Here is a 56,308-nt window from a genome sequence, read left to right as displayed (position 1 = left end):
CTTCGAGTACGAGGCGCTGCTCTTCATCCCGTCCCAGGCACCGTTCGACCTGTTCACCCGGGACGCCAAGCTCGGCATCCAGCTCTACGTCAAGCGTGTGTTCATCATGGACGACTGCCAGGCGCTGATGCCGGAGTACCTGCGCTTCGTCAAGGGTGTGGTGGACGCGCACGACCTGTCGCTGAACATCTCGCGGGAGATCCTCCAGCAGGACCGCCAGATCCAGCTCATGCGTCGCCGCCTGGTGAAGAAGGTGCTGTCGACGGTCAAGGACCTGATGGGCCAGGACGCCGACAAGTACGGCACCTTCTGGCGGGAGTTCGGCCGGGCGGTCAAGGAGGGGCTGCTCAACGACTTCGAGAACCAGCGCGCGATCCTCGACATCTCCTCCTTCGCCTCGACCCACGACCCGGAGCAACTGGTCACGCTCCAGCAGTACGTCGAGCGGATGAAGGAGGGGCAGACCGACATCTACTACATGACCGGCGAGTCCCGGAAGATGATTGAGAACTCGCCGCACATGGAGGCGTTCCACGCCAAGGGCTACGAGGTGCTGCTGCTGACCGACCCGGTCGACGAGATGTGGGTCGAGGCGGTCCGCGACTTCGACGGCAAGCAGTTGCGCTCGATCGCCAAGGGCCAGGTCGACCTCGACGCGGAGCAGGAGGACAAGGCCGACGAGCCCGACCGCGACCAGCAGAAGGAGGAGTACGCCGCCCTCCTGACCTGGCTGTCGACGCAGCTCACGGAGCAGGTGAAGGAGGTACGCCTGTCGTCGCGCCTCACCACCTCCCCGGCGATCCTGGTCGGCGACGCGCAGGACATGACTCCGACGCTGGAGCGGATGTACCGGGCGATGGGCCAGGAGGTGCCGCAGATCAAGCGAATCCTCGAACTGAACCCGACACACCCGCTGGTCACCGGCCTCCGCAAGGCCCACGAGCAGCGTTCCGAGGACCCGGCCGTCGCCGAGACCGCCGAACTCCTCTACGGCACCGCCCTACTGGCCGAAGGCGGCGAACTCCCCGACCCCGCCCGCTTCGCCCGCCTCCTTGCCGACCGCCTAGCCCGCACCCTCTAACCACCCCCGACAACGGCGTCGATCATGAAGTTAGCGACGGTTTTCGAGCGATTTCCCGTCGCTAACTTCATGATCAACCGGGTTGGTCGGGGTGGGGATGGGGGGGTGCGGGGGGTGCGGGAGGATGGGGGGTGTGACGGAGAGCAGCGGAGACCGGGCCCGGGTTCCTAATGTGCTGGCGGGGCGGTATGCCTCGATCGAGCTGGTGCGGCTCTGGTCGCCGGAGGAGAAGATCCGGATGGAACGGCGGCTCTGGCTCGCCGTACTCCGGGCACAGCGGGACCTCGGCGTGCCGCTGCCGGACGGCGTGGTCGAGGCGTACGAGCGGGTGCTGGACCAGGTTGACCTGGAGTCGATCGCGGCCCGTGAGCGGGTCACCCGGCACGACGTCAAGGCGCGGATCGAGGAGTTCAGCGCGCTGGCCGGGCACGAGCACGTGCACAAGGGCATGACCTCCCGCGACCTGACCGAGAACGTCGAGCAGCTACAGATCCGCGCCTCGCTGGAGCTGATCCGGGACCGGGTGGTCGCCACCCTCGCCCGGCTGGCCCGGCTCGCGGTCGAGCACTCCGACCTGGTCATGACCGGACGCTCACACAACGTGGCGGCGCAGGCGACCACGCTGGGCAAGCGGTTCGCGTCGGCGGCCGAGGAACTGCTCATCGCGTACGAGCGGCTCAGTGACCTGATCGACCGGTACCCGCTGCGGGGGATCAAGGGTCCGGTCGGCACCGCCGCCGACCAGCTCGACCTCTTCGACGGTGACGACGAGCGGCTGGCCGAGCTGGAACGGCGGGTCGCCGGGCACCTCGGTTTCCGCCGCGTGCTGGACAGCGTCGGCCAGGTCTACCCACGCTCCCTCGACTTCGACGTGGTGGCCGCGCTGGCACAGACCGCGGCGGCGCCGTCGTCGCTGGCCACCACGATCCGGCTGATGGTCGGCCAGGAACTGGTCACCGAGGGCTTCCGCCCCGGCCAGGTCGGCTCCAGCGCCATGCCGCACAAGATGAACACCCGGTCCAGCGAGCGGGTCAACGGGCTCGCCGTGATCATCCGGGGCTACCTGTCGATGGTCGGCGAGCTGGCCGGCGACCAGTGGAACGAGGGCGACGTCTCCTGCTCGGTGGTCCGCCGGGTGGCGCTGCCGGACGCGTTCTTCGCCGCCGACGGACTGTTCCAGACCTTCCTCACCGTGCTCGACGAGTTCGGCGCGTACCCGGCGGTGATCGCCCGCGAGCTGGACCGCTACCTGCCGTTCCTGGCGACCACGAAGCTCCTGGTGGCGGCCGTGCGTCGGGGCGTGGGCCGGGAGGTCGCGCACGAGGTGATCAAGGAGCACGCGGTCTCGGTGGCGCTGGCCATGCGGGAGAAGGGTACGACCGAGAACGACCTGTTCGACCGGCTCGCCACCGACGGCCGGCTGGGACTGAGCCGGGCCGAGATCGACGCACTGGTCGCCGACCGGGCGGCCTTCGCCGGTGCGGCACCGGCCCAGGTACGGGCGGTTGCCGACCGGGTCGCCGAGGTCGTCGCGGCACACCCGGAGGCGGCCGGCTACCACCCGGCTCCGATTCTCTAGACCGGTTCCCGGAGGGTCCTGTAGACCGGTTCCGGGAAGCCGGGCTCAGGTACCGGGGTGTCCGGCTACCTGAGCCCGTCGGCTCCCGCTAGGTCTCCGGGGTTGGGGTGGGGGTTTCGGCCGCGCTGCGCAGATCGGGCGCGCTGGGCGGTTCCGAGACCCCGATCGGGTCGGGCAGGATCTCCGCGCTGTGCGCCGTGTCGGCGGCGAGCAGCGGCGCGTCCGGGAGCGGTGGCCGCGGCTGTTCGCGGATGACCACCGCCGTGCCGTACGCGCAGAGTTCCATCCACATCTCGCCCACCTCGCGATGGTCGAAACGCATGCCGATCACGGCGTTGGCGCCGAGCCGGCGGGCTTCTTCGCCCAGATTGGCCACCGCCTCCGTCCGCCACCGGGTGAGGTTCTCCGGGGCTTTCGGGTCGTATGCCCCACCGCGGAGGTTCTTCACCCCTTCGCGGTACGGGTTTCGGGTTCGGGCCATCGATGACACTACTTCGCCGAGGACTGCGCGGATCTCGTACCCGGGAAGGACATCCGTCGTCACGACCAGCACGTGTTGATGCTGGCAGAGCCGGGGTGGTGGCAATTGTGAGGTGTGTTCACGTCGGCTCATGCTGCAAAACCGCGCGCGCCGGTAGAACGACGTGGGGGGCGTGCAACGGCCCGCAACCTCGTGTGAAGCGTGCAAGGGCATTCTCGCGCCGGTACGCCCCGAGCGGCGAAAACATTGCCGCGAGCAGGTGAAACGGCGCGGCGCGGACGGCCGGGGTGATCCGGAACGTCCGCGCCGTACCCCTGAGGAGGACTTAGACCCCGGCCACCGAGCTGATCCAGGACCGGTTGTAGGCGACACTGCCGTAGTTCTGGATGTTCACGCCGTCGGCGGTGGAGGCGACGCCGACCTGGGCACCGTTGTAGAACTCGGGGCCGCCGGAGTCACCGCGCCACGCGTTGCCGTTGACCCGGGTGCTCCGGATCGCCCGGCCGCCGTACGCGTCGGTCACGTTGGTGCTGGTGACCCGGACGTTCGCGGTCTTGAGCGTGGTCGAGGCGCCGCAGCCCTCGTAGCAGGTCATGCCCCAGCCGTAGATCGAGTTGGTCGAGTTGACCGGCGGGTAGCTGCTGGAGAGCGTCACATATGAGGTGCTGATCGCGGTCGAAAGCTGGAGCAGGGCGAGGTCGTAGCGGGTCGAGTACGACGAGACGCCGCTGGTGACGCCGCCGGAGGTCCGATTGACGCTGCCGACCCGGACCGACATGGTGCCGCTGACGCAGTGCCGGGCGGTGAGCACCCAGCGGGACGCGATGATCGTGCCGGAGCAGGTGAACGAGCCGTTGCTGAACACGGCCGCGGCCCAGGGGGCGGACGAGACCGTGCCACCGCCGATGATCAGCGGGGCAACCGGCTCGTTGCTCGCGGAGGCGGCGGAGGGGGCGACGAGCGCACCGACGAGGGCGGTGGCGACCGTCACCAGGGTGAGGCGGATGCGCATGAACAGGGGCTCCTTCCGGGGGGTGGCGCCCGGGGTTTCCGGGTCGGGTCGAGCCGCCGACGGCGGGTGGGTGTCCGCCGTACGGTCTTGAAGATCAAACGTTTGGTGTGACGAACCAGACGTTCGACGCCACACGCTAAGACGTTCGTCGTTCATCCACAAGAGTCAAATCGAACCCTCCCGATATGATCTCCGCGCACCGACCGCCGGGGTCGAGAAAGATCACCACCGGTACGCCCGTCGGTGCTCGTGATCACGCCGGTGGGCGGCGGGTGTGCGATTTTCCACAGGGTTGTCCACAGGGCGGCCGGTGCGTCGGCCGAGCGCTCTGCCAGGTAGGCTTGCCCCGCTCGCCCCTATGGGCCGGCACCCAACTGCGTACACAGTCAGGAGTGCCCAGTGCCTCGCGTCGTCGTCGACGTCATGCTCAAGCCGGAGATTCTCGATCCTCAGGGCCAGGCCGTCGCAAACGCGCTGCCTCGCCTGGGCGTCAGTGATGTCTCCTCGGTGCGCATCGGTCGGCGCATCGAGATCGAGTTCGCCGGTGAGCCCGACCTTGATCGAGCTCGGGAAATCGCGGACAAGCTGCTGGCCAACCCCGTGATCGAGGACTTCTCGATCCGGGTGGCCGATGCCGAGGATGAACATCCGTGACGGCCCGGATCGGTGTGGTGACCTTCCCCGGGTCACTGGATGACGGCGATGCCGCCCGCGCGGCGCGCATCGCCGGGGCGGACGTGGTCCGGCTCTGGCACGGCGACCGCGACCTGCACCAGGTCGACGCCGTGGTGCTGCCCGGTGGCTTCTCGTACGGCGACTACCTGCGCTGCGGCGCGATCGCCCGATTCGCCCCCGTGATGGAGTCGCTGGTCGACGCCGCCCGCGAGGGGATGCCGGTGCTCGGCATCTGCAACGGCTTCCAGATCCTCTGCGAGGCGCACCTGCTTCCCGGCGCGCTGACCCGCAACCAGCACCTGCACTTCCGCAACCGGGACCAGTGGCTGCGGATCGAGGCGGTCAAGACCGCCTGGACCAACACGTTCCAGCCCGAGCAGGACGTGCTCATCCCGGTCAAGAACGGCGAGGGCCGGTACGTCGCCGACGCGCACGTACTCGACCAGCTCGAGGCCGAGGGCCGCGTGGTCGCCCGCTACCAGCGCGGCAACCCGAACGGCTCGCAGCGCGACATCGCCGCGATCACCAACGAGGCGGGCAACGTGGTCGGCATCATGCCGCACCCCGAGCACGCCGTGGAGGCGCTGACCGGCCCCTCGCTCGACGGCCTCGGCTTCTTCACCTCAGTCCTCAAGCACCTTGCGGGAGTGCCGGCATGACGACCCAGCCCGACACGGCGTCGAGCGAGGTCGGTGGGGTGACCCCGCCGACCGACCAGCCCACGCCCCGTGCGGCCGAGTCCGCCCCGGAAACCCCGGCCGGCGGCCCCGTCCCCACCCCGGTCGCGGCGACCTTCCCGCCCGCGCAGGCCAGCGGGGCGCACGCCGCCCCGAGCGCCTACCCGGACGACCTGGACACCGTCGAGCGGGCCGTCGACACCCCGGAAGAGCTGCAGCCGTACCCCGAGCTCGGCCTCCGTGACGACGAGTACGACCGGATCCGGCAGATCCTTGACCGCCGGCCGACCCAGGCCGAGCTGGCCATGTACTCGATCATGTGGAGCGAGCACTGCTCGTACAAGTCGAGCAAGGTGCACCTGCGCCAGTTCAGCGAGAAGGCACCGCCCAGCGACCGGATGCTCGCCGGCATCGGTGAGAACGCAGGCGTGATCCAGATCTCGGACAAGCTCGCGGTCACCTTCAAGGTCGAGTCGCACAACCACCCCAGCTACGTCGAGCCCTACCAGGGCGCGGCGACCGGTGTCGGCGGCATCGTCCGGGACATCCTCGCCATGGGCGCCCGCCCGATCGCGGTGATGGACTCGCTGCGCTTCGGTGCCGTCGACCACCCCGACACCGCCCGGGTGCTGCCCGGCATCGTCGGCGGTGTCGGCGGGTACGGCAACTGCCTCGGTCTGCCGAACATCGGCGGGGAGATCGTCTTCGACCCGTCGTACCAGGGCAACCCACTGGTCAACGCGCTCTCCCTCGGCGTACTGCCGGTCGACCGGCTGCAGAACAAGGCAGCGGCCGGCGCGGGCAACATCGTCGTACTGATGGGTGCCAAGACCGGCCGGGACGGCATTGGCGGTGTCTCCGTACTCGCCAGTGCCACTTTCGACGAGGGCAGCGAGCAGCGCCGCCCGGCCGTGCAGGTGGGCGACCCGTTCACCGAGAAGCTGCTGATCGAAGCCTGCCTGGAGCTCTACGACGCCCAACTCGTCGTCGGGATCCAGGACCTCGGCGGCGCCGGCCTCACCTGCGCCCTGACCGAGACCGCCGCCGCGGCCGGCACCGGCATGCGGGTCTGGCTGGAGCGGGTCCCGCTGCGCGAGCCGTCGATGACCCCGCACGAGATCCTGGCCAGCGAGTCGCAGGAGCGGATGCTCCTGGTCGTCACGCCGGAACAGCTCGAAGCCGTACTCAAGACCGCCGAGAAGTGGGGCGTGCTCGCCACCGCCATCGGCGAGGTCACCCCGGCCCAGGCCGACGGTGAGCCGGGCCGACTGCTGATCACCTGGCGCGATCACACCGTGGTCGACGTACCGCCGGGCTCGCTGGTCGACGACGGTCCCGTCTACGCCCGCCCGATGCGCGAGCCGGCCGACCTGATCCTGCTCCAGGCGGACCGGGCCGAGACGCTGCCCCGCCCGGCGACGCCGGAGGCACTCCGCGAGACCGTGCTGCGCATGATCGCGTCGCCGAACCTCGCCGACAAGTCCTGGGTCACCGAGCAGTACGACCGCTACGTCCTCGGCAACACCGTGCTGGCCCAGCCGGAGGACTCCGGCGTGATCCGGTTGGACGAGGAGACCGGCCTCGGCGTCGCGCTCTCCGTCGATGGCAACGGCCGCTACGCCCGGCTGGACCCGTACAACGGGGCGAAGCTCGCGCTGGCCGAGTCGTACCGCAACGTCGCGGTCACCGGCGCCAAGCCGGTCGCCGTCACCGACTGCCTGAACTTCGGCTCCCCCGAGGACCCGAGCGTGATGTGGCAGTTCGCCGAGGCGGTACGCGGCCTCGCCGACGGCTGCGCCGAACTGGGCATCCCGGTCACCGGCGGCAACGTCAGCTTCTACAACCAGACCGGCGCCGCGGCCATCCACCCGACCCCGGTGGTCGGTGTGCTCGGCCTGCTCGACGACGTGGCGCAGCGGGTGCCGATGGGCTTCGCCGCCAAGTCCGGCGGCGACCACGACGTGGTGTTCCTGCTCGGCGAGACCCGGCTGGAACTGTCCGGCTCCGAGTGGGCGTGGGTCACCCACGAGCACCTCGGTGGCGTACCGCCGCGGGTCGACCTCGCCAGTGAGCGGGCCCTGGCCGAGCTGATCGCGGAGGCGGCCCGGCTGGGTCACCTGACCTCGGCGCACGACCTGTCCGACGGTGGCCTCGCCCAGTCGCTGGTCGAGTCCAGCCTGCGGCGCGGCGTCGGCGTCAAGATCGCGCTGCCGGACGAGTTCAGCGCGGGTTCGATGCCGTTCGTCTACCTGTTCAGCGAGTCGGCCGGTCGGGCGCTGGTGACCGTGCCGCGCGGCCAGGACAAGGCCTTCCAGGCGCTCTGCGAGGACCGCGGGGTGCCGGTGACCGCGCTCGGGGTCACCGACCCCGCCGGTGGCGCCGTGGACGTACGCGGCCAGTTCAACCTGGGCCTGGACGAGCTGCGGGCGGCCTTCGAGTCGACCCTGCCGCGGCTCTTCGGCGACGTCGCCGGGACCGTGTCGGACACCCCGGTGGCACCGATCGTCGGCACCGAGCCGGTTGACGCGGACGAGTCCGCCGTACCGGACGAGACGCCGGCAGCCGGCGAACCGGCGGTCGACGAGGCGCCGGTGGCGCAGCAGCAGGCAACCGCAGAGGAGCCCGCGACGGAGGCTTCGGCCCCGGTCACGGGCGACTGACACGTTGGTCGGCACCGTCTACGCCCAACCCGGATCCGGGGCCCGCTTCGACTGGGGGCTGGGCGGTGCCGCCGAACTCGGCCGGGTCTGTGCCGCCCTGGTCGTGGTCGACGTACTCTCCTTCACCACCGCGGTGGAGGTGGCGGTCAGTCGCGGGATCAGGGTGCACCCGTTCCCGTGGGGCGCCCAGGCGGCCGATTACGCCCGTCGGGTCGGCGCGGTTGCGGCGGTCGGGCGAGGTGCGGTGACCCCGGAACAGCCGTGGTCGTTGTCGCCGGCCGCGTTGCGTACCGCACCGGTGGTGCCCGATCTTGTGTTGCCGTCACCGAACGGTTCGGCGATCTGCGCCGCGGCCAGTGCAACCGGCGTGCCGGTGGTCGCGGCCTGCCTCCGTAACGCACCCGCCGTCGCGCGCTGGCTCGTCGACCAGGGGTACGGCACCACGCAGGCGCCGGTCGGTGTGATCGCAGCCGGTGAACGTTGGCCGGACGGCACCGTACGCCCCGGGGTGGAGGACCATCTCGGGGCTTCCATGGTGCTCGACGGGCTTGCCACGGTTCCCGGTGGACTGTCGGTGGAGGCTGCGGTCGCGTTGGCGGCGCTGAGTGGCGTACCGGACCTGCCGGCGGCGATCAGGGGCTGCGTCTCCGGCCGTGAACTGGTCTACCGGGGTTTCGAGGCGGACGTGGAGATCGCCGTACAGCTCGGTGTCTCCAACGTGGTGCCGCTGCTCCGGGACGGAGTCTTCACCGCCGCTGCCTGAACCGACGTGCCGCAGCTGTAGTTTCGTGACTGTCCTACGTCGGCTGTCCTCGTCGGAGCACGGCCTGAGGGAAGTACGGACTGAACGGGCTGGCCGAGAGCCTGCTCTCGGCCAGCCCGGATGATCAGTCGTCCAGCCAGTCCAGCGAACGACGCTCGCCGCCTCGGTTCTGCTGCGGTGGCCCGGCTGCGCCGCCCCGGCCGCCGTGCCCGCCGCCCTGCGCCGACTCGTCGTAGTAGCCGCCGCCCTGCTGCTGGTCGTAGCCGCCGCGGTCGTCGTATCCACCGCGCTGGTCGGCGCCACCACGCTGGTCGTAGCCGCCGCGCTGGTCGTATCCACCGGCCTGGGGCTGGTCGTAACCGCCCGCGGCCGGACCGGCGCCGTAACCGGGCTGGTCACCGTAGCCACGACCACCGGCGCCGTAACCGTCGGCACCCTGCTGGTCGTAACCGGCGCCCGCGGTCGGCGCACCATAGGCACCGCCGCCGCCACCCTGGCCGTAGCCCTGCTGGCCGCCCTGGCCGCCGTACGGCTGCTGGTCGGCGCCGTACGCGCGGGTGCCGTCGTTGCCGCCGGCACCGTAGGCACCGCCACCACCCTGTGCGTACGGGTCGGCCGGCGGGGCGTACTCGCTGCCGCCCGCACTGGGACCGTCGTAGCGGCCGGTGGGCTCGTCGTAGCGGCCACCCGGAGCCGGGGTGGGCGGGTAGGGGCCACCATTCGGAGCGGCCGGCGGGTACGCACCCGGTGCCGGGGGGTACCCCGCGCCGGGCTGCTCGCCGTAGTTGCCGCCGCCGTAACCACCTGCACCGGAGCCCGGTGCCGCGCCGTAGCCGCCCGCGCCGGAGCCGGGGGTGTTGCCGTACCCGGCGCCGGAGCCCGGTGCGTTGCCGTAACCGGCAGCGCCGGGTGCCCCGCCGTAGCCGCCGGCACCGGAGCCGGGCGCGTTGCCGTACTCGGAGCCGGGGGCGCCGCCGTAGCCGTTGGCCGGGGCGCCGTAACCGGCGCCGGAGCCCGGGGCGTTGCCGTAGCCGGCACCCGAACCCGGTGCGTTGCCGTAGGCGCCGCCCGCGCCCGGTGACGCGCCGTAGCCACCGGCGCCGTATTCGCCGCCGCCCTGCGGTGCGCCGCCGTAGCCGTAGCCGGCGCCCTGTCCGGCGGCGCCGTACGTCGACGCCTGCGGCTGCTGCGAAGGCAGCGGTGCGCCGTACGGGTCCGGGAACTCGTCGTCCACCAGGGGGCGGTTGTGCATCATGGTCGGCGCGTCGGCCAGCGAGGTGTTCCGGTTGATCGCCGTCGCGTCGTGACCCATACCGGCGCGGTTCGCGACCCGGGTCGGGTCGGAGCCGCTCTGGTACCCGCCGACGGCACCCGCCGCGGCCCCGGACCGGGGACCGTTCGGGTCGTCGTCGTCCTCGTCCGAGTTTTCCTTGCGCCGCATCCAGAGCAGCACGATGGCGCCGACACCGAGGGCGACCAGCAAACCACCGACGATGATCAGCAGCCAGGAGCCGAGGCCCCCGCTTGAACTAGTCTCGGTCGTGGCCTGCTGTCCGGGGGCGTCGCTACCGTCGGCCGCCGGATCGCCCTCTTCGGTCGGGACCGCTTCCTCACTGGCCGGTGCCTCCGCGCTGGCGGACGGCGAGGCGTCGGTGAGCGCCAGCGCGATGCGCTGGTTGGTCAACGTCTGGTTGGCGGCAGCCGTGATCTTCTTCTTCTGGATCTTGTCGTTCAGACTGGCGCCGAGGTCGATCTGCCCGGGGCTGATCGGTGCGCTGGCGGTGCCGAGGAACTTGAAGCTGCCACTGGAACTCGTGGTGGCGTCGTAGCTGTGGCCCTGCGAGTCGATCAGCACGACCGAGGCGTTCGGCACCGGGTTGCCGTTCGTGTCGGTGACCCGGCCCGAGATCTCCTTGACCGTGGGCGCCGCCGCCGGCTGCGTCGGCTGCTGCGGCTGCTGCGGCGCGGCCTTGACGGTAAGCGAGAAGTCCTTGGTGGCGACGTCGCCTGACGGCCCACCCTGTGCCCGCACCGTCACGGACGTGGCGTTGGCCGCAGCGGCGTTGTCGTTCGCCTTGAGCGTTAACGCGATGGGCTTCTGCGAGCCCGGCACGACGGTCGTCTTGCCGCATCCACCGGAGCATGTGACACCTGGGGGCAAGCCAGTGACGCTGATGTCTACCGTGATATCGCCATCTTTGGTGGTGACACGCACACTGACTGTGGTGTCACTGCCGGCAGAGACCGTGGCAGAGTTGGCAACCTCAAGATCTGGTTCTGCAGCTAGGGCTGGTGCCGAGGGGAGAGCGAGCAGGGCACTGGCTGCCAGCGCCACGACCACACCGGCCCGTCGCTTCCAGGCATGTCGGTGTGTTGTCACGTCCACCGCCTTCCGGTCTGACTTCTCCGGCCGACTCAATTCCGGCCAGGGTTCACTACCGTACGAGTACACCGTCGGCAACTATGCCTTGTTCGAGTGGACTCGCGCGACCCAGGGGCAGCGTCAATTGACACGACGGCAGGTCGTATCGTCCCGTCGTGTCCTCTCCGTACAGTAAGTCCTCACTGGTGGTGGCTGCGGTCGCAGAACTCGACGCTGGCCGTACCCCGGAGCGTGAGCTGCTTCGGGACGCGGTCCGCGCGCTCCTCGCGGAGCTGGCCCGGCGCGCACCTGGCCGTTCGGTGGAGGTGCGGGTTCCACCTTACGGTGCGGTTCAGTGCGGAGCCGGGCCGCGACACACCAGGGGTACGCCGGCAAACGTGGTGGAGCTGGATCCGGTGACCTGGATCCTGCTGGCGACGGGTCGGCTGGGATGGGCCGACGCGGTCGAGGCAGGACGGGTACGCGCCAGTGGGAATCGTGCCGACATATCTCCCTATATCCCGCTCGAATAGCGCATTCTCCGCCAATCGCCCGTGACTTTGAGCAGTGATAAGGTGACTTTCTGTATTGTCTCCGGCTCGCGTACACTGTTCGGCGACGGAACTTCCAAATTCCCGCGCGCTAGGCGAGTCCGAGCAGATCCGCATCGAGCAGATCAGCCTTCAGTTTGAGGAGCGGCAGGTGCCCCGAGGCGACGGCCGGTTGAGTCACGAACTCGACCCCGAACGGCCCGGCCCGCGAGACGCCTGCGGCGTGTTCGGCGTCTGGGCGCCCGGTGAAGAGGTCGCGAAGCTGACCTACTTCGGTCTGTACGCGTTGCAGCACCGGGGTCAGGAAGCGGCCGGCATCGCCGTCAGCGACGGCTCGGGTGTGGTGGTCTACAAGGACCTCGGCCTGGTCGCCCAGGTCTTCGACGAGCCCACCCTGGCCAGCCTGCGCGGGCACCTCGCGATCGGGCACGCCCGCTACTCGACCACCGGCGGCTCGACCTGGGAGAACGCCCAGCCGACGATCCGCAGCAACACCGCCGGCACCACGATCGCGCTGGCGCACAACGGCAACCTCGTCAACACCGCCGAACTGGCCAAGGAGTCCGCCGCACGCGGCATGGACTCCTCGGACGGTTCGACCTCGGACACCGCCCTGGTCACCGCGCTGCTGGCCAGCCGCCCGGACCTCTCGGTCGAGGCTGCCGCGCTCGAGGTGCTGCCGATGCTGCGTGGCGCGTTCAGCTTCGTGTTCATGGACGAGAACACCCTCTACGCCGCCCGCGACCCGCACGGTGTCCGCCCGCTCGTGCTGGGCCGGATGGAGCGCGGCTGGGTGGTCGCCAGCGAGACCGCCGCACTCGACATCGTCGGCGCGAGCGTGGTCCGCGAGGTGGAACCCGGCGAGCTGATCGCGATCGACGAGCACGGCCTGCGGTCGGCGCGGTTCGCCGTACCGGAGCCGAAGGGTTGCCTCTTCGAGTACGTCTACATCGCCCGGCCGGACACCACCATCGCCGGCCGGAACGTCTATTCGACCCGCGTCGCCATCGGGCGGCAACTGGCCAAGGAGCACCCGGTCGAGGCGGACCTGGTGATTCCCGTACCGGAGTCGGGCACGCCGGCCGCGATCGGCTACGCCGAGGCGTCCGGTATCACCTACGGCGCTGGGTTGATGAAGAACCCGTACGTCGGGCGGACCTTCATCCAGCCGTCCCAGACCCTGCGTCAGCTCGGCATCCGACTCAAGCTCAACCCGCTGCGGGAGAACGTGCGGGGCAAGCGGGTGGTCGTGGTGGACGACTCGATCGTCCGCGGCAACACCCAGCGCGCGATCGTCCGCATGCTGCGTGAGGCCGGCGCTCTCGAGGTGCACGTCCGCATCTCCTCGCCGCCGGTCAACTGGCCGTGTTTCTACGGCATCGATTTCGCCACCCGGGCGGAGTTGCTGGCCGACGGGCTGGACAACGAGGGCATCCGCCGGTCGATCGGTGCGGACAGCCTCGGCTACGTCTCGCTGGCCGGCCTGATCGCGGCGACCGAGCAGCCGAAGACGCGGCTGTGCCGGGCCTGTTTCGACGGGGAGTACCCGATCGAGCTGCCGGCCGGGAACCTGATCGGCAAACACGTACTCGAAGGGGTAGGGCGTCGGGTCGCGGACCAGGCACCGGAGCCCGCAGAGCAGCGCTACCACGGCGGTTCCGACGGAGCCGACGTCGACAGCACCCCGCTACCACTCATCAGCAGCCCGGGCTCGCGTGACGCACTGCAACGCCCGTAATGATCCGACCGGCGCGGCCCACGCCCAGCGTCCGGTGAGTGCCAGAAGTCGAGCGATCCTCGACCGCTACCCGACGCGGCTCGCCGCGAGGAACAAAGGGGAGAACCGTGACGCACGTGACTGAGCGCAATGGCGCAGGTAGCGGGTCGGCCGAGGGCTCCGGCTCCGGCGGCGGCGTGCGCCAGCCCTGGACCGCCGGATCCGGTCGCGCCACCCGCAAGCGCAGCGTCTCGTACGCCGACGCCGGGGTCTCGATCGAGGCCGGCGACCGGGCGGTCGAGCTGATCAAGTCGAAGGTACGGACCACCCAGCGGCCCGAGGTGATGGGTCAGCTCGGCGGCTTCGCCGGCCTGTTCCGGCTCGACACCACCAAGTACCGCAACCCGATCCTCTCCGCCTCCACCGACGGCGTCGGCACCAAGCTGGTCATCGCCCAGCAGCTCGGCATCCACGACACGGTCGGCATCGACCTGGTCGCGATGGTCGTCGACGACCTGGTCGCGACCGGTGCCGAGCCGCTGTTCCTGCTCGACTACATCGCCACCGGCGAGGTCGTGCCGGACAAGGTCGCCGAGATCGTCGCCGGCATCACCGACGGCTGCCGGTACGCCGGCTGCGCGCTGCTCGGTGGCGAGACCGCCGAGCACCCGGGCGTGCTGAAGCCCGACGAGTACGACATCTCCGCGACCGGTGTCGGCGTGGTCGAGGAGAGTGAGATCCTCCGCCCGGAGCGGGTCGAGATCGGCGACGCGGTGATCGCGATGCGCTCCTCCGGCCTGCACTCCAACGGCTACTCGCTGGTCCGCCACGTGCTGCTGGGCGCCGGCCGGATGCGGCTGGACACGGTGATCGAGGACTTCGGTCGGCAGCGGACCCTCGGCGAGGAACTGCTCACCCCGACCAAGATCTACGCGCAGGACTGCCTCAAGCTGATCGCCGAGACCGAGGTGCGCTCGATCGCCCACATCACCGGCGGCGGCATCCCCGGCAACCTGGTCCGGGTGCTGCCGGAGAACGTGGACGCGGTGGTCAACCGGGCCACCTGGAAGCCGCAGCCGATCTTCGACCTGGTGCAGGCCAAGGGCCGGATCGAGGACCCGGAGATGGAGTCCACCTTCAACATGGGCGTGGGCATGTTCGCGATCGTCTCCGCCGAGGACGCGGACCGGGCGCTGGCCTGCCTGGCCGGTCGTGGTGTCGAAGCGTGGCAGGCGGGCGAGATCATCGAGGGCACCGGCGAGGTGCAGATGATCGGCCAGCACACCCGCGGTTGATCACCGTACGTGCATTCGTGCATTCCTGAGTTTTTGCCGTGATCCTTCGCATACCCGATCAGGACTTCACCCGAGTGGCCACCGCAACCTAGCCTGAGGGGCACCTCAGCTACGGGGAGGAGCGGCTGATGGCTGTCCTGCGGGAAACGTCCACGGGGATGCGGGGCATCGACACCGTGCCCTCGTACGTGGTGATGCAGCCGAACACGCTCTGTAACCTGGACTGCTCGTACTGCTATCTGCCGTTTCGAGCGGATGATCGGAAGATGCCCGTTCCGGTGGCGGAAGCGGTGGCGGGCCCGGTGAACGACTGGGCCCGGTCCGGTCGCTTCTCCGTGGTGTGGCACGGCGGAGAGCCCCTCGCCACCGGGCGGGAGCACCTCGCCACGCTGCTGGCCCCGTTCGACGAGCGGGTCGAGCACCACGTACAGACCAACGCGACGCTGATCGACGACGCCTGGTGCGAGTTCTTCGCCGAGCACCGGATGCGGGTCAGCGTCAGCGTGGACGGGCCCAGGCAGCGCAACTCCGACCGGGTGGGCCGGGGCGGGCGGCCGGCGTACGACCGGATCGAGCGGGGCATCGAGGCGCTGCGGCGCAACGGTGTCGGTTTCTCCGCCCTGTGCGTGGTGACCCGACCCGAGCCCGGCCTCGCCGCCGAGCTGTACGCGTACTTCCTGGACCTGGGGTGCGACGTGCTCGGCATCAACATCGAGGAGATGGAGGGCGTCAACACCCGCCTCAACAGCCACCCGGCGGAGGCGGTCACCGCCTTCTGGGCCGAGCTGGTCACCGCCTGGCGGGAGCGCCCGAGGATTCACCTGCGCGAGGTCGAGTGGTCCCTGCGGTACGCCTCGGCGGTCCTCGACGGCACCGCCGCCGACCTGCTACCGCGGCGGCTCGACCCGATCCCCACCATCGGGTACGACGGCTCGGTGGTCCTGCTCTCGCCCGAGCTGGCCGGCTTCTCCGACCCCCGCTACGGCGACTTCACCAGCGGCAACGTGCTGGCGACGGGGCTTGCGGAGATCCTCGCCGGGGCCGAGCGCCTGCCCTGGGTACGCGAGTTCCTCGGCGGTGTCGAGGCGTGCCGTGCCACCTGCCCCTACTTCGGCTTCTGCGGCGGCGGCCACGCCGCCAACCGTTACTTCGAGCAAGGACGTTTCGACGGTACGGAGACCAACCACTGCCGTAACAGCAAGATCCGCCTACTCGAGGGAGTGTTGGACCATGCTCGAGATCACCAGCCCGCCGGACGCTGAGCCGGCCGGGGGAGCCGTCCCCGACCCGGTCGCCGATCGGGTGCGCGCGGCCCGGAGCGGGCTCACCACGCTGCTACAGGAGGCCGAACAGGCCCGTCGGGAACGAGCGGAGGCGGCGGCGGTGGGCGAAAGTGGCGGCGCGGTCTGCGCGTGGAACCACTTCGAGAACATCCCGACCTTCTACAACTGGAACAACCGGCCACGCTGAACCGGCCGGCGGTCCGGATCGGTCGGATCTGGCACGTCCGACCGGTCGAGGACCTGCCGCGCGGGTCGGACAACGATCCGCACGGCAGACCCTCGACCGGATGGAACCGTGTTGATCTACGGTGTGCCACACCATCCGGACACGCGTGAGCACGCGGGCGTTACCGCGTGCTCAATGTGCCCGACGGAGGTCAGCGGGCTGGAGGCGACCAGGTGTCTGGTTCGTCGTCCGCGTCATGGTCCTCGTCATCGTCGTCGACATACTCTTTGTAGTCGTCGTCGAAGTCGTGGTCCGACTTGCCGCTGCCGCCGAGTTCTCGCTGCAAGGCGGCGAGGTCGGTGTTCGGGGAGTGGTACTTCAACTCCCGGGCCACCTTTGTCTGCTTGGCCTTAGCACGGCCGCGCCCCATGGCTCGACCCCCTCGCACAGAATTCGGGGCAGCCCGAAGGCGGGCCCCGATGACGTCAGGCATCTCTCGTGGCTCTTACGGTACATGGGTATGCCCGCGTTCGGCACCTCGGGTTACCGCCGGTGGTGCCCGCGCGTCGAGGTTGACCCGACCGGGCCATTTTCGGCCGGGTAACGACCGCCTCGGAAAACCGGTCATGACGGCTCGATCACCCTGTGCTGCGGGCTTGCCGTCGAGACCGACCTTAGACCCCGATCGGGGACGAAACGATGCTAATCACCCTGGGTGCAGCCGGTCCGGACGGCGACCGGCGCCCGTCGAAGGGGCGTCGAGGGCGTGAACGCCGGCCGGAGCGGGCTGGCCTGCCTCGCTAGCGGCTCTGAACGGGCCCTCACGGCCCGATCACCCCCGAAGTCGACCGCGGGGGGCTCGGCACCCGGCCGTTACCTCACGGGAGATGACGTGGGCCTGATGAGCTCGCACGTCGTACGCGGTCGGGGGTGACGGTGGTCGGGAGCGGGCGGGCGGGGTCGGGCCCCGGCCGCCCGCAGCCGGTGTCAGGTGAGGTGGATCGAGCGGAGGCGACCGACCTCGGCCATCCGCCGCTCGGCCAGCCGGTCGGCCGCGACCGCCGGCGGCACACCCTCGGCGTCGGCCAGGCGCAGGATCTCGCGGGTGGTGTCGTAGATCCGGGTGGCCCGGAGCTTGGCCCGCTCGAAGTTGAAGCCCTCGATCTCGTCCGCGACCTGGATCACGCCACCGGCGTTCACCACGTAGTCCGGGGCGTAGAGCACGCCACGGTCGGCGAGCTGCTTCTCGATGCCGGGGTGGGCGAGCTGGTTGTTCGCCGCGCCGGCCACGATCTTGGCCCGGAGGGCGGGCACGGTCTCGTCGTCCAGCGCGCCGCCGAGCGCGCAGGGGGCGTACACGTCGATGTCGGAGGTGATCAACGCGGTCGCGTCCGCGACCAGGTCGACCTCCGGGTACGTGTGCCGCGCCCAGTCCAGCGCCTTCTCGTTCACGTCGGTGGCCACCACCGAGGCGCCGTCCTCGATCAGGTGCCCGACCAGGTGCTTGCCGACCTTGCCCAGACCGGACACGCCGACCCGGCGACCGGTGAGGGTGGCCGAGCCCCACTGGTGCTCGGCGGCGGCGCGCATGCCCTGGAACACGCCCCACGCGGTCAGCACCGACGAGTCGCCGGCTCCGCCGTGCTCGACGCTGCGGCCGGTCACGAAGCGCGTCTCGCGCGCGACCACGTCCATGTCCTGCACGTAGGTGCCGACGTCGCACGCGGTGTAGTAGCGCCCACCCAGCGACTGGACGAACCGGCCGTACGCGCGCAGCAGCGGCTCGGTCTTGAGCTGCTCCGGGTCACCCCAGATGACAGCCTTGCCGCCGCCGAGGTCGAGACCGGCGAGCGCGTTCTTGTACGCCATGCCCCGGGAGAGGTCGAGCACGTCGTGCAGTGCGTCCGCCTCGCTGGCGTAGGGGTAGAACCGGGTCCCGCCGAGCGCGGGGCCGAGTGCGGTCGAGTAGATGCCGATGATCGCCTTCAGCCCGGTCGGCTTGTCCTGGCAGAAGACGACCTGCTCATGCCCGGCCGATACCTGTTGGTCGGTGCTGGCGAAAACGCCCATGACTGCTCCTGATGTCGGTGTGCGTCTTTGTGGGACGCGGACCTCTCCGGTGCCGGCGGGGTGACGCCGGTGCTGCCGAGCCTAATATCGGCCGTCGCACCTTGCCGGTACCGACCGGGGACGGTCCGTCCCACCTGGCGGGGACGACGGCCCGGGATCGGGGCCGTCGCGGCAGGGAACTCGGGTTTCATGGGAGGATCGCGCCGTGCCGTCGCTCTTCGCTTCCTACCTGCGGGTGTATGAGCCGTTGACCGCGTTCGACCGGGACCGGCAGATTTTTTGGCGCCGGTACGTCAAGGAGGGCCGGGCGGTCGCCCCGCTGGAGGGCCCGGGCCGGCAGCGTACGGCCGTGATCGAGGCGCTCGGTGCCGGCTGGACCCGGCTGCCCGACCTGCCCGACGAGGCGTACGTGCTGGAGGCCGACGACACCCTGCTGGTCTGCCCGTGGAACCTGCGCGTACGGGTGGCCGAGGCGGCCCTGAGCGCCCGCGACGGTGTGCCGCCGGTGCTCGCCGACGCGTTCGTGCCACCGATCCTCGCCGGACAGGCCAAGGCGGTGGTGGAGGACTTCCGCAGCGGGGCCAGGGTGCTGGAGCACGGGGTGCCCCGGCTGCACGAGCAGATCGCCACCTGGGGTGTGCCGCTGCGCTGGTTCGTCTTCGTCGACCCGGCCGAGCGGGAGCTGACCGTACGGCCGGAGCGGCGGGTGCTGCGCTACCGGACCGAGATCTCCAAGGCCCGGCGGCGGGCTTCGCGGGGGCTGGCGGTGCTGCGCAAGTCGGTCGGGGACGCGCCGATCACCGAGGCGGTGGAGGAGGGCGCCCGCTGGCTGGAGGAGTTCCATCCCCGGTCGGTGGTGGAGTTGGACTACGGCGGCCTGACGCAGTTGCTGCCGGACGAGGCGCTGGCCGACGACGACTCTCCGGCGTTGGTCGCCGAGGGTCTCGCCGGGCTGTCCCGGGGCGACGCGGAAGCCGCTACCGAGGTGTACGAGAAGTTGGTCGCCCGGTGGCGCGCGGTGCAGTTGCTGGAGCGCTGCAACTAGGGGGTTCCGTTAGGGGCTTCCGGTCGAATCCCCTAACGCCTCGGTGTTGATCTTGTTGAATGCGGCTTCCCGACACTTGTTCATGTTCTCCCAGGTCAGAGACTTGGAGAGCGTTTCCAACGTGAGGTTTGCTCGTAATCTTGAGGTTACGATGGGCCACAACGCGCCCGAATAAGACAGGTTTCAGTATAGAAAAGTTGTATAAATCGGTCATTGTTCATCCGTCCATCCAGGGACGTTCGGCCGTTCGGCCCATGTCGGACATCGGGGACTAGCCGGACCATGGGAGACGCGTCGGCCGGCGGGACCCCGGCCGATGTCTATAGGCACCTGTGGAGGAGTGACCGATGGCATCGCGTACGCACGAACCAGAGCCGCTACTCACGCCGGCCGAGGTGGCGTCGATGTTCCGTGTCGACCCAAAAACCGTGACCCGGTGGGCGAAGGCGGGCAAACTCAGCGCAATTCGAACGTTGGGTGGCCACCGGCGTTACCGCGAGTCGGAGGTTCGCGCCCTGCTGCAGGGGCAAATTCCCCAGCAGCGTCAAGGCGACTGACCCCTTACCGGGCCAGCCGCGTTTCGTTTCGTCTCAGGGGCGGCGGAGATACGGGAAACCGTACCCCGCCGCCCCTGAGTCGTGCCGGTGGCGCCCACCCGCGCCCGCCGGCACTCAGCCGGCCGCCACCGCCAGATCGGTCTCCTCGACCAGCTGGCCGTCCCGCAACTGCAGCACCCGGTCCGCCAGCTCGATCAACGTCGGGTCGTGGGTGGCCACCAGCGCGGTCATCCCGCGCGAGCGGACCAGCGCCTGGAGCAGATCCATCATCGCCCGCCCGGTCTCCGAGTCGAGCTGACCGGTCGGCTCGTCCGCGATCAGCAACGGCGGGTCGTTGGCCAGCGCACGGGCGATTGCCACCCGCTGTTGCTGCCCACCGGACAGCTCGTACGGCCGCTGACCCGCGTGCGCGCCCAGCCCGACCATCTCCAGCAGGATCGACACCCGCTGCTCCCGCTCGGCCGCCGGCACCTTCGCCAGCCGCATCGGCACCCCGACGTTCTCCGCCGCGGACAGGATCGGGATCAGCCCGAAGGACTGGAACACGAAACCCATCGTGTCCCGGCGCAGATCCAGCAGGTCCCGCTCCCCGGCCGCGGTCACCTCCCGACCGGCGACGAAGATCCGGCCGGCGGTCGGCCGGTCCAGCCCGCCGATCAGGTTCAACAGGGTCGTCTTACCCGCACCGGACCGGCCCCGTACGGCCACCAACTCGCCCTGGCCGACCCGGAACGACACCTCCCGCAGGGCGTGCACCACCCGGTCACCGGAGCCGTACGACCGGCTCAGACCCTCGACCCGTACCAGGTCCTCGCTGCTCATGGCTGCTCCTTCTGAGGTTCGTCGCCGGGGCGGATCTCCACGTGATCCGGTTGCAGGTTGAGCTTCACCCGGTCCCGCAGCACCAACGCGTCCACGAACGCCGTCGGCAACTGCATCCGCCCGGCCCGGTCCAGCACCGCGTACTCCTCGGTGACCAGTTCCTCGAGCCCGTCCGCGCCGATCCGGGCCGACCGCCGTACCTCGGAGGCGGTTCGGCCGTCGCGGATCGCGACCGTACGACGGACCTGGGTCGCCACGTTCAGGTCGTGGGTGACCACCACCACCGTGACGCCCAACTCCGCGTTGATGGTGCGCAGCGCCCCGAACACGTCGGCCGCCGTCGCCTCGTCCAACTCACCGGTCGGCTCGTCGGCGAACAGCACCTCCGGGTCGTTCGCGACCGCGACCGCCACCGCGCAGCGCTGCTGCTCGCCGCCGCTCATCTGCCCCGGACGCCGGTCCGCGCAGTAACCGACCCCGACCAGGTCCAGCAGCTCCAGCGCCCGCTTACGGGCCGCCCGGGCGGAGGTACGCCGGGCCAGCCGCATCGGCAGTTCCACGTTCTCCCGCGCGGTCAGGTACGGCAGCAGGTTTCGTCCGGTCTGCTGCCAGACGAAGCCGACCGTGCTCCGGCGGTAGCGCAGCCGCTGCTTCGCCGACATGGTCAACAGGTCGAACCCGGCCACCCGGGCGATGCCCGCGGTCGGCACGTCCAGCCCCGAGAGGATGTTGAGCACGGTGGACTTGCCCGAGCCGGAGGCGCCGACGATGGCGATCAGGTCGCCCCGGTCGATCACCAGGTCCAGCCCCTGCAGGGCCACCACCTCGACACCCTCGGTCTTGAAGATGCGTACCAGGCCGTCGCAGACGATGTGGCCACGCAGGCGGTCGTTACCGCCGGCCCGCTCCGCCGCCCGTTCGGCGGCACGGCGTTGCAACGCCGCAAGATCGGGTACGGCGGTGGTCAGGGCAGCGGTCATCAGTTTTCCTCTCCCAGCCGGAGGACCTCGCCGAGGCGCATCCGTCGGTTGACCAGGTTCTCGAACACGAGCGCGGCGGCCAGACCGACCACCACCAGCAGCAGCACCCCGCCGACCAGCAGCGGGTCCAGATGGGTCCGGGCGGCCACCCCGGCGGTGAAGGTGGACAGGTTCAGCGCCGGTCCGATCAGGCCGGGCAGCGCCACCCCGACCACCCCACCGGCCAGCACCGCGGCGCCGACCAGCGGCAGCAACTCGTACACCAGCAGTTGCCGACCCTGCCGGCCGGACAGCCCCATGGTGCGCAGCCGGGAGAGCACCCGTCCCCGGGTCCGCGCCTCGGCGACCACCGCGAATCCGACCGCCAGCAGCGCCAGCCCGCTCCCGCCGAGCGCACCGATCGTGAACGCCAGGGTGAGCAGCTCGTTTCCGCCGGTCCGGTCCAACGCCAACCGGTAGTCGGTCAGGGTGGTCACCGCCGCCGGGGCCAGGAGCGCGTCGACCGGCCTACCGATCACGCTCTCCCGCCACTCTCGCTGCCCGTCGTCCGCGGCCGCCAGCAGCGCGGCCCGGTCGTAGCCGTCCCCGGCGAGCAGGTAACGGGTCGGGTTGATCGGCTTGAAGTCGGGCACCGGCAGCGCCTGCCAGGGCAGCACGACGAACCGCTCGACCCCGATCTCCACACCCGGGAAGCTGGACGCCACCACGCTCGACGTGAAGCCGTAGAGCCGACCCTGCACGTTCACCACCGCGCCGTCGCCGACCTCCGCCGCGATCGCCGGCGAGACCAGCGCCGGCACCGGGCCGTCGGTGCGCTTCGCGTCCCGCAGCGCCGCCGGCACCCCGTCATCCGGTACGCCGCTGCGCCGCATCACGTCGACGAAGCTCGGCATGTCCACCACCAGCACCTGGGTCTGGCCGAGGTCACGATCGGAGGCACTGGGACCCGTACGGAGCCGACGGGCGTTCTCCAGCGAGATCGCGGTCACCGCGTCCACCCCGGGCAGCGCGTCGAGCCGTTCGCCCGTCGACGGGGCGAAGGTGTTCCCGGTGAGCCTGGCGTCGGCCGGGATGGCCTGCTCGCTCGCCTTGTCCCGGGCGTGCGAGATGGTGCTCGCGACCACCCCGCTGAAAACCCCGGTGGTGATCGCGATGACCAGAACCGCGAGCGGGCCGATGGTCACCGGTGCACCCCGCCCGGCTCGGGCCAGCCCGAGGAAGACGACCGCCCCACGGGCCCGCGCGGCGATCTGCCCGACCATCCGCAGCGGCCACGGCAGCACCCGCAGCGCGATCAGGGAGGTGCCGACCGCCAGCAGCACCGGCACCGAAACCAGGTACGGGTCCACCCCGCCGTCGGGCACCAGTCCGCGCCGCCGGAGCAGGAACACCCCGAGCCCGGCCAGTACGAGCACGCTGATCTCGGCGGTGAGCCGGCGGGCCGACGGCCGCTGCCGGATCAGGTCCTGCCGGCGGACCACGAACGTCACCCGACGCTGGCTCGCCATCGCCAGCACCGGCACCGCGGCCGTGGTGATCACGGCGAGCACCGGGACCAGCCACTCGGTCAACGCGGGTCGACCGGGAACCAGGGTGCCGAGCAGCCAGCCGGCGAGTACCGCGAACGGCTGGACCAGCACCGACTCGGCCAGCGTGTGCCTGCCGATGGTCGCCGTCGAGGCGCCCCGGGCGCGCAGCAGGGCCAGTTCCTCGCGGCGGCGTTCCAGCAACAGCCGGGCGGCGAGCAGGATCAGGCCGAGCAGGCTGGCCAGCACCCCGGTCTCCACCACCGCGAGCAGCGCCCGTACGGAGGCGAGTCGTTCGCTGAGCTGTATCAGGGAGACGTCCAGCGAGGTGACGACCGTGGTGCCCGCCGCCGGGGAGGCCCGCTTCAGCCGTACCACCGCGTCGGTCACCGCCTTGGCCTTGCTGGCGTCGAGCCGCGTCTCGTCGATCCGGTAGTGCCAGTCGAGGGTGACCCCGCCGAGGACCGGCCCGGCCGCGTTCATCCCGGCCCAGTCGGTCACCGCGATCGCCCGGAACCGCTCGCCGTCCATCATCGGTATCTGCGGGTCCACCGCCAGTCGCATGGCGTTCCAGACCGGCATGGTGGTGTCCAGCGGCTCGAAGATCCCGACCACCACCACCGGAACCTTGGCGGAGCCCATCAGGGCACCGATCTCGAACCGGCTGCCGAGGGCCAGCACGAGCGCGTTCGCGGTCCGCTGGGACACCGCGATCGGGATCCGCCCGCCCGGCAACCCGGCGGTCGCGTCCGGCCACGTACCGGAAACCATCCGGACGGCCTCCTGCACCCCGGTCTGCGCCCGCAGGCCGAGCCCCGGTTGGCTGTCGCCGTTGAACGGTGGGAAGTCGCCCGACGCGCCCACCGTCTCGGGTTCGATCCCGGCCGAGTACCACTGATCGGTGATCAGACCGGGCAGTGGCTGCGGCAGCTTCTCCCGGTACGGGTCCAGGTCCTCGACCCCGATCTGGGTGGTCTTGGCCCTGTCGATGCTGGCGGTCAACGGCAACGAGATGTCCCGGACCTGGTACGGCAGGTCCGCCACGTCCGCGGCCAGTCCCCGGTCGGCGTACTCGTTGGCCAGTCGGGGTGCACCGGTGAGCAGCGCCGCCGCAGCCAGGCCGAGTACGGCCAGCAGCCCGATCTGCGCGGCGAAGGCACGCAGCCGGCGTACCGGACCGGACCTGTTGGCTCTCATCGACCTCTTCCTCGTGTGCGCCGGTCCGGACCCCGATCGCTGTGTCCCGTTGGTCACCGGTCGTCTCCGATCCGGAGCTGGGCGGCGACCAGGCGCTGCCGGAGGGTGGTGGCGATCAGCCCGCTGAGCAGCAGTGCGAGCAGCAGCAGGCCGACCGTGGTGGCGATCACCGGTGGCCAGTCGACGGAGAGCAGCGGTGGCGGCGATGGTCGGTCCGCCGACGGGGTGAGGATCACCAGGGGTGCCATCGTGGCGGCCACCGCGACCCCGACCCCGAGGCCCACCAGCACCCCGATCCCGGAGAGGAACGCCTGCTCGGCGATGAGCGACCGGGCCAGCAGCCGGTGCCCGGCGCCGAGGGTGTGCAGCACCGCCAGTTCGTTCACCCGGCGGCGGGCGGTGGCGCTCACGTCGACGGCGATGCCGACCGCGGCGAGCAGCAAGGCGCCCAGCGCAGCGGCGAACAACGCGCCCCGGGCACCCACCCCGTACGGGTCCAGTTGGTCGGCGATCGCCTGCCGGTCGAGCACCTCCAGGCCACCGAGTTGGGCCGCTGCCGCCGCGGTCGCCGACGCCTGTGCGGGGTCGGTGGTGACCCACCACTCCTCGTTCGGTCGGACGATTCCGTGGTCGAAGAAGAACCGGTTGCCCAGCGAGGGGAGGTCGGTCAGGATCGCCGCCGGTTCGGTGTCGCCGGGAATCGAGGCGACGGTTCCGACGATCTTCACGCGAGCATCAGCCAGCCCGAACGCGAGCCCGGTCTGGTCGCCGACCTTGAGTCGCAACGCGTCCAGCACCGCCGGGGTGACCAGCACCGGGATCGGCGCCGTGTCGGCCTGCCGGACCATCGCCACGCGTACCGTCGTGGCGCCCCAGCTCGCGCTGTCGTTGGCCTCGTACTGGGTGGACATGCCGCCGACACCGGCGGCGGCAGTGGACTGCCGGTCGATCCGGTCGACGGTCCGCCAACTTCCGCCGACGGTCAGGTCGACCGGGGTGCCGGCGGCGTCACCGGTGCCGGCGGTCAACTGGCTCAGGGTCCAGTCGATCTGCATGCCGTTCTGGCCGAGCGTGTCGGCGACGAAGCCGGCCAGCCGTACCGGGCCGGTGCCGGCCGGGAGGTCGACGTCGAAGCGGAGCGCCCGACCGTTGCGACTGGTGCCGAGCGGCACCCTGCGGAAACCGCCGTTCGGTTCGGCGAAGACGGCGTCGGTCCGGATCTCGTCGGAGAACTGGGTCAGGCGGGCGGTCGTACGCACCGTGCCGGAAAGCTTGCGGGCACCGGCCGGCAGTTCGGTGTACGGCGCCTCGACGCGTTGCCGGCCCACCTCACGCAGCAGGTCGGCGGGGGATCCGGTGTCGACCATGTCCTGCCGGATGTTGATCGAGTCGGCTCCGGCGCGGGTGTCGATCGCGATCAGCGACGCCGGTTGGGCGTCCGGGCCGAGGCGGAGGCTCTCCCGCCAGGCCGGCAGCACCTCGCGTACGCCCGGCAGGCCGGCGAGGGCCTCCGTACGTCCTGCCGGTGCGGCGTCGCTCGTCTCCACCAGTCGCAGGTCGGTGCCGACCTGGTGGGCGGCCTGGTCGCGCAGGGACCGCTCGGAGGTGCTGGCCAGGCACCAGGCCAGGGTGCTGACCGCGACGGCGAGGGCGAGCAGCAGGACCGGGCCGGCGTGCGGGCGTCGACCGGCCTGCCAGGTGCCGAACATGGTGGCGGTCCACGGTCTGCGGTCGACGAACCGCTCGGCGAGCCGGGTGATCGGCGGCAGCACCCGCAGGGCGAGCACCGCCCCGGCCAGTACGCCCAGCGTCGGCGTGGCCGCGAGCAGTGGGTCGATGCCGAGCTGGCCGGTGGAACGGGCACCCGCCAGCGGCGAGGAGTACTGCCGAAGTTGCAGCCAGCCGAGCACCGCCAGCGCGATCAGCGCCAGGTCGACTCCGGCCCGCTGGGCGACTGCCCGCCGGCTGGGACGGGACCGGCTGGCGAGTTCGGCGACGTAGGTGCCGCTGCGGCGTAACGACGGGCCGATGATGGCCAGCGCGCAACCGAGCGCGGCGAGCGCGGCGACCAGCCAGCTCAGCGGTGCCGGTTGGGCGTCGAACCGGAGCCCGACCGAGGCGAGCATCGGCACCCGGTCGGCGAGGCGCAGGCCCTCGGTTGCCAGCAGTGGTGCGAGCAGCGCCGCCGGCAGTACGACCAGCGTCGCCTCCCGTACGGCCAGGCCGGCGAGCTGGTTGCGGGCGGCGCCACGGGCCCGCAGCAGCGAGTTCTCGCCCCGGCGCTGCTCGACCAGGAGCGCGGCTACCAGCACCAGCGCGTAGCCGCCGAGCACGATGACCAGCAGCATCGGGGTGACCAGCGCGGACCGGCCGACCAGGTTGGCCCGTTCGAGGCGTTCGGCCAGCCGGTCGACGGCGGTGGTGGTGATGCCGGAGGTGCCGAGCCCGGCGGCCTTCGGTAGTTCGGTGGTGAGCCCGCGGACCGTGTCGGCGAGTCGCCCGAGCTGGGCCACGCTCGCGCCGTCCAGGTCCGGTTCGACGAGCCAGGCGGCGCTGGCGTTGGCGGCGAAGTGGGTGATGAAGTCGGCGCGGTCGACGGTCAGCGGGCCGTAGGTGGATGACTGCGACGCGTGGCCGTCCGCGATGTCCGGTGAGAGTCGCCAGTAGGCGGCCTCGGGGTCGCGTGGGTGCCAGATGCCGGCCACGGCCAGGTTGCTGACCCGTCCGGTGACCCGGTCGGTGACCGGTATGCGGTCGCCGACCGCGACGCCCAGGATCTTGGCGACCGGCTCGGCGAGTGCGGTCTGCACCGGGTCGGCGCCCGGCTGCGGCCAGCTGCCGTAGCTGAGTTCGGCCTGCTCGGCGAGCCCGTCGAGGAAGACCACGGAGCCGAAGACGACCCCGTCAGCGTCGGGCACCGCCTTGCCGACCGGGCCGGAGAGTTGCCGGCCGGCGGCGTAACCGGCGGCGGAGACCGCTGCGGGCAGCCCGGCGAGACCCGCGGCTACCTCCTTGCGCAGTGCCGCGTCGCGGTCCCGGAGGGCGTCCGCGGACCCGCCGGTCGAGCCGCGCACCAGGATCGACCGTTCCTCCGGGGCGGAGGAGTCGATGGCGCGGGCGGTGCCCGTGTCGACGACCTGCCGGCTGTATCCGGCGAGGCCGGTGAGCAGGGCGGCGGCAATCAGGGTCGCCCCGGTCGCCGCGAGTAGCAGGCCCCTCACCGCACGGGCGCGCCGTAGCACCAGCCTCATTCCACCGCGTCCCCTCGTTGCCCGTCCGGGCGACGTGGTCCGACCGCCCCTCACCGCACCTGATCGGTGAGGGGGTCAAAAAGGTTCGCTGGGGTCGTCAGAAATCTTTCGAACCGCGGGTTCGTGATGTAACGAATACCTAATCGAGATCCACTCGTTGCAGAACGGCGGAGCGCAAGGCTACCAGCTCATTCAGGCAGGACGATCCTGATGCCGACCGCGCCATCGGCACCCCGGCGCACCCGACTGGCCAGCAGCGTCAGCCGTGCGACCAGGCCGTACTTGTGCCGGAGCAACTCCCGGATCCGGGCGGCGCCGGCCCGATCGGTGATCACCGCGCGCGCGGACACCGCCTCGCCCTGGGGTGTGCCGCGAACGTCGCAGGGGGCCACGGTCACCTGCCCGGAGCGCCTGATCCGCTTGGCCTTGCCGGCGTCCGCCGCGGTCCAGGCCGCGAGCGCGTCACCGTCGCGGACCACCCAGACCGGCGTCCCGACCGCCCGACCATCCCGGCGGAATGTGGTGAGCAGCACATACTTCGCGGTCGCGAGGCGATCGAGGTTGCTCACCCTCGCAGGGTACGACGAGAAGCGCGCCCGCGCCGACCGATAGCGTCTACCCCATGGTGGGAGAGCCGCAGGTCGGCGACGTCTTCGGCGAGTTGCTGCGGGACACCCTCGCGGTGGCGACCGGGGTCGGGCCACGTCCCCTGGTCGGGGGCCGGTTGCCGCGCCCGGTGATCGAGATCATCGAACGTGACGACGGTCTGATCAACGGCGCTCCGGCCGCCCACTACCTCGACGGACCCGCCGACTGGCAGCCGTACGACCACCGGGCGGTCGAGCGGGTCCGGGGCCGGGTGCTCGACATCGGTGTCGGCGCTGGCCGGATCGCGCTGGAGTTGCAGGAACGCGGGGTGCCGGTCACCGGGCTGGACATCTCCCCCGGCGCCATCCGGGTCGCCCGCAAGCGGGGCGTACGGGACCTGGTGCTCGGCACCGTGGACGAGTACGCCACCAACCGGCACCGGTTCGATACCTTCCTGCTGCTCGGCAACAACCTCGGGCTGATCGAGGGGCGGGACCGGGCACCGGCGTTCCTGGCCGCGTTGGCCGCCCTGGCGAATCCGGGCGCCGAGATCATCGCGCACGGCACCGACCCGTACGGCACCACTGACCCGGTGCACACCGGTTACCACGAGCGCAACCGGGCCCGGGGCCGGCTCGGCGGGCAGTTGCGCCTGCGGCTGCGCTACCGCGAGCTGGGTACGCCGTGGTTCGACTACCTGGTCTGTACGCCCGACGAGCTGGCGGGGCTGATCCGGGGCAGCGTCTGGCGGCTGGTCGACGTGGACGACGCCGATGCCCCGTACTACCTGGCCACGCTGCGGCTGGTGGGCTGATGGAACCGGCCGAGCTGCGCTCGATCAGCAAACGGATGTCGCTGGTGCTGCGGCACGCGCCGGGGAGCGTCGGGCTGACGTTGGACGCCAACGGCTGGGTGCCGGTGACGGACCTGATCGCCGCCCTGTCCCGGCACGGCCGGCCGATCAGCCCGGAGGAACTCGACGCCGTGGTGGCCGGCAACGACAAACAGCGCTTCGCCGTGCGTACGGGGCCGGACGGGGTGGAGTGGATCCGGGCCAGCCAGGGGCACTCGGCGCGGGTGGCGGTGGATCTGGGGCTGACCCCGGTCACTCCGCCCGAGCTGCTGTACCACGGCACCGGGACGGTCAACGTACCGGCGATCCTGGCGGAGGGGCTGCGGCCGGGGCGGCGGCATCACGTACACCTGTCGGTCGACGTGGCGACGGCCGTGACGGTCGGTCGGCGCCGGGGCGGGTCGGTGTCGGTGCTGGTGGTCGACGCGGCGAAGCTGGCCGCGCGGGGGCACGAGTTCTATCGCAGCGACAACGGGGTGTGGCTGACCGCGTCCGTACCGCCGGACGTCATCCGGCCAGCGGAGGGGTGACCGCCCGGGGCGGCGAACCGAGCACCGGAGCGCTGAAAAAGGAAGGGCCCCTTGGGTGAGGGGCCCTTCCTGGAGAACAAGGGGCGGTCAGACCGTGACGGTCGGCGGGGCCGGGGTCGGGGGGTGGCCACCGTCGCCGTCGACCACCTCGTCCGGCGTGCCGTCCTCGGTCAGGTCGACCATGGTGATGTCCACCGTGCCGTCGCCGGTCGTGTCGAACTGGAACAGGTCAGCCTTGCCGTCGCCGTCGGTGTCGGCGACCCAGAGGTCGACCTTGCCGTCGTTGTTGGTGTCCGCGCGGATCAGGTCGACCCGCTCGTCACCCCGCGTTTCGACGATCTCCTGCGACTCGGTGGTCGCCTGCGACTCGCTCATGAAGGGAAGCCCTTTCTCCGGCTGACTGAGGCGTGCAGGTCCGCAGTACCCAGGACCGCGGCTCCGCATACGCTAGCGGGCCGGTACGGACAGCGCGTAGGTCACGGGACCAATGGCCCGGCCGGTGCATAAGGCTCATTTCACCTGTTTCCCCGTTTCGTGGCGGGGCCCCTCGATAAGCTCACAAACGCCGCGATGCACACCTTGTAGACACGGGGGACTTATGATAAGGAAACTGTTGTTAACCGGCTTGGCGGGCCTGGCGTTGGTCGCCGGACTGGCCGCACCCGCGCGGGCCGACGACACCGGCACCACCATCGTCACCTTCAGCGTGACCGGCGCGGGTGGCCTCGACATCACCGTGCCCGCATCCGCCAACCTCGGCTCCGGTACGGCCGGCACCACCGTATCCGGACAGCTCGGACCGATCACCGTGATCGACCAGCGCGCGTCGCTGACCCCGAACTGGACCACGAGCGTCACCGGGTCCGACTTCACCACCGGCGGCGGCACCGCCGAGGAGACGATCCCGGCCATCAACGTCCTCTACTGGTCCGGGCCCGCCACCGCGACCGCCGGCACCGGCACCTTCACGCCCGGCCAGGCCACCGCGGGTGCTGCCGTGATCATCAATGTGCCGAGGACGGCGTTCAGCCACACCGGTGGGACCGGCAGCAACTTCGCTACCTGGAACCCCACCGTGGCCGTCGCCATCCCGCCCGACGCCGTCGGCGGCACCTACACCGGGACGGTGACACATTCGGTGCTCTGACCTTGCCCGCCGGCTGGTGCTGCTGACCTCCGTCGCCGTCCTGGCGGTCGGGGTGCCCGCGGCACCAGCCGGCGCGCAACGCGAACTGCGCCAGGACCCGGCCGAAGCCAGGGGCCTCGGCCTGCAACTACTGGACATCCCGGTGAGCCGCGGGGACGATCCGCGCGCCCGGGCGTACATCATCGACCATCTCAAGCCCGGCATGACGATCCACCGCCGGGTCGAGGTACGTAACTCCTCCCCGGAACGTCAACACGTCGAGCTGTACGCCGGCGCCGCCTCGGTGGAGCGGAACTCCTTCACCGTTCCTGACGGGCAAGAGGGCAACGAACTCAGCGGCTGGGTGAGCCTGGAGTCGAGCAGCGTCGACCTGTCCCCGGGAGCGCGGGCGGTGGTACCGGTGACCGTCGCCGTACCGAAGACCGCATCGAAGGGGGAGCGGTACGGCGCCGTCTGGGCTCAGATCACCAGGGCGCCGACGCAGCAGGACAACGTCGGTCAGATCCACCGGGTCGGCATCCGGATGTACCTCGATATCGGTGCCGGCGGCGAACCGCCCACCGATTTCCGAATCGAAGGCCTGGCCGCCGCACGAGGCGACGGCGAGTGGCCCGTGGTTACCGCCCAGGTGCACAACACGGGCGGCCGGGCCCTGGACATGGGTGGCAGCCTTTCCCTGGTGAGCAGGTCCGGCACGGTCAAGGCCGGGCCGTTCGCGGTGAAGACCGGCGTGACCATCCTTCCCGGCCAGCGGGCGCAGGTCAGCGCCCTGGTGGATCAGCCGCTGTCGGCCGGGCAGTGGAACGCTCGGATGACCCTGTTCAGCGGGACCGTGGAGCGTACCGGCGAGGGATCGGTCATGCTGCCGGGGGTGGTCACGGCGGAGGTGGAGCCCGGTGGGCGGGGCGCGCTCGTACGCTCGCTCTCGGTCGGCGCCGCCATCGCGCTGTTGCTGGTGGTCGCGGCAATCGTCTGGTATCTCGTCCGGCGGGAGCGCAGGCGGTCCGGGACCGTGCCGGGCTGACCTGAGCCGTTGTGGTGGTCGGTCGGGCCGAGGGGTAGGTCACCGACAGGTCCGGGGGGCCCGGCTGGGCGGCACCGTCCGCACTGCATAGGGTCGCCATCATGAACGAGCGTTTTGTTGTCGTCGGCGCCGGCACGATGGGGCTCGGCATCGCGTACGTGGCGGCCACCGCCGGTTACCGGGTGGAGCTGGTCGAGGTCGACACCGGACGGGCCGAGGCGGCCGGCGTCGCGCTGGGCAAACTGCTCGACCGGGCGGTCGAGCGAGGCAAACTGGCCGCCGACGCGGCAGCGGACGCGCGTACCCGGTTGGTGCTCCGGCGTGACCTGGCGGAGGTGGCCGACGGACCGGACGTGATCGTGGAGGCCGTGCCGGAGCGGCCGGACCTCAAGCGGAGCGTGCTGGCCGCCGCGGCGGCGCACCAGCCCGCGTTGCTCGCCACCAACACCTCCAGCATCCCGATCGCGGACCTGGCGGGTGCGGTGCCCGACGCGTCACGCTTCATCGGGCTCCACTTCTTCAACCCGGTCTGGGCGATGGCGTTGATCGAGATCGTGGTCGGGTCGGCGACCGCCGAGGAGACCACCGCGGCCGCCGTCGCCCTCGCCGGCCGCCTGGGCAAGGACCCCGTTGTCGTACGCGACCTGCCCGGCTTCGCCACCTCCCGGCTCGGCGTCACGCTCGGGCTGGAGGCGATCCGGATGGTCGAAGACGGGGTGGCCAGCCCGGCGGACATCGACAAGGCGATGACCCTCGGCTACCGGCACCCGGTCGGGCCCCTGGAACTCACCGACCTGGTGGGGTTGGACGTACGGCTGGACATCGCCCGTACGCTGCGCTCGGCGTACGGCGACCGGTTCGCGCCGCCGCCGCTGCTGGAGTCGATGGTCGAACAGGGCCGGCTGGGCAAGAAGTCCGGGCAGGGTTTCTACCGCTGGGTGGACGGGGTCAAGCAGTGAGCACAGTGGAATCCGCCGGTCTGCGGGTCGAGGAGCGGGCCGACCGGCTGGTGGTCACCCTGGACCGGCCGGAGAAGCGCAACGCGATCGACGCCGACCTGGTCGCCGCCCTGCACGAAGTCTGCGCGCGGCTGGAGCGGGACCCGAAACTGCTGCTGCTCACCGGCGGTACGGACGGCATCTTCGCGGCCGGCGCGGACATCGCCCAACTGCGGGAACGGGACCGGCTCGACGCGCTGGCCGCGATCAACCAGGCCGTCTTCGCCCGGCTCCGGGCGCTGCCGCTGCCCACGGTGGCGGCCGTCGACGGGCCGGCACTGGGCGGCGGCGCGGAACTGTCGTACGCCTGCGACCTGCGGATCTGTACGTCACGCGCCTCGTTCGGTCAGCCCGAGGTACGGCTCGGCATCATCGCCGGTGCGGGTGCCACGCACCGGTTGCCGGCACTGATCGGCGAGACCCGGGCCAAGGAACTGCTCTTCACCGGTCGCCGGATCGACGCCGCCGAGGCGCTGCGGATCGGGTTGGTCAACCGGGTGGTGGACCAGCCGGCCGACCTGCTCGGGGCCGCGCACGAGTTGCTGGACGAGATCGCGAAGGCGTCGCCGCTGGCCCTGCGGCTGACAAAACTGGCGGTCGACGCACCCGCCGCGGCGCACCCGCAGCTTGACCTGGTCAGCCAGGCGGTGCTCTTCGAGGATCCGGAGAAGCACCGCCGGATGACCGCATTCCTGGACCGGAGGAACCGCTGACGGGCTTCGCCGCCGTCGGGAGCGCGCCCGGTTAGCGGCTGCCGTACGGGTTGCTGTCCGAGTCGAGGTAGGCGACCCGGTTCGCCACGCCGTCGAAGTCGGTGTCGACGACGAGCTGATCGGGGCGGCCGTCCTCGTCCAGGTCGGTGACGGAATGGTCGGGGCGGCCGTCGTGGTTGACGTCGCGTACCCAGTTGTCCGGCTCGCCGTCGAGGTCGGTGTCGCGGACCACCTGGTCCATCAGACCGTCGTTGTTGGTGTCGGTCGCGACCCGGTCGATCAGACCGTCCTCGTTGGCGTCACCGATGATCCGGTCCACGGTGCCGTTGTCGTCGTAGTCGCGCAGCATGGTGTCCAGCGCACCGTCGTGGTCCCCGTCGATCAGGGTGGTCTCGGCGGTACCGTCGCTGTCGAGGTCCTGCTGGACCAGGTCGGCGACCCCGTCGCCGTCGAAGTCGGTGAGCACTTCGGTGGAGCCGTCGGAGTGGTGCTCCACCACCGTCTCCGGCTGGAACGCCGCCAGGTCGTACGCTGGCAGTTCGGGCCCCGGGTCGATCTCGGGCCCGAAGCCCTCCTGCCCGGCGGTGGAGCCGAAGTGGTTCTCCTCGGCCAGCGGGTTGTCGGTGAAGTCGCTCATCGTCTGGTGTCCTTCGGGTCGGCTCGTCCGGCGTTGGGAAAACCGTACGGCGAACGGGCGTCCCGGTTGCTCCCGGAAACGTGCCAGACCATCGCCGACCCGAGTACGGCCGCGTACGCCGTCAGTGCCGGATCTGCACTCCGGCGGCCGAGAGCGCCTTGATGACCTGTGCCGATTCGGCGAACCCGATGACCAGTACCGCGTCCGCACCGAACTGCTTGATCTCCTGCGCGCCGCTGGCGAAGTCGACCGGCGGGGAGTCCGGCTTGGCCGGCGGGTCGTAGGTGAGCAGCTTGACCCGGTCGGCGGCGAAGCCGGCCCGTTCCAGTTCGGCCTTGACGTTGCCCTGCAGGCCCTCGCCGTACGAGTCCTTCCGGGCGACCAGGGCGATCCGGTGCGGCCCGTCCCGCATGATCACGTCCGCCAGCGCGCGACCCTGGAGGATGTCCGAGGGTGCGGTACGGAAGTAGCGGCCCTGGTCGTCGATGGTGGTCAGACCGGCGTCGGTGTTCGAGGGGGAGAACAGGATCAGACCAGCCGCGACCACGTCCGGCAGCACCGCGCGGGAGATCCCGGACGCGGCGGCCCCGATGATCACGTGTACGCCGGCCGCGACGTGCTGCGCGACGGTCGCCTTCGCGACGTCCGGGTTGGTGCCGTCGTCACCGTCGACCCAGACCGCCGGTTCGCCGAGCACACCGCCAGCGTCGTTGATCTCCTTCATGGCCAGCTTCGCGCCGGCCGCGAGCGGCGGGTACGCCAGGGAGAGGTCACCGGTCTTCGGCAGCAGCCCGCCGATCTTGAGCGGCGAGCCGTCACGCTTGTCGTTCTTGCCACCGACCTGCTTCTTCGGCGGGGGCGGGGCCTGGGTGCTGGCCGCCGACTCGTCACCGGCGCCGACGAACTCGGTCTTGCCGTCGTCGATCTTCGCCTGCTCGCCGAAGTGCATGGTGGCGTAGCTGGCGGTGGACGGCTCACCCGCGTCGGTGAACCCGCCACGGTTGAGCGAAACGCCGCGGTACTCGATGTCCGTACCGGTGCGGGCGATGGTCAGGCACGCCGCGACCGAGTCGCAGCGCTGGCCGCCCACGGTGACGCCGTTGATCTGCTTGGCGATCTCGGCCGGGGCGGTCGAGCCGGCCAGTTGGGCCGCGAGCGCGCTCACCGCGATGGCGTCGTAGACCTCGGCGGAGTAGAGGAAGTCGGTCAGCGCCGGGTCGATCGCGGTGACCCGGCTGATGAAGTCCTTGGAGAGCGGGGTGAGCGGGATGGTGCCCTTCATGCCGTCCAGCAGCTTGGTCTGCCCGTCGAACTCCTTGACGAAGGAGTTCTGCATGTTGCCGTCCGTACCGTAGAGCCGCGTCGGGGGCGCGGTGGATTCCTCCGCGTCGTCCCCTCCGCAGGCGGCGGTGGCAAGCAGGAGCGTTGCGCAGGCGGCAAGGGCAGCACCGCGCGAGCCGCGTGGTACGAGCATGAGGTCGTCCTTCCTCCCCGAAGGTCCGCTGCGCACACTAGCGTGCGTCCGGCCGACCATGTGACTGCGGTCGTAGATCGATCTTTTACCCGGCGGTAATATACGCCGACCGATAGCTTTCGGGCATTCCCGAGCGCCCGCTTGACCTGGCGGCATACCCTTCCGCACGTGATGGACGAACCCCAGGACACGCTGGACGACGCCAACGCGGTACTGCGATCCGCGCTGGTCGGTGACAGCGACGCCGTGGTCGGCACCTTCGACGCGGTGGTGGACCGGTCCGGTGTCGCTGGGGCGTACGAGGTGGCGTGGCGTCTTGCCGCCACCATGGTCGGCGAGCAGGTGCCGCGCGGCAGTTGGACGTTGGAGTTTCCCGGCATCGACGAGGCCAACTACGACGCGCGCTGGGTGGCCCGGTTCGTCAGCGCGTACGCGAACGCGGACATCGACACCGCCGAGGCGCTCTTCGGTGCCGCGTTGACCGATGGTCAACTCCCCGACTGCCTGCTCACCCTCGCCGGCTCGGCCGTGGCCACCATCCGCCACCGCAAGCCGTAACCCGCGCCACCGCAAGCCCTGAGCCGCGCCACCGGAAGCCGTAACCCACGCCACCGCAAGGCCTGAGCCGCGCCACCGGAAGCCCTGACTCGCGCCACCGGAAGCGGTAACCGCGCCACCGACCCTCGATCCGGGCCCGCGCGTCCTGGTTCCCGGCCGCGGATGGGAGCCTGGGGGAATGCTCGACAAGGTGCGCAAGCTGCTGGCGATGGCCGAGGACCCGGCCTGCACCGAGGCCGAGGCGGCGGCGTTCACGGCCAAGGCCACCGATCTGATCGCCCGGTACGGGGTCGACCGCGCGTTGCTCGCCGCCCGGGACCCGGCCACCGACCCGGTCGGCGACCGGGTGGTCGAACTGCTGGCGCCGTACGCGTTGGACAAGGCGGGCCTGCTCGCGGCGGTGGCGGGCGCGTTGCGCTGCCGGAGCGTACGTCGGCGGGCCGGTTCCGGTTTCGAGATGCACCTGTTCGGGTTCGCGAGCGATCTGGAGCGGGTGGAGTTGCTCTTCACGTCCCTGCTGGTGCAGGCCGCGCACGGACTCGCCGCGACTCCGGTGCCTCCGGGCGACCAGCCGGCCGCGTTCCGCCGCTCCTGGCTGGCCGGGTTCGCCTGGTCGGTGGCGGAACGGTTGCGGGCGGCCGAGTCGGCCGCCGCGGCGGACCGGTCGGGTGCGGCGGAGGGGGAGACGTCGATGGCCCTGGTGCTGGCCGATCGGAGTACGCAGGTGCAGCGGCGGCTGGCCGAGGTGTACCCGAGGTTGCGTACCGCGTCGACCCGTCGACTGGCCGGCGGCGGCGCGGGTCAGGGCGCCGAGGCCGGTCGCCGCGCCGACCTGGGCGGTACGGGCGTGCGCGCCGGGCGCCGACGGTCAGTTGGTGATCGAGCTGACCGAGGCGGCGTACCGGGAGAGTAGTTCGTGCCATCCGGCGGTGAGTGCCTCGCGGTAGCCCTCCGCGGCCTCGCCGTGCCGGTCGAAACCGCGATGTTCGACCTCGACCCTGGTCCGGTCGTTGCCCTCCGGGTCGAACCGCACGTCGACCTCGCTGGCGTTGGCCGGATCTGGCACCGGAACCCGGTCGGGTCCGATCTGCCAGGTGAAGACGAGCCGGTACGGGGGCTGCCAGAGGACCACCCGACCCCAGTCGGCCCGGAAACCGTGCGGTCCGATCTCGTACGCCATTCCGCCGGCCCGCGGCTCGAAACCGATCGCGGCCAGGGCGGTCGGGCCGGACCAGGTGTATTCCATCACCCACCAGTCGGCGAGCCCGCTGGTGAAGACGGCGAAGGCGTGTTCGGGCGAGGCCGGGACCCGCAGGGTGCTGCGCAGGGAGTATCTCGCCACGTCCTGGTGGATGCCGCCCGGGTCGGTGGTCTCCTGTCCCATAGGCCCGGACCATACCGGCCACCGAGGCCCCCGCGCAGCGTCCAGCCGACCAGCGGTTGAATCGCTGCGCCGAGCGCGCGGTCACCCGTTGTCGCGATGGGTTGGAGTCGATGTCTCCGTGGACGCGCTCGATATGGGGCAAGTGCTATGCGGGCCGTCGCGGGCACCCGCACTAGATTAATGCTCATCGATCAAATCGGAGATCCACTCCGTGTCCTGTCGAGTAAGGAGCCAGCGATGGTCAGACGACAGTTCCTCCGTACCGCCGTGGCCGCGCTGGTGGCGGCCTGCTCCATGATCGGCGTACAGACCGCCACCGGATCGGCCGCGGCGGCGGACGCCAACATCGCCGTACGCACCGTCTACTACGACGCCAGCCGGGCCGGCGAGTTCACCACCAACTTCACCCAGGCCGCCCAGATCTGGAACAGCCGGGTGAGCAACGTACGGCTGGTCGCCGGCACCCCGGCGAGCCTGGTCATCTACGTCGACAACGGCTGGCCCCGGGCGTACGTGACCGGGCTCGGCTCCGGTCGGGTCTACATGGGCTGGGAGGCGGTCAACGACGGCTACAACCGGACCAGGATCGCCACCCACGAGATCGGCCACATCCTCGGTCTGCCCGACAACCGCACCGGTCGCTGCACCGACCTGATGTCCGGCAGCAGCGCACCGGTCTCCTGCGCCAACGCCAACCCGAGCGCGGCCGAGGCGGCCAGGGTCAACTCGCTCTTCGCCGGCAGCGCGGCGGCGGCCGCACAACTCAGCCCGGCGAACCCCAAGGTGTACGTCTGGAACGGCAGCTGAGCCGAGCCACGTACCCGGGACGGGGCCGATCGGCGGTGACGCCGGTCGGCCCCGGCGGTCCGTCCGGCCCAGCGTCCCGGCTCAGCGCACCACGATCCCCGAGTTGTGCTCCGCCACCCCACGGGCGGCCAGCAGTGGGCCAATGATCATATAAACGACCCAGGTCAGCGGCATCGTCACGAACCCGATGCCCACGAAGAACAGCCCGAAGTTGATCCAGAACAGCACCCAGTACGAGACCATCAGGGTGAGACCGACGCCGACCCGAGCGGCGTACAGGTTGCCGATGCCGAAGACACCGAGCAGCCCGGGGAGCAGTTCCCACGCCACCGCCACCCCGGTGGACTTCGCCGGCACCACCGGTACGGCGTAGACCGGCTGCGGAACGCCCGCCTGCGGGTACGGCTGTGCCGGTGCGTACTGCTGCGCGGGCGGGTGCGGCGGCGCGGGTGCGTACTGCGGCGGAGCCGGTGCGTACTGCGGCGGCGGGGGTGCGTACTGCGGTGGTGCGGGCGGGTGGTGCGGTGGTGGCGAGGTGGGCGTCGGCGGATAGTGCTCCGCGGGTAGCTGGAGCGGCAGCGTCGGCGGCAGGTGCGCGGGCGGGGGCGGATGCGCCTCCGTCGGATCCGCCCACGGATCCTGCTGCGGGTATGGATAGGTCATAACTGGCAGTGTGCTCAGCGGGCGCTATCGCCCGCTACGCCCGACCGGCTTTTGGTATGTCACGTTTCAGAGGAGGGTCGGCCGTGGCGACGCGCCGACGGGTACGGCGAGGGCGATGCCGTGCTGGTTAGGATCCGAGCATGGCGGACGAGCAGGCGGCCCGGGGAGAAGGCTTCGCGAACCTCGTGCACGACGCCCGGCTGCGCAAAGGCTGGAGCCAGCAGACCCTCGCCGAGCGGTCCGGGCTCCCCGAGGACCTGATCCAGGCCTGGGAAGAGGGCGACCTGCGCGGCTCCGAGCCGACGAGCCGGCTGCGGTCGGTGCTGGTCGCGTTGGACATCGAGCCGGCCGACGCGCTGGTCGCGCTCGGTTACCTCACCACCGACGACCTGCGCGATCGAGCGGCCGGACAGGTGGACGAGCGCATCCGGCTCGACGCCGAGACCCGCGACCTGCTCAACCAGCTCGCCCTCACCAGTCACACCACCCCCGAGCGCTACCTCGCCTCGCTGATCGTCGCCGACTACGACCGGCAGTGGCCCGGCCGGCGGGACTTCCAGCAGATCCCGCTGGAGGCCCGCCTCCAGCGGGTGCGGGAACTCCTCGGACAGACCGAACTCCTCGACGACCCGGACGCCGAACGACGGCTGGACGAGGCGCTGGCGCGGGCACAGGAGGAGGCGCTGCGTATCTACGGCGGCCCCGACCAGGCAGCCGCGTGAAGCAACTTCACGTCTTCGACAGTTCCGCACTCATCGGATTCCTCAACAACCGGGACCCACTGGTACGCCTCTACCGCCGCGCCGAACACGGCCGGATCCTGCTGGGCTTCCCCACCACCGTCATCCACGACGCCAACGCGGTGCTGCCGATCGGCTGGGATTCCTGGTACGCCCTGCTCAACCTGCCCGACGTGATCTGCCTGCCGCTGACCGAACACGTGGCGGTGGCCATCTCCGGCGGTGTCGGTGAACTCGCCGTACGCCATGCGGTGTTCGAGGCGAAGGGCGCGACCGGTCTGGTGGTCACCTGCCGCCCCGACCAGTACGAAGGCCGTGGGGTTCCGGTGGTGGCACTCTGAGTCCACCTGCCGCCCACCGAGCACCTCCGGCAACTGTGGCACCCGGAATTGGGCCGCGCCCGCGCGATGTCAAACGTGGACTACTCTCACCTGCGTGATCTACGCGAACCGGTACTGATCAGGAGATCAGTACCGCTCGGTGTCGCTATTGGCTCGCAGGTTCGAGAGGAACCCGCCCACTGATGCGCCTTACCGTCCTCACCTCCGTTGTCGGTATCTGCCTCATCGCCTTCGTCGTCGAGTTGCTCCGACGGCGTCAACTACGAGAAAAGTACGCGGCCCTGCTGATCACCGTGGCGGTGATCGCACTGCCGCTGGCATTCTTTCCCCGCCTGCCCGACCGCCTGGCCGACCTGCTCGGGGTGGTCAACGGGGTGAGCCTGGTGCTGTTCGGCGGGGTCGTCTTCCTCCTGCTGGTCACCATCCACCTGAGTTGGGAACTCAGCCGGTTGGAAGAGGAAACCCGGGTGCTCGCCGAAGAGGTGTCGCTGCTGCGCGGCGAACTCGACAGGGAAAAGAGCCTTTCGTGATGCTGGGCAAGAAGGTTCTCATCATCATTCCGGCCTGGAATGAGGAAAAGTCGATCGCGGACGTCGTACACGAGGTCCAGCGGGAACTGCCGACGGTCGACGTACTCGTGGTCGACGACGGTTCGATGGACAGCACCGCCGAGCAGGGCCGCCGGGCCGGAGCCCACGTGCTGCGGCTGCCGTACAACCTCGGTGTCGGCGGGGCGATGCGGCTCGGCTACCGGTACGCCGAGGACCACGGTTACGACATCGCCATCCAGATCGACGCGGACGGGCAGCACGACCCGCGCTTCGTACCCCAGCTCGTGGACGCGCTGGACCACGCCGACCTGGTGATCGGTGCCCGTTTCGCCGGCACCGGCGACTACACCGTACGGGGCCCCCGCCGGTACGCGATGCGCCTGCTGGCGATCGTGTTGAGCCGGATCACCGGCACCCGGTTGAGCGACACCACCTCCGGCTTCCGGGCGGCCAACCGCCGGGTGATCGAGATGTTCGCGCACGCCTACCCGGTGGAGTACCTCGGCGACACCATCGAGACGGTGGTGCACACCGCCCGCTCGAAGTTCCGGGTGTTGCAGGTCCCCGTCGCCATGCGCCCCCGAGTCGCCGGTACGCCCAGCCAGTCCCCGCTGAAGGCCACGTTGTACCTGACCCGCGCGGTCGCCGTACTGGGGCTGGCACTGATCCGCCGCTACCCGCTGCCGCAGGAGCAGGTGAAGCAGGTCTGATTGCGGTGCCCGCTATCCGCGTCGCACGGCGGACAGAAGGACCACGAACTGGAGGGGTGCCCGCAGACGGCGGGCGCCCCTCGCACCATTTGGACGGTGAAGTGATTTGCCCGACTGGAATTGGGCATGGAAATAGAGCAGCCCCGGTCCGGCGTTTCCGCTGGTCGGGGCTGCTCTGATAGCCCGGCGAAAGGCTATGTGGCCAGGGGCGGGGTCGAACCGCCGACCTTCCGATTTTCAGTCGGACGCTCGTACCAACTGAGCTACCTGGCCTGGGTATTGCTCGGCTCATATTACCTGTCCGGCGGGGTGGCCGCAGCACGGGTGACATGCTCCGAAACGCAGAACGCCGCGCGTTGTTACGCGCGGCGAGCGGCGCTGGCGGTCCTGACGGGACTTGAACCCGCGACCTCCGCCTTGACAGGGCGGCGAGCACTCCAACTGCTCCACAGGACCTAGCTCGTACATTCTTGCATCTAGCTCTTACGGTCTTGCACCGGCCGGCTGGCCGGGTGGTGCACGTGCCCCCAACGGGATTCGAACCCGTGCTACCGCCTTGAAAGGGCGGCGTCCTGGGCCACTAGACGATGAGGGCGGCCCCGCCATCATTGCACAAGACAACTCAAGCAGTTGCACCCATCCGGCCCCGCCGGAGGCTTGGAAAGCATACGTGATCGCGGGCGGCTGGATCAAACCGGTACTGGGCGGGGGCAGAATGCCCCCAAAACCTACTTCAGCCGTACGATCCCGTACTTCTGTTTCAAAGTGGTTAGCAGGGTCGGGCAGGCGGTGAGCGTGCCGCTGCGGTCCCCACCCCCGTCGTGCAGCAGGATGATCGACCCCGGGCGGGACTGGGCGATCACCCGTGTGCTGATCGCGGCGGCACCGGGCTTGTCCCAGTCCTTCGGGTCGACGTCCCAGTGCAACGGGGTCATGCCCAGTTCCCGGCTCACCCGCGCCACCGCCGGGGTCCACTCGCCGCCCGGCTGCCGGTAGTAGCCGATCTTGGCGCCCGGCACCGCCCGCCGGATCTCCCGGTTGGTCCGGAGCAGGTCCGAGCGGATCTCCCCCTCCGACTTCTTGCCCAGCTTGAGGTCGTGCTGCCAGCTGTGGTTGCACAGGTTGTGGCCCTCGCGCACGATCCGGGCGACCAGCTGCGGATACTTGCGGGCCTTCGAGCCGATCAGGCAGAAGGTCGCCTTGACCCTGGCCGCCCGGAGCTGGTCGAGCACCTTGGGGGTCCAGTCCGGGGAGGGGCCGTCGTCGAAGGTCAACGCCACTCCTTTGACCCCGGTCAGCCGCCTGGTGTCGTACGGGCCGACGGTGGCGCGCGGGGCGGGTGGGCGGCTCGGCGACGGCTGGACGGTCGGGGCCGGCGGGACGGCCGACGGGCTGGCCGGCGCGGCGGGTGAGGGTTGCGGTGCGCTGGTGGCCGGGGTGAACGGCGCGAAACTCGGTGCAGCCGCCAGGCCGTGTTGATCGTTGGCACAGGCGCCGGTGAGCAGCGCCACCAGGACCAGCCCGGCCGCGAGCGCGGCGGGTCGGATCATCGTCGACTCCCGAGGGGTATCGGGCGAGGGAGCATCGGGGCAGTCGCTCACGCTAGCCCACCCGGGGATCGACCGCGGCCCCGACGGGGCCTCGATTTTTGTCGATTGATCCGAGCGGTACCGCTCAGCCGGTGAGCGACCGGTCGGCCGACGCGCCCAGCGTCACGGTGAGCGACAGCGCCTCGGTCAGGCTGGCCGGTAGCGGCACTCCGGCGGGCAGCGACTCGGCCCGCCAGCCGGGCCCAGCGGCAATCAGCAGGACCGGCCGGTGCGGGCTCGCCAGCACCGCCCGCAGCGGGGTCGGATCCGCGGTGGAACGGGCATGCGACCAGAGCACCACCGCGGCCGGTCCGGTCCGGGCGACCGCGTCGGCCAGCGCCGCCGCCGGCACCCGGGCGCCGAGTTGGCGGGTCGCCACACCGGCCTCGGCCAGTGCGGCGGCGAGCGCCTCCAACGGCAGGGTGTGCTGTTCCTCGTCGGTAGAGGCGAGGAGGATCCGCGGCGGTCCGCTGTGCGCCGCGGTTCGGGTGACCACCGCCAGCGCCTCGGACGCACAGCGCGAAACCAGGTGTTCCACCGCGATCAGGCCGGCTGTGGCGGCGTGCCGTTCACCGAGCCCGGCAAGCACCGGCCGCAGCAGCCCGTTCCAGGCGGCCACCACCCCGTCGACGGCGATCATCCGCTCGATGGTTCCGTACACGCCGGCCGCGTCGAGCCGCATCGCCGCCCGGGCCAGTCCGCGTGCGGCTGGACCGGCCGCAGGGACCGGGATGGTTCGCCCGCCGCCGTCGCGCGGCCGGATCATCGTCCGGCGCGTCGGCCGGGCACGGTCCCGATCGGGTACGTCGACAGCCGGGTGCGAACCCCGCCCCGGTTCCCCATGGTCCGCCGGATCAGGTGTCCGTTGCGCCCACCGGGCGGCCTCGGCCGGCACCACCCCCTCGGCGGTGAGCCGGCGCATGATTTCCAGTCGGGCCAGGTCCTGGGCGGTGTAGCGCCGGTGCTGGCCGGGAACGTGCCGGCTCGGCCCGAGGCCGTACCGCTGGTGCCAGGTGCGCAGGGTGGTGACCGCCACGCCGAGCCGGCGCGCGACCGCCCCCGCGCTCAGTCCGTCATCGCCCACCCGGCGGCTCCGCCGCGTTGTCCACCAGCCCGGCAGCGGCGCTGGCCGGGACACCGGCTGTGCCGGTGGGACCGGCGGTCGCCGGTACGGACAGCAGGTAGCGGTCGATCACGCCGACCAGCCAGGGCGCGTACCCGTCCGGGTTGGCGTCGATGTCGGCGCGCAGCTCCTCGGGGTCGACCCAGCGCAGGTCGGCCACCTCCGCCGGATCGGGCAGCAGCGACTGGTCCGGCGCGAAGTCCGCGCGCAGTACGTGGTCGTACTCGAATTCGACCCGTCCGGTGACCGGGTCTTCGGCGAAGTAGAGGTGCACACCGACCTCGGTCAGCCCGACCGGTCCGACGCCCAGTTCCTCCACCAGCCGCCGGTTGGCCGCCGTACGCAGGGACTGGCCCGGTTCCGGGTGCCCGCAGCACGAGTTGGCCCAGCGCAGCGGGAAGCGGGTCTTGACGGCGGCCCGTTGTTGCAGCAGCACCCGTCCGGCCGGGTCGACCAGCAGCACCGAGAAGGCCCGGTGCAGCTGCCCCGGTGGCTGGTGCGCCGCCGCGACGGTGGTCTCGCCCAGCACGGAGCCGCCGTCGTCGACCAGCTCGACCAGGTGTTCTTCCCGCGCCGTGGTCATCGACCACCGCCGGTGACCCTGGCCGCGGCCAGCTTCCCGGAGATCAGCACCATCGGAACACCCACTCCCGGCTGTGTACCCGAACCAACGAACACCACATTGGAGAGTGTGCGGTGCAGATTCGTGGGACGGAATGGTCCGGTCTGGAAAAGACTGTGCGCGGCGGCGAACGGGGTGCCCGCGGCCATCCCGGCGTCGGCCCAGTCGGCGGGCGTGACGACCTCGGAGACCTCGACCCCGTCGGCGAACCCGACGTAGCCCCGGCTCTCCAGGGTGGCGGTGAGCTCGGCGGCGTACCGCCGGGGCAGGTCGCTGCGCCAGTCCAGCGGTGCCGATTCGAGGTTGGGTACGGGGGCGAGCACGTAGTACGAGTGGCGTCCGGCCGGTGCGACCGACGGGTCGGTCCGGCTCGGGTTGGTGACCAGCAGGGACGGGTCCGACATCAACTGACCCCGCTTGATCACCTCCTGGAAGGTGCCCCGCCAGGAACGCCCGAAGTGGATGTTGTGGTGGGCGATCCCCGAGTACGCCTGACTCGAACCGACGTGCAGCACCACGCAGGAGGGGGAGTAGCGCAACCGGCGCTGCCGGGCCGGTGGCAGCAGGTCGCGGTAGGCGATCGGCAGGTCCGGGTTGAGGACCACCACGTCGGCCGGGATCCGTTCGCCGTCGGCGGTGGTGACCGCGGTGGCCCGGCCGGCCGAGGTTTCCACCCGGGTCACGGTGGTGTCGTACCGGATCTGGACGCCGTGCTTCTCGGCGGCGCCGGCCAGCGCCCGGGAGACGGCGTGGATGCCGCCGCGCGGGAAGTAGACCCCGGCCACCGAGTCGAGGTACGAGATGACGGTGTAGATGGCGAGCGCGTCGTGCGGGGCGAGGCCGGCGTACATCGCCTGGAAGGAGAAGATCCGCTGGGTCCGGGGGTCGCGGAAGAACTGGTTGACCTTGGTCTGGAGTCGGCGGAAGGCGCCGGCCGCGACCAGCTTGACCAGGTTGCCGGTGAGCAGGTCGGTCGGCGAGTCGAGGTTGCGTTCGATGAAGTCGGTACGCTCCAGCTGCCACAGGTTGCGCGCGTAGTCGACGAAGCGCAGGTAACCGTCGGCCTCCCGGGGACCGCAGACGCGGGAGATCTCGGCCGCCATCGCGGCCGGTTCGGTGTGCACGTCGAGGGTGGAGCCGTCGGGGTAGTGCGCGCGGTACGCCGGGTCCAGCGGGATCAGGTCGAGCCAGTCGGTCAGCTCCTCGCCGACCGCGTCCAGCGCCTCGGCGATCAGGTCGGGCATGGTGAGCACGGTCGGGCCGGTGTCGAACTCGTACCCGTCGAGGCTGAGCCGGCCGGCCCGGCCGCCCGGCACCGGTTCGCGTTCCAGCACGGTGACCTGCCGGCCGCTGCCGGCCAGGTGCAGGGCGCAGGCGAGTCCACCGAGTCCCGCCCCGACCACCACCACCCGATCGGTCCGTCCACTCACGGTCCGCACGCGACCACCTCCTTGCTGCGATCCCTCATCATGCCCGCCGATGAGTCGTTACCACAGCAAGACGGGTAAGTGCGGGGGCGATTGTGGTGCGGCCCGGGTCCTTGGCCGTCGCTGGAGCGTACCTTAGGGTTACGAGTTGCGTCGATTGGTGCGTCGATTGCTGGGCGAAGGACGCCGGCTGGTCGGCGAAGGACTCGGAGGACGGGACGGTGGACCAGAAACGGGGCACGGTGGAACGGGAGTCGGGTGCGGTGGTGGACCAGGGACCGACGGCGATCGACCGGCAGCGCACGATGCCACCGGTGCCCGCCACAGCGGCCCGACAGCCGGCGGCCACCGATCTCGCCGCGGCCTACGCTCGCTGCCGTGAGCTGCACAAACAGCATGGTCGCACCTACTATCTCGCGACCCGGCTGCTGCCGGCGTGGAAGCGACGGCACGTGCACGCGCTCTACGGCTTCACCCGGTACGCCGACGAGATCGTCGACCGCACCGACGACCTGCCACCCGCCGTCCGGGCCGCCCAGCTCACCGACTGGTCCGACCGGTTCGTCGCCGGGCTACGTGGTGCCCCGGTCGACGACCCGCTGCTGCCCGCGGTGCTGCACACCATCGCCGCGTTCAACCTCGACCCGGACGACTTCGCGTCGTTCCTGCGCAGCATGGCGATGGACCTCACGGTCACCTCGTACGCCGGTTACGACGACCTGCTCGACTACATGGAGGGGTCGGCTGCGGTGATCGGCACCATGATGCTGCCCATCCTCGGTTCGTCCGACCCGGTCGCCGCCCGCGAGCCGGCCCGCCAACTCGGCCTGGCGTTCCAGCTGACCAACTTCATCCGGGACGTCGCCGAGGACCTGGACCGCGGCCGTACCTACCTGCCGGACGAGGACCTGGCCAGGTTCGGGGTCAGCCGGGACGACCTGGTCGAGGCCGCCGCCCGGCGTCGGGCGAGCACTCCGATCCGGGAGCTGATCGCGTACGAGGTGGCGCGTGCCCAGGCGCACTATGCCGCCGCCGCACCGGGGATCGTGCTGCTCAACCCCGCCTCGCAGGCCTGCATGCGGACCGCGTACCTGCTCTACGGTGGGATCCTGGACGAGGTGGCCGCCGCCGGTTACGACGTTTTCGTCCGGCGTGCCGCCGTACCGAACCGGCGCCGGGCAGCGGTGGCCCTGCGCGCCCTGCTGACCCGCCCCGGCACCCCGGTGCCGCTACCCGGTCCGGCCGCCTAACCGTCGAGGCAGGTGTGCAGTACGTCGACCAGCCACTCCACCCGGTCGAAGCCGGACAGGTGCCGGGTGGCGTACGCGAACGTGTAGTCCCGTACCGGGTCGGCCCAGGCCACGCTGCCGCCGATCCCGCCCATGCCCCAGCTCCCGTCGTCTTCGAGCTGCATGCCGAGCGTCCACTGTGTCGGACGCTCCAGCAGCAGGTCGTCGCCGACGTACTGGGCCCGGGTCAGCTCGGTCACCAGTTCGGCACCGAACAGCCGTACGCCGTCCAGCTCGCCCCCGGCGAGCAGCCCGGCGTAGAGCCGGGCCAGACCGGCGGCGGTGGCGTGCAGGTTCACCGCGGGCACCTCGGCCGACCGCCAGAGCGGCCCGTTGAGTACGGCGAGGTCCAGGCAGCTGGCCGGGTTGCCGAGCGCGCGGGCGCGCAGTGAGCCGGGGGTGCCCAGGATCGTGACCGGCCAGTCCGGGTCGCCGTAGCCCAGGTCGGCGCAGCGGGCCTGGTCGGCCGGGGCGAGCCCGAAGTGCAGGTCCAGCCGCCACGGCCCGGCGATCTCGTCGGCCAGGAAACGGCCGATCGAGCGGCCGTCGACCCGGCGGACCAGTTCACCGACGAGGTGCCCGTAGGTCAGCGCGTGTTCGGCCGCGACGGTGCCCGGCGCCCAGACCGGTTCGGCGTCGGCCAGGTCACCGGCGAGCAGGTCCCAGTCGCCGAGTGCCTGTTCCGGCCGGGGCACCGGGAACACCGGCAGCCCGGCGGTGTGGCTCAGCACGTGCCGTACGGTCGCCCCGGTGGCGCGGAAGCCCGGCCAGTGCCGGACCACCGGGTCGTCCAGCCCGATCCGGCCCCGCTCGACCAGCAGCAGCAGGCAGAGCGCGGCGACCGGTTTGCCCACCGAGTAGACGTTGACCAGGGTGTCCGGGGTCCAGGGCCGGGAACGGGCGGTGTCCCGCCAGCCGCCGACCAGGTCGAGCACCGGTCGGCCGCGGTGCCAGACGGCGAGCGACGCACCGGTCTCGGCCGCACCTTCGAGCCGCCCGCTCCCGGCCGGGTCACCGGTTCCGCCGACCTTCCGATTTTCAGTCGGACGCTCGTCGCTCAGCAGCGCCGCGAAGGCATCGCGTACGGCGACGAAGCGCCGGTCCCAGTCGCCGTCCACCCGATCTTCACGTACCCGGTCCTCGTTCACCCGACCACGGTAGGCCCGTTCCCCGGTCCGCCGACACACGATATGTGAGCGGTAGCCGGGTCCGGGTCTGCCCGGTGCGAGATGCTGACGGGGTGACGGAGCCGGAGCAGTTCGACGTGATCGTGATGGGACTCGGTGTCGGCGGCGAGGAGGCCGCGGGTCGGCTGGCCGAGGCCGGTCTTTCCGTACTCGGGATCGAGCGCCGGCTCGTCGGGGGCGAGTGCCCGTACTGGGGCTGCATTCCGAGCAAGATGATGATCAGGGCGGGGAACGCGCTGGCCGAGGCGAACCGGGTCGGTGTGCTGGGCGGCCGGGCGGAGGTCGTGGCGGACTGGGCGCCGGTGGCGGCCCGGATCAGGGACGAGGCGACCGCGGACTGGACCGACAAACGGGCCGCCGACCGGTTCGTCGGCAAGGGCGGGAGGCTGGTCCGCGGGTCGGCCGAGTTGGTCGGGCCGGGTCTGGTCGAGGTCGACGGGACCCGCTACCGGGCCCGCCGGGGCATCGTCATCGGCACCGGTACGACCCCGGTGATCCCGCCGGTCGAGGGGCTGGCGGCAACGCCGTACTGGACGAATCACGAGGCGATCGAGGCGGCCGAACTGCCCCGGTCGATAGCGGTCCTCGGCGGCGGGGCGATCGGTCTGGAGTTGGCGCAGGTCTTCGCCCGGTTCGGCGTACGGGTGCACGTGGTCGAGCGGTCCGACCGGCTGCTGGCGATGGAGGAGCCGGAGTCGTCGGAGCTGGCGACCGCCGCGTTGCGGGCCGACGGGGTGGAGATCCACACCGGCATGCGGACCGAACGGGTCGACCATGGCGCGGACGGCTTCACCCTGCTCCTGACCGGCGACGGCACCGTACGCGCGGACCGGCTGCTGGTCGCCAGCGGCCGGCGGGCCCGGCTGGACGAGCTGGGTCTGCCGAGCGTGGGGCTGGATCCGGGGCAGCGCTATCTCGACACCGACGACCGGATGCGGGTTGCCGAGGGCATCTGGGCGGTCGGTGACGTGACCGGTCATGGCGCATTCACGCACATGGCGATGTACCAGGCGGGAATCGTGATCCAGGACATCCTGAGCGGTGGCGGCTCGGCCGTGGAAGTGGGCGATCGGGCGGTGCCACGGGCGGACTATCGGGCACTGCCTCGGGTGACGTTCACTGATCCGGAAATCGGTGCGGTGGGGCTGACCGAGCGACAGGCCCGTGACGCTGGGCTGCGCATCCGGGTGGGGCAGACCCGGCTGCCGGATTCCTCGCGGGGCTGGATCCACAAGGTCGGCAACGAGGGATTCATCAAGTTGATCGCGGATGCCGATCGGGGCATCCTGATCGGCGCCACCTCGGCCGGTCCGTCTGGTGGCGAGGTGCTGGGTGCGCTGGCCGTGGCCGTGCACGCGGCGGTTCCGGTGGCCCAACTGCGGCAGATGATTTGGGCCTACCCGACTTTCCATCGGGCGATCGGGGACGCCCTGAACAATCTGAAGTAGCCGCACGGCAGCCGAAGCGGCTGCGCGGGCAGATTCCAGTTAATTTCTTGCAAGAAATTGCCGTACCATTGCGGCCGTGACTAAACGCCTCACCGAAGTAGCAAAGAAGGCCGGCGTCAGCGAGGCCACGGTGAGCCGGGTGCTCAACGGTCGCGATGGCGTCTCCGAGGCCACTCGGACCGCGGTGCTCACGGCTTTGGACGTGCTCGGCTACGAACGGCCGACGAAACTGCGGGGTGAACGGGCCCGGCTGGTCGGCCTGGTCCTGCCCGAATTGCAGAACCCGATCTTCCCGGCGCTCGCCGAGGTGGTCACCGGTTCGCTCGCCCAGCGCGGCTTCACCCCGGCGCTCTGTGCCCGCACCATCGGTGGCGTCTCGGAGATGGACTACGTCGAGATGCTGCTGGACCACCAGGTCTCCGGGGTGATCTTCGCGGGTGGCTCGTACGCGCTGGCCGACGCCCGGCACGACCACTACCGTCGGTTGACCGACCGGGGTCTGCCGGTGGTCCTGGTCAACGCGGGCGTGGACGAGTTGGAGTTCCCCCGGGTCTCCACCGACGACGCGGTGGCGGTGGAGCAGGCGTACGGCCACCTGCGCTCGCTCGGCCACGAGCGGATCGGCATGGTGCTCGGCCCGGAGGACCACGTACCGTCCCGGCGCAAGCTCGCCGCGATGGCCCAGGTTTCCGGTTGGGCCGACGGCGACGAGTGCGTGGAGCGGTCCAGCTTCTCCATGGAGGGTGCCAGGGTCGCCGCGACCAAGCTGGTCGAGCGGGGGGTGACCGGCATCATCTGCGCCAGCGACGTGTTGGCCCTGGGCACCATCCGGGCGGCCCGCCGGCTGGGTCGTTCGGTGCCGGCCGACATCTCCGTGGTCGGGTTCGACGACTCCGCGTTCATGACCTGCACCGACCCGCCGCTGACCACGGTCCGGCAGCCGATCGAGACGATGGGGCAGGCGGCCGTGGACCTGCTGGTCACCATGATCGAGGGGGTCGGTGTGCTGCACGACGAGCTGCTCTTCGAGCCCGAGTTGGTGGTACGCGGCTCGACCGCGCCCGTACCCACCCGCTGACCCTGCGCTCCCGGTTCGTCGACCGGCGGCGCCGCTGATCTACCTCTCCGCACCGACAACTCTCTGACCAGCCTCGACGCGAACCACCAGGGCGGACCGGCCACCGGTCCGCCCTTTCGTGTGCGGTGCGGAGGGTGGGCGAGCGGGACCGCCGCCCACCTGGGGCAAACAGTCGTAGTCTTTCGAATTTCCGTCTAGTTCTTGCGGGGAGCGATTCGACTTTGTATCGTCATCGCCACGAAACATTGCATGCAAGAGAGCTAGATCACAATCCCGCGTGCCCACCCAGGGAAGGGTGTTCTCCATGGACGGATCCAGGCTGCGGAAGGCTGCGGCGTTCACGCTCGTAGCCGGCCTGGGGCTCAGCCTTACGGCGTGCTCCACGAAGAGTGACGACGCATCGAGCGATGCGAGCGGCAAGGTCACCATCACCGTCGACTGCCAGCCGGTCGGCGCTCAGAAAGAGCTGTTGCAGAACTGGAACGACGACGTCGCGGAGTTCCAGAAGCAGAACCCCGACATCGTGGTCAAGAGCGTGAGCGTCGGCGAGCAGTGCAACAACCCGCCGGACTTCACCGCCCGCCTGGCCGGTGGCACCGTGACCGACCTGTTCTACGGCTACATGACCGACCTGCAGCAGGTGCTCGACTCGGGTCAGGCGAAGGACATCACCGACCTCGTCGGCAAGGACTCGATCCCGACCTGGGACAGCGTCGACCCGGCGCTCAAGGAGGTCTTCACCGACGGCGGCAAGCTCTACGCCGTACCGGTGAAGAACTACTCGATGGGCCTGGTCTACAACAAGGTCCTGTTCCAGCAGGCCGGGCTCGACCCGAACAGCCCGCCGAAGACGTGGGGCGAGGTCCGGGCCGCGGCCAAGAAGATCTCGGCCCTCGGCAACGGCATCGCCGGCTACTCGGAGTACAGCGCGGGCAACACCGGCGGCTGGCACTTCACCTCCCTGCTCTACTCCCAGGGCGGCCAGGTGCTCAGCGCGGACGGCAAGAAGGCCGCGTTCAACGACGCCGCCGGCAAGCAGGTCCTGCAGAACCTCAAGGACATGCGGTACGGCGACAACAGCATGGGCGACCGTCAGCTGCTCCAGTGGGGCGACCTGTTGACCAACGCCGGTGCCGGCAAGGTCGGCATGTTCATCGGTGCGCCGGACGCCACCCAGGCGATCGTCAGCCAGTTCCAGGGCAAGTTCCAGGACTGGGCGATGGCCCCGCTGCCCGGCCAGGACGGTGCGGCCAAGGGCACGCTCGGTGGTGGCGAGGGTTACTTCTTCAAGAAGGATCTCACCCCCGAGCAGGTCAAGGCCGGTCTGAAGTGGATCGCGTACCAGAAGTTGACGCCGGGCAAGGGCCAGTTCGACTACGCCCGGGCGAAGCCGCAGAACTACCCGGTGGGCCTGCCCCAGCCGCTGCTGTTCGCCAACGGCAGCGACGCCCAGAAGCAGGAGCTCGAGCTGCGCAAGGCGAACGCGAACGTCGACACCGCCAACTTCGCGATCTTCGAGGCGACGCCGGTGCCGATCAAGGGTGAGCCGCGCAACGCACAGGCGATCTACGCGGTGCTCGATGGTGCGATGTCCGGGGTGCTGACCAGCCCGAACTCGAACATCGACGCGCTGCTCAAGACGGCCGAAGAGAAGGTCAACCAGCTTCTCGCCGCCGAGAGCTGATCCGAGGGTGTGGGGGTCGGTACGCCGGCCCCCACACCATCCAGCCGCACCATCGGTGTCACCGACTCACGCAGGAGTTGCCTTGGCGATCACCACCGTCCCGGAGGCCACCAGGAAACCGGGACGCCCGACCTCGCCGTACACGGCACGGCCGAAGCGTACGAGCCTCGGCCGCAAGGTACGGGACAACCTCACCGGTCACGCGTTCCTCATCGGGGCGGTGCTCTGCTTCGTCGTCTTCTCCTGGTACCCGATGATCCGCGGCGTGGTGATGAGCTTCCAGCGCACCCGGCGCGGGGAAACCTCCTGGGTGGGCTGGGACAACTACGTCCGCATCGTCGCCGACCCCAGCTTCTGGACCGCCTGGCAGAACACCTTCTACTTCACGGTCCTCGCGCTGGTCCTCGGGTACGCGCTGCCGTTCTTCGTGGCGATCCTGCTCAACGAGTTCCGCCACGCCAAGGGCTACCTGCGGATCCTGGTCTACCTGCCGGTGATGCTGCCGCCGGCCTCGGCGCTGTTCCTGTTCAAGTTCTACGCGTACGACCCCAGCGAGGCGGGGCTGTTCAACGCGATCCTCAAGGCACTGCACCTGCCCACGTCGCAGTGGATGCAGTCGCCCGAGATGACGATACCGGCGATGGTGATCGCGTCCACCTGGATGAACATGGGCAGCGCGGTGCTGATCTACCTGGCATCGCTGCAGAACGTACCCGGCGAACTCTACGAGGCGGCCGAACTCGACGGCGCCGGGCTCTGGCGACGGATCGTCAACGTGACCATCCCGCAGACCCGGCTGATCCTCGCCCTGCTGGCCATGCTCCAGATCGTCGCCACCATGCAGCTCTTCATCGAGCCGCTGATCCTCGCCAACGGCGCGGGCGCGGAGGACTCCGCGACCTCGGTCGCGTACCTCATCTACCAGCACGGGTTCTTCCAGAACGACCTCAACGGCGCCGCTGCGCTCGGCGTGATCATGCTCGTGGTGCTGGCCGGCTTCTCCGCCGTCTACGTGCGACTGACTGCGAAACAGGACTAGGACGGCGACCCATGGCACAGGACTCCGGGACCCGGACACTCATCTCCCATGCCCAGCTCAGTCGGGGCCGCGGCAAGGTCATCTACTGGACGCTGCTCACCGTCGTCGTGGTGGGGTTCACGCTCGCCTTCCTCGGGCCGCTCTACTGGATGGTCACCGGCGCGCTCAAGTCCGGCCAGGAGATCGCACAGACCCCGCCGACGTTCTTCCCACAGGATCCGCAGTGGCAGAACTACGCCGACGCGTGGAACAACCTCGACCTCGGCAAGCTGCTGTTCAACACGTTCTACTACGCGGCCGGCGCGGTGCTGCTCCAACTCGTCTTCGACACCGCAGCGGCGTACGCGCTGTCCAAGCTCCGACCGATCTTCGGCAACGTGATCCTCGGCGCGATGCTGGCCACGCTGATGATCCCGGCGATGGTCCTCATCGTCCCGCAGTACGTGACCGTGATCGACCTGCCGATCCTGCACATCAACCTGCTCGACTCGCCGTTCGCGATCTGGCTGCCCCTGGTCGCGAACGCGTTCAACATCTTCCTGCTGAAGCGGTTCTTCGACTCGATCCCGGAGGACCTGATAGCGGCGGCGCTGATGGACGGGGCGACGCCGCTGCGTACGCTCTGGTCGATCATCCTGCCGATGTCGCGTCCCATCCTCGGCGTGGTCTCGATCTTCGCGGTGACGGCGGTCTGGAAGGACTTCCTCTGGCCCAAGCTGGTCATGCCGTCACCCGAGACCCGTACGGTCAGCGTCGGCATCTACGCCTTCGCCGGTGGTACGCCGATGAACGTGGTGATCGCCGCCTCGGTCATCGCCGCGATCCCGACCGTCATCATCTTCCTGGTCTTCCAGCGGAACATCATGTCCGGTCTGACCACGGGCAGCCTCAAGGGATAGGCCTCGCGTTACCTCCCGCGGCGGACAACGACCGTTCGCCCGAACACATCCAGGTCTGGCGAACCCGCCGACGTACTGACGCAGAAAGCAGGTGCTCGTGTCCACAGCAGACAACAGTCCGTGGTGGCGTGGAGCGGTGATCTACCAGGTGTATCCACGTAGTTTCGCCGACGGCAACGGCGACGGCATCGGCGACATCGCCGGCATCCGGTCCCGGCTGAATCACCTGTCCGCGCTCGGCGTCGACGCGATCTGGTTCAGCCCCTGGTACCCGTCGCCGATGGCCGACGCCGGCTACGACGTGGCCGACTACCGGGACATCGACCCGATCTTCGGCACCCTGCCCGAGGCCGAGGCGCTGATCGCGGAGGCCCACGCGCTGGGCATCCGGACCATCGTCGACGTGGTGCCCAACCACTGCTCCGACCAGCACCCGTGGTTCCAGGCGGCGCTGGCCGGCGGACCCGGCGCACCCGAGCGGGACCTGTTCTGGTTCCGCCCCGGGCGGGGTCCGAACGGCGACCAGCGGCCCACCGACTGGGTCGGCGAGTTCGGCGGCGAGACCTGGACCCGTACCACCAACCCGGACGGCACCCCCGGTGACTGGTACCTGCACCTGTTCACCGCCGAGCAGCCCGACTTCAACTGGGAACACCCGCTGGTACGGGCCGAGTTCGAGGACATCCTGCGGTTCTGGTTCGACCGGGGCGTGGACGGCATCCGGATCGACTCCGCCGGGCTGCTGGTCAAGGACGGCACGCTGCCGGAGACCCTGCCGGACCGGCCGCACCCGTTCCGCGACCTCGACGGGGTGCACGACGTCTACCGGGCCTGGCGGCGGATCGCCGACGAGTACCCCGGTGACCGGGCGCTGATCGGCGAGGTGTGGATGCCGGACCGGCAGCGGTTCGCCAACTACCTGCGCCCGGACGAGCTGCACGCCGCGTTCAACTTCGACTTCCTCGGCTGCGCCTGGGACGCCTCGGCGCTGCGCGAGAGCATCGACGGCACGCTGCACGCGCACGCACCGGTCGGCGCCCCGGCGACCTGGGTGCTCTCCAACCACGACGTCACCCGGCACGTCACCCGGTACGGACGCGAGGACACCACGTTCAGCTTCGCCAAGAAGCGCGAGGGGATCTTCACCGACCTGGAGCTGGGCACCGTACGGGCCCGCGCGGCGGCTCTGCTCTCGCTCGCCCTGCCCGGCGCCACGTACGTCTACCAGGGCGAGGAACTCGGGCTCTGGGAGGTCGACGTCCCGCCGGCAGAGCGTACGGACCCGATGTGGCCGCGTTCCGGCTACATCGACCCGGGTCGGGACGGCTGCCGGGTGCCGTTGCCGTGGTCCGGTGACGCGCCCCCGTTCGGCTTCAGCCCGGAGGGCGCGACCACCGCGCCGTGGCTGTCGCAGCCGGCGGACTGGAAGGGCCGTACCGCCCAGGCGCAGACCGG

52 protein-coding genes, 3 tRNA genes and 1 pseudogene (2 of these 56 running past the window's edge) are annotated in these 56,308 nt (G+C 70.6%); 33 read left to right on the top strand and 23 right to left on the bottom strand.

Translation table 11 applies throughout. The features are described 5' to 3' along the window. Both htpG and purB read left to right on the top strand, forming a co-directional pair. Positions 1-1,081, top strand: the 3' portion of a protein-coding gene (gene htpG, locus AB0J90_RS17175; protein ID WP_363596789.1) for a molecular chaperone HtpG. It extends 851 nt beyond the left edge of the window; the window shows 1,081 of its 1,932 coding nt (coding positions 852-1,932); its start codon lies beyond the left edge, outside the window; its stop codon occupies positions 1,079-1,081. Between the two features lie 133 nt (positions 1,082-1,214). Next, complete coding sequence (purB, locus tag AB0J90_RS17170; RefSeq protein ID WP_363596787.1) at positions 1,215-2,660, top strand: adenylosuccinate lyase; 1,446 nt, start codon at positions 1,215-1,217, stop codon at positions 2,658-2,660. Between the two features lie 88 nt (positions 2,661-2,748). On the opposite strand, the gene AB0J90_RS17165 is transcribed toward purB, so the two are convergent. Together AB0J90_RS17165 and AB0J90_RS17160 are read right to left on the bottom strand one after the other, a co-directional pair. Continuing rightward, entirely contained in the window at positions 2,749-3,273 is a 525-nt protein-coding gene (locus AB0J90_RS17165; protein ID WP_363596785.1) for a YbjQ family protein, read from the bottom strand. A gap of 193 nt (positions 3,274-3,466) precedes the next feature. Further along, positions 3,467-4,153 carry a DUF1986 domain-containing protein gene (locus tag AB0J90_RS17160; RefSeq protein ID WP_363596783.1) on the bottom strand — a complete coding sequence of 229 codons (687 nt, stop codon included), beginning with the start codon at positions 4,151-4,153 and terminating at the stop codon, positions 3,467-3,469. 399 nt (positions 4,154-4,552) lie between these two features. On the opposite strand from AB0J90_RS17160, the gene purS reads away from it, so the two are divergent. From purS to AB0J90_RS17140, 4 genes are read left to right on the top strand one after another with little or no spacing between them, the layout of a single operon-like run. Continuing rightward, entirely contained in the window at positions 4,553-4,807 is a 255-nt protein-coding gene (gene purS, locus AB0J90_RS17155) for a phosphoribosylformylglycinamidine synthase subunit PurS (protein WP_326562073.1), read from the top strand. Further along, positions 4,804-5,487, top strand: a complete 684-nt coding sequence (purQ, locus tag AB0J90_RS17150) for a phosphoribosylformylglycinamidine synthase subunit PurQ (RefSeq protein ID WP_363596781.1) — start codon at positions 4,804-4,806, stop codon at positions 5,485-5,487. The genes purS and purQ overlap by 4 nt, the downstream gene beginning before the upstream one ends. Next, positions 5,484-8,165, top strand: a complete 2,682-nt coding sequence (purL, locus tag AB0J90_RS17145; RefSeq protein ID WP_363596779.1) for a phosphoribosylformylglycinamidine synthase subunit PurL — start codon at positions 5,484-5,486, stop codon at positions 8,163-8,165. The genes purQ and purL overlap by 4 nt, the downstream gene beginning before the upstream one ends. Positions 8,166-8,169: 4 nt before the next feature. Then, positions 8,170-8,928, top strand: a complete 759-nt coding sequence (locus AB0J90_RS17140) for a 2-phosphosulfolactate phosphatase (protein ID WP_363596777.1) — start codon at positions 8,170-8,172, stop codon at positions 8,926-8,928. 124 nt (positions 8,929-9,052) lie between these two features. Here the strand turns inward: AB0J90_RS17140 and AB0J90_RS17135 are convergent, their stop codons facing one another. Then, a complete protein-coding gene (locus AB0J90_RS17135) occupies positions 9,053-11,041 on the bottom strand; it encodes a carboxypeptidase-like regulatory domain-containing protein (RefSeq protein ID WP_363596775.1) in 1,989 nt (662 codons plus the stop codon). 455 nt (positions 11,042-11,496) lie between these two features. Between AB0J90_RS17135 and AB0J90_RS17130 the strand changes: the two genes are divergently transcribed. From AB0J90_RS17130 to amcA, 5 genes are all read left to right on the top strand, one after another. After that, entirely contained in the window at positions 11,497-11,823 is a 327-nt protein-coding gene (locus tag AB0J90_RS17130) for a sterol carrier family protein (protein WP_363596855.1), read from the top strand. 169 nt (positions 11,824-11,992) lie between these two features. Continuing rightward, entirely contained in the window at positions 11,993-13,579 is a 1,587-nt protein-coding gene (gene purF / locus AB0J90_RS17125) for an amidophosphoribosyltransferase (protein WP_363596773.1), read from the top strand. 107 nt (positions 13,580-13,686) lie between these two features. Beyond that, complete coding sequence (gene purM / locus AB0J90_RS17120; protein ID WP_326562080.1) at positions 13,687-14,853, top strand: phosphoribosylformylglycinamidine cyclo-ligase; 1,167 nt, start codon at positions 13,687-13,689, stop codon at positions 14,851-14,853. Positions 14,854-15,011: 158 nt separating this feature from the next. Further along, a complete protein-coding gene (gene amcB, locus AB0J90_RS17115) occupies positions 15,012-16,115 on the top strand; it encodes a cyclophane-forming radical SAM peptide maturase AmcB (protein ID WP_363596853.1) in 1,104 nt (367 codons plus the stop codon). After that, positions 16,084-16,323: a multiple cyclophane-containing RiPP AmcA gene (gene amcA, locus AB0J90_RS17110; RefSeq protein ID WP_363596771.1), complete on the top strand. Its 240-nt coding sequence runs from the start codon at positions 16,084-16,086 to the stop codon at positions 16,321-16,323. Before amcB ends, amcA begins: the two co-directional genes overlap by 32 nt. Positions 16,324-16,513: 190 nt before the next feature. Here amcA and AB0J90_RS17105 read toward each other — a convergent pair whose 3' ends face one another. Together AB0J90_RS17105 and AB0J90_RS17100 are read right to left on the bottom strand one after the other, a co-directional pair. After that, positions 16,514-16,732: a DUF3073 domain-containing protein gene (locus AB0J90_RS17105; protein ID WP_326562082.1), complete on the bottom strand. Its 219-nt coding sequence runs from the start codon at positions 16,730-16,732 to the stop codon at positions 16,514-16,516. Positions 16,733-17,289: 557 nt separating this feature from the next. Next, the gene (locus AB0J90_RS17100; protein WP_363596769.1) at positions 17,290-18,372 is read right to left on the bottom strand and encodes a Glu/Leu/Phe/Val dehydrogenase; all 1,083 of its coding nucleotides are present in this window, start codon (positions 18,370-18,372) and stop codon (positions 17,290-17,292) included. A 205-nt stretch (positions 18,373-18,577) separates the two neighbouring features. On the opposite strand from AB0J90_RS17100, the gene AB0J90_RS17095 reads away from it, so the two are divergent. Both AB0J90_RS17095 and AB0J90_RS17090 read left to right on the top strand, forming a co-directional pair. Continuing rightward, a complete protein-coding gene (locus tag AB0J90_RS17095) occupies positions 18,578-19,417 on the top strand; it encodes a hypothetical protein (protein WP_363596767.1) in 840 nt (279 codons plus the stop codon). Between the two features lie 347 nt (positions 19,418-19,764). Next, on the top strand, positions 19,765-19,974 hold the full coding sequence (locus AB0J90_RS17090; protein WP_007073996.1) for a BldC family transcriptional regulator: 210 nt from the start codon (positions 19,765-19,767) through the stop codon (positions 19,972-19,974). Between the two features lie 114 nt (positions 19,975-20,088). On the opposite strand, the gene AB0J90_RS17085 is transcribed toward AB0J90_RS17090, so the two are convergent. The 5 genes from AB0J90_RS17085 to AB0J90_RS17065 form a co-directional block, all read right to left on the bottom strand. Continuing rightward, on the bottom strand, positions 20,089-20,796 hold the full coding sequence (locus AB0J90_RS17085; protein WP_363596765.1) for an ABC transporter ATP-binding protein: 708 nt from the start codon (positions 20,794-20,796) through the stop codon (positions 20,089-20,091). Beyond that, positions 20,793-21,776: an ABC transporter ATP-binding protein gene (locus tag AB0J90_RS17080; RefSeq protein WP_363596763.1), complete on the bottom strand. Its 984-nt coding sequence runs from the start codon at positions 21,774-21,776 to the stop codon at positions 20,793-20,795. Before AB0J90_RS17080 ends, AB0J90_RS17085 begins: the two co-directional genes overlap by 4 nt. After that, on the bottom strand, positions 21,776-24,499 hold the full coding sequence (locus AB0J90_RS17075; RefSeq protein WP_363596761.1) for an FtsX-like permease family protein: 2,724 nt from the start codon (positions 24,497-24,499) through the stop codon (positions 21,776-21,778). The genes AB0J90_RS17080 and AB0J90_RS17075 overlap by 1 nt, the downstream gene beginning before the upstream one ends. Positions 24,500-24,552: 53 nt before the next feature. Beyond that, positions 24,553-27,750 carry an FtsX-like permease family protein gene (locus AB0J90_RS17070; protein ID WP_363596759.1) on the bottom strand — a complete coding sequence of 1,066 codons (3,198 nt, stop codon included), beginning with the start codon at positions 27,748-27,750 and terminating at the stop codon, positions 24,553-24,555. Positions 27,751-27,938: 188 nt separating this feature from the next. After that, positions 27,939-28,319 carry a PPOX class F420-dependent oxidoreductase gene (locus AB0J90_RS17065; RefSeq protein ID WP_363596757.1) on the bottom strand — a complete coding sequence of 127 codons (381 nt, stop codon included), beginning with the start codon at positions 28,317-28,319 and terminating at the stop codon, positions 27,939-27,941. Positions 28,320-28,372: 53 nt separating this feature from the next. Here AB0J90_RS17065 and AB0J90_RS17060 point away from each other — a divergent pair, with 53 nt between their 5' ends. Further along, complete coding sequence (locus AB0J90_RS17060; protein WP_363596755.1) at positions 28,373-29,152, top strand: class I SAM-dependent methyltransferase; 780 nt, start codon at positions 28,373-28,375, stop codon at positions 29,150-29,152. Then, positions 29,152-29,721: an RNA 2'-phosphotransferase gene (locus AB0J90_RS17055; RefSeq protein WP_363596753.1), complete on the top strand. Its 570-nt coding sequence runs from the start codon at positions 29,152-29,154 to the stop codon at positions 29,719-29,721. Before AB0J90_RS17060 ends, AB0J90_RS17055 begins: the two co-directional genes overlap by 1 nt. Before the next feature lie 87 nt (positions 29,722-29,808). On the opposite strand, the gene AB0J90_RS17050 is transcribed toward AB0J90_RS17055, so the two are convergent. Then, positions 29,809-30,096: a hypothetical protein gene (locus tag AB0J90_RS17050; protein WP_326562093.1), complete on the bottom strand. Its 288-nt coding sequence runs from the start codon at positions 30,094-30,096 to the stop codon at positions 29,809-29,811. A 238-nt stretch (positions 30,097-30,334) separates the two neighbouring features. On the opposite strand from AB0J90_RS17050, the gene AB0J90_RS17045 reads away from it, so the two are divergent. From AB0J90_RS17045 to AB0J90_RS17030, 4 genes are all read left to right on the top strand, one after another. Next, entirely contained in the window at positions 30,335-30,868 is a 534-nt protein-coding gene (locus AB0J90_RS17045; RefSeq protein ID WP_363596751.1) for a hypothetical protein, read from the top strand. 16 nt (positions 30,869-30,884) lie between these two features. Then, positions 30,885-31,892 (top strand): hypothetical protein, encoded by a 1,008-nt coding sequence (locus AB0J90_RS17040; protein ID WP_363596749.1) that lies wholly within the window; start codon positions 30,885-30,887, stop codon positions 31,890-31,892. Positions 31,893-31,993: 101 nt separating this feature from the next. Further along, entirely contained in the window at positions 31,994-32,851 is an 858-nt protein-coding gene (locus AB0J90_RS17035) for a 3-hydroxyacyl-CoA dehydrogenase family protein (RefSeq protein ID WP_363596747.1), read from the top strand. Then, positions 32,827-33,603, top strand: a complete 777-nt coding sequence (locus tag AB0J90_RS17030; RefSeq protein WP_363596851.1) for an enoyl-CoA hydratase/isomerase family protein — start codon at positions 32,827-32,829, stop codon at positions 33,601-33,603. Before AB0J90_RS17035 ends, AB0J90_RS17030 begins: the two co-directional genes overlap by 25 nt. Positions 33,604-33,634: 31 nt before the next feature. Here AB0J90_RS17030 and AB0J90_RS17025 read toward each other — a convergent pair whose 3' ends face one another. Together AB0J90_RS17025 and AB0J90_RS17020 are read right to left on the bottom strand one after the other, a co-directional pair. After that, positions 33,635-34,240, bottom strand: coding sequence for a hypothetical protein (locus tag AB0J90_RS17025; RefSeq protein ID WP_363596745.1), 606 nt, complete (start codon positions 34,238-34,240; stop codon positions 33,635-33,637). A gap of 121 nt (positions 34,241-34,361) precedes the next feature. Next, positions 34,362-35,714 carry an ABC transporter substrate-binding protein gene (locus AB0J90_RS17020; protein WP_363596743.1) on the bottom strand — a complete coding sequence of 451 codons (1,353 nt, stop codon included), beginning with the start codon at positions 35,712-35,714 and terminating at the stop codon, positions 34,362-34,364. A 168-nt stretch (positions 35,715-35,882) separates the two neighbouring features. On the opposite strand from AB0J90_RS17020, the gene AB0J90_RS17015 reads away from it, so the two are divergent. Both AB0J90_RS17015 and AB0J90_RS17010 read left to right on the top strand, forming a co-directional pair. Then, complete coding sequence (locus AB0J90_RS17015) at positions 35,883-36,272, top strand: hypothetical protein (RefSeq protein WP_363596741.1); 390 nt, start codon at positions 35,883-35,885, stop codon at positions 36,270-36,272. Between the two features lie 178 nt (positions 36,273-36,450). Further along, positions 36,451-37,185, top strand: coding sequence for a DUF2786 domain-containing protein (locus AB0J90_RS17010; protein ID WP_363596739.1), 735 nt, complete (start codon positions 36,451-36,453; stop codon positions 37,183-37,185). Here the strand turns inward: AB0J90_RS17010 and AB0J90_RS17005 are convergent. Then, positions 37,141-37,656 carry an SRPBCC family protein gene (locus AB0J90_RS17005; protein WP_363596737.1) on the bottom strand — a complete coding sequence of 172 codons (516 nt, stop codon included), beginning with the start codon at positions 37,654-37,656 and terminating at the stop codon, positions 37,141-37,143. The genes AB0J90_RS17010 and AB0J90_RS17005 overlap by 45 nt on opposite strands. A 237-nt stretch (positions 37,657-37,893) precedes the next feature. Here AB0J90_RS17005 and AB0J90_RS17000 point away from each other — a divergent pair. Beyond that, positions 37,894-38,400 (top strand): annotated as a pseudogene (locus AB0J90_RS17000) (snapalysin family zinc-dependent metalloprotease); the annotation flags it as partial. A 144-nt stretch (positions 38,401-38,544) separates the two neighbouring features. Here the strand turns inward: AB0J90_RS17000 and AB0J90_RS16995 are convergent. Then, positions 38,545-39,126, bottom strand: a complete 582-nt coding sequence (locus AB0J90_RS16995; RefSeq protein WP_363596735.1) for a hypothetical protein — start codon at positions 39,124-39,126, stop codon at positions 38,545-38,547. A gap of 140 nt (positions 39,127-39,266) precedes the next feature. Here AB0J90_RS16995 and AB0J90_RS16990 point away from each other — a divergent pair, with 140 nt between their 5' ends. The 4 genes from AB0J90_RS16990 (at position 39,267) to AB0J90_RS16975 (ending at position 41,468) form a co-directional block, all read left to right on the top strand. Continuing rightward, entirely contained in the window at positions 39,267-39,848 is a 582-nt protein-coding gene (locus tag AB0J90_RS16990; RefSeq protein ID WP_363596733.1) for a hypothetical protein, read from the top strand. Further along, positions 39,845-40,207 (top strand): hypothetical protein, encoded by a 363-nt coding sequence (locus tag AB0J90_RS16985; protein WP_363596731.1) that lies wholly within the window; start codon positions 39,845-39,847, stop codon positions 40,205-40,207. The genes AB0J90_RS16990 and AB0J90_RS16985 overlap by 4 nt, the downstream gene beginning before the upstream one ends. A 182-nt stretch (positions 40,208-40,389) precedes the next feature. Continuing rightward, on the top strand, positions 40,390-40,737 hold the full coding sequence (locus tag AB0J90_RS16980; RefSeq protein ID WP_363596729.1) for a DUF2304 domain-containing protein: 348 nt from the start codon (positions 40,390-40,392) through the stop codon (positions 40,735-40,737). After that, positions 40,737-41,468: a glycosyltransferase family 2 protein gene (locus tag AB0J90_RS16975; protein WP_363596727.1), complete on the top strand. Its 732-nt coding sequence runs from the start codon at positions 40,737-40,739 to the stop codon at positions 41,466-41,468. The genes AB0J90_RS16980 and AB0J90_RS16975 overlap by 1 nt, the downstream gene beginning before the upstream one ends. Before the next feature lie 199 nt (positions 41,469-41,667). Here the strand turns inward: AB0J90_RS16975 and AB0J90_RS16970 are convergent. The 7 genes from AB0J90_RS16970 to crtI form a co-directional block, all read right to left on the bottom strand. Beyond that, positions 41,668-41,741, bottom strand: a tRNA-Phe gene (locus tag AB0J90_RS16970). Positions 41,742-41,847: 106 nt separating this feature from the next. Continuing rightward, positions 41,848-41,924, bottom strand: a tRNA-Asp gene (locus AB0J90_RS16965). Positions 41,925-41,990: 66 nt separating this feature from the next. Further along, a tRNA-Glu gene (locus AB0J90_RS16960) sits at positions 41,991-42,063 on the bottom strand. Between the two features lie 133 nt (positions 42,064-42,196). Beyond that, positions 42,197-43,018: a polysaccharide deacetylase family protein gene (locus tag AB0J90_RS16955; RefSeq protein ID WP_363596725.1), complete on the bottom strand. Its 822-nt coding sequence runs from the start codon at positions 43,016-43,018 to the stop codon at positions 42,197-42,199. A 124-nt stretch (positions 43,019-43,142) separates the two neighbouring features. Next, positions 43,143-44,141, bottom strand: a complete 999-nt coding sequence (locus AB0J90_RS16950) for a MerR family transcriptional regulator (protein WP_363596723.1) — start codon at positions 44,139-44,141, stop codon at positions 43,143-43,145. Beyond that, positions 44,131-44,763, bottom strand: a complete 633-nt coding sequence (gene idi, locus AB0J90_RS16945) for an isopentenyl-diphosphate Delta-isomerase (RefSeq protein WP_363596721.1) — start codon at positions 44,761-44,763, stop codon at positions 44,131-44,133. The genes AB0J90_RS16950 and idi overlap by 11 nt, the downstream gene beginning before the upstream one ends. After that, the gene (gene crtI, locus AB0J90_RS16940) at positions 44,760-46,241 is read right to left on the bottom strand and encodes a phytoene desaturase family protein (RefSeq protein ID WP_363596719.1); all 1,482 of its coding nucleotides are present in this window, start codon (positions 46,239-46,241) and stop codon (positions 44,760-44,762) included. Before crtI ends, idi begins: the two co-directional genes overlap by 4 nt. 293 nt (positions 46,242-46,534) lie before the next feature. On the opposite strand from crtI, the gene AB0J90_RS16935 reads away from it, so the two are divergent. Continuing rightward, positions 46,535-47,479, top strand: a complete 945-nt coding sequence (locus AB0J90_RS16935) for a phytoene/squalene synthase family protein (RefSeq protein WP_363596849.1) — start codon at positions 46,535-46,537, stop codon at positions 47,477-47,479. Here the strand turns inward: AB0J90_RS16935 and AB0J90_RS16930 are convergent. Next, the gene (locus tag AB0J90_RS16930; protein WP_363596717.1) at positions 47,476-48,666 is read right to left on the bottom strand and encodes a serine hydrolase domain-containing protein; all 1,191 of its coding nucleotides are present in this window, start codon (positions 48,664-48,666) and stop codon (positions 47,476-47,478) included. The genes AB0J90_RS16935 and AB0J90_RS16930 overlap by 4 nt on opposite strands. A gap of 92 nt (positions 48,667-48,758) precedes the next feature. Here AB0J90_RS16930 and AB0J90_RS16925 point away from each other — a divergent pair, with 92 nt between their 5' ends. From AB0J90_RS16925 to AB0J90_RS16900, 6 genes are all read left to right on the top strand, one after another. Continuing rightward, positions 48,759-50,153: an NAD(P)/FAD-dependent oxidoreductase gene (locus AB0J90_RS16925; RefSeq protein WP_363596715.1), complete on the top strand. Its 1,395-nt coding sequence runs from the start codon at positions 48,759-48,761 to the stop codon at positions 50,151-50,153. Between the two features lie 76 nt (positions 50,154-50,229). Then, positions 50,230-51,231, top strand: a complete 1,002-nt coding sequence (locus tag AB0J90_RS16920) for a LacI family DNA-binding transcriptional regulator (protein WP_363596713.1) — start codon at positions 50,230-50,232, stop codon at positions 51,229-51,231. 304 nt (positions 51,232-51,535) lie between these two features. After that, a complete protein-coding gene (locus tag AB0J90_RS16915; RefSeq protein WP_363596711.1) occupies positions 51,536-52,915 on the top strand; it encodes an extracellular solute-binding protein in 1,380 nt (459 codons plus the stop codon). A gap of 82 nt (positions 52,916-52,997) precedes the next feature. Next, positions 52,998-53,954: a sugar ABC transporter permease gene (locus AB0J90_RS16910; protein ID WP_326562120.1), complete on the top strand. Its 957-nt coding sequence runs from the start codon at positions 52,998-53,000 to the stop codon at positions 53,952-53,954. 11 nt (positions 53,955-53,965) lie between these two features. Continuing rightward, complete coding sequence (locus AB0J90_RS16905) at positions 53,966-54,853, top strand: carbohydrate ABC transporter permease (RefSeq protein ID WP_363596709.1); 888 nt, start codon at positions 53,966-53,968, stop codon at positions 54,851-54,853. 97 nt (positions 54,854-54,950) lie between these two features. Then, positions 54,951-56,308, top strand: partial view of a glycoside hydrolase family 13 protein gene (locus AB0J90_RS16900; protein WP_363596707.1) — the 5' portion only. Its footprint extends 271 nt past the window's final position; the window shows 1,358 of its 1,629 coding nt (coding positions 1-1,358); its start codon is at positions 54,951-54,953; its stop codon lies beyond the right edge, outside the window.

This window comes from Micromonospora sp. NPDC049523 (genome assembly GCF_040676775.1).
Lineage (GTDB): Bacteria > Actinomycetota > Actinomycetes > Mycobacteriales > Micromonosporaceae > Micromonospora_G.
This window is presented reverse-complemented; position numbering and strand designations above follow the sequence as displayed.

Excerpts from the sequence above, each read along its gene's own strand:
- AB0J90_RS16990 (WP_363596733.1), top strand. The coding sequence starts at position 39,267 with ATGGCGGACGAGCAGGCGGCCCGGGGAGAAGGCTTCGCGAACCTCGTG.
- amcB (WP_363596853.1), top strand. The coding sequence starts at position 15,012 with ATGCGGGGCATCGACACCGTGCCCTCGTACGTGGTGATGCAGCCGAAC.
- AB0J90_RS16905 (WP_363596709.1), top strand. The coding sequence starts at position 53,966 with ATGGCACAGGACTCCGGGACCCGGACACTCATCTCCCATGCCCAGCTC.
- AB0J90_RS17160 (WP_363596783.1), bottom strand. The coding sequence starts at position 4,153 with ATGCGCATCCGCCTCACCCTGGTGACGGTCGCCACCGCCCTCGTCGGT.
- AB0J90_RS17075 (WP_363596761.1), bottom strand. The coding sequence starts at position 24,499 with ATGAGAGCCAACAGGTCCGGTCCGGTACGCCGGCTGCGTGCCTTCGCC.
- amcA (WP_363596771.1), top strand. The coding sequence starts at position 16,084 with ATGCTCGAGATCACCAGCCCGCCGGACGCTGAGCCGGCCGGGGGAGCC.
- AB0J90_RS17080 (WP_363596763.1), bottom strand. The coding sequence starts at position 21,776 with ATGACCGCTGCCCTGACCACCGCCGTACCCGATCTTGCGGCGTTGCAA.
- AB0J90_RS17100 (WP_363596769.1), bottom strand. The coding sequence starts at position 18,372 with ATGGGCGTTTTCGCCAGCACCGACCAACAGGTATCGGCCGGGCATGAG.
- AB0J90_RS17055 (WP_363596753.1), top strand. The coding sequence starts at position 29,152 with ATGGAACCGGCCGAGCTGCGCTCGATCAGCAAACGGATGTCGCTGGTG.
- AB0J90_RS17105 (WP_326562082.1), bottom strand. The coding sequence starts at position 16,732 with ATGGGGCGCGGCCGTGCTAAGGCCAAGCAGACAAAGGTGGCCCGGGAG.
- AB0J90_RS17025 (WP_363596745.1), bottom strand. The coding sequence starts at position 34,240 with ATGAGCGACTTCACCGACAACCCGCTGGCCGAGGAGAACCACTTCGGC.
- AB0J90_RS17085 (WP_363596765.1), bottom strand. The coding sequence starts at position 20,796 with ATGAGCAGCGAGGACCTGGTACGGGTCGAGGGTCTGAGCCGGTCGTAC.
- AB0J90_RS17060 (WP_363596755.1), top strand. The coding sequence starts at position 28,373 with ATGGTGGGAGAGCCGCAGGTCGGCGACGTCTTCGGCGAGTTGCTGCGG.
- AB0J90_RS16955 (WP_363596725.1), bottom strand. The coding sequence starts at position 43,018 with ATGATCCGACCCGCCGCGCTCGCGGCCGGGCTGGTCCTGGTGGCGCTG.
- AB0J90_RS16915 (WP_363596711.1), top strand. The coding sequence starts at position 51,536 with ATGGACGGATCCAGGCTGCGGAAGGCTGCGGCGTTCACGCTCGTAGCC.
- AB0J90_RS17020 (WP_363596743.1), bottom strand. The coding sequence starts at position 35,714 with ATGCTCGTACCACGCGGCTCGCGCGGTGCTGCCCTTGCCGCCTGCGCA.
- purL (WP_363596779.1), top strand. The coding sequence starts at position 5,484 with ATGACGACCCAGCCCGACACGGCGTCGAGCGAGGTCGGTGGGGTGACC.
- AB0J90_RS16975 (WP_363596727.1), top strand. The coding sequence starts at position 40,737 with ATGCTGGGCAAGAAGGTTCTCATCATCATTCCGGCCTGGAATGAGGAA.
- AB0J90_RS16935 (WP_363596849.1), top strand. The coding sequence starts at position 46,535 with ATGCCACCGGTGCCCGCCACAGCGGCCCGACAGCCGGCGGCCACCGAT.
- AB0J90_RS17035 (WP_363596747.1), top strand. The coding sequence starts at position 31,994 with ATGAACGAGCGTTTTGTTGTCGTCGGCGCCGGCACGATGGGGCTCGGC.
- AB0J90_RS17070 (WP_363596759.1), bottom strand. The coding sequence starts at position 27,750 with ATGAGGCTGGTGCTACGGCGCGCCCGTGCGGTGAGGGGCCTGCTACTC.
- AB0J90_RS16980 (WP_363596729.1), top strand. The coding sequence starts at position 40,390 with ATGCGCCTTACCGTCCTCACCTCCGTTGTCGGTATCTGCCTCATCGCC.
- AB0J90_RS17010 (WP_363596739.1), top strand. The coding sequence starts at position 36,451 with ATGCTCGACAAGGTGCGCAAGCTGCTGGCGATGGCCGAGGACCCGGCC.
- AB0J90_RS17165 (WP_363596785.1), bottom strand. The coding sequence starts at position 3,273 with ATGAGCCGACGTGAACACACCTCACAATTGCCACCACCCCGGCTCTGC.
- AB0J90_RS17090 (WP_007073996.1), top strand. The coding sequence starts at position 19,765 with ATGGCATCGCGTACGCACGAACCAGAGCCGCTACTCACGCCGGCCGAG.
- AB0J90_RS16995 (WP_363596735.1), bottom strand. The coding sequence starts at position 39,126 with ATGACCTATCCATACCCGCAGCAGGATCCGTGGGCGGATCCGACGGAG.
- AB0J90_RS17005 (WP_363596737.1), bottom strand. The coding sequence starts at position 37,656 with ATGGGACAGGAGACCACCGACCCGGGCGGCATCCACCAGGACGTGGCG.
- idi (WP_363596721.1), bottom strand. The coding sequence starts at position 44,763 with ATGACCACGGCGCGGGAAGAACACCTGGTCGAGCTGGTCGACGACGGC.
- AB0J90_RS17050 (WP_326562093.1), bottom strand. The coding sequence starts at position 30,096 with ATGAGCGAGTCGCAGGCGACCACCGAGTCGCAGGAGATCGTCGAAACG.